Source organism: Aggregicoccus sp. 17bor-14 (assembly GCF_009659535.1).
Taxonomy (GTDB): Bacteria; Myxococcota; Myxococcia; order Myxococcales; family Myxococcaceae; genus Aggregicoccus.
In genome coordinates, this window is the sequence record NZ_VJZZ01000011.1 from 1 (window position 1) to 57,160 (window position 57,160).

At 71.3% G+C, this 57,160-nt stretch carries 45 protein-coding genes (1 of these 45 cut by a window edge); 23 read left to right on the forward strand and 22 right to left on the reverse strand.

What is annotated here, in order from left to right:
- Window positions 1-204: 204 nt before the first annotated feature.
- From FGE12_RS20285 to FGE12_RS20310, 6 genes are all read left to right on the forward strand, one after another.
- Complete coding sequence (locus tag FGE12_RS20285) at window positions 205-1,365, forward strand: Fic family protein (protein ID WP_153868379.1); 1,161 nt, start codon at window positions 205-207, stop codon at window positions 1,363-1,365.
- A 244-nt stretch (window positions 1,366-1,609) separates the two neighbouring features.
- A complete protein-coding gene (locus FGE12_RS20290; RefSeq protein WP_153868190.1) occupies window positions 1,610-1,930 on the forward strand; it encodes a hypothetical protein in 321 nt (106 codons plus the stop codon).
- 9 nt (window positions 1,931-1,939) lie between these two features.
- Window positions 1,940-2,506, forward strand: a complete 567-nt coding sequence (locus tag FGE12_RS20295; protein ID WP_153868191.1) for a hypothetical protein — start codon at window positions 1,940-1,942, stop codon at window positions 2,504-2,506.
- Window positions 2,503-2,982, forward strand: a complete 480-nt coding sequence (locus FGE12_RS20300) for a hypothetical protein (protein ID WP_153868192.1) — start codon at window positions 2,503-2,505, stop codon at window positions 2,980-2,982. The genes FGE12_RS20295 and FGE12_RS20300 overlap by 4 nt, the downstream gene beginning before the upstream one ends.
- Before the next feature lie 92 nt (window positions 2,983-3,074).
- A complete protein-coding gene (locus FGE12_RS20305) occupies window positions 3,075-3,302 on the forward strand; it encodes an AbrB/MazE/SpoVT family DNA-binding domain-containing protein (protein ID WP_153868193.1) in 228 nt (75 codons plus the stop codon).
- A 106-nt stretch (window positions 3,303-3,408) separates the two neighbouring features.
- Window positions 3,409-6,018, forward strand: a complete 2,610-nt coding sequence (locus tag FGE12_RS20310; protein ID WP_228530952.1) for a DEAD/DEAH box helicase family protein — start codon at window positions 3,409-3,411, stop codon at window positions 6,016-6,018.
- A 439-nt stretch (window positions 6,019-6,457) separates the two neighbouring features.
- Here the strand turns inward: FGE12_RS20310 and FGE12_RS20315 are convergent, their stop codons facing one another.
- The 6 genes from FGE12_RS20315 to FGE12_RS31010 all read right to left on the reverse strand — a co-directional run bounded on the left by FGE12_RS20315 (window position 6,458) and on the right by FGE12_RS31010 (window position 14,173).
- Entirely contained in the window at window positions 6,458-7,579 is a 1,122-nt protein-coding gene (locus FGE12_RS20315; protein ID WP_153868194.1) for a hypothetical protein, read from the reverse strand.
- 25 nt (window positions 7,580-7,604) lie between these two features.
- Entirely contained in the window at window positions 7,605-8,681 is a 1,077-nt protein-coding gene (locus FGE12_RS30405; RefSeq protein WP_228530953.1) for an SEC-C metal-binding domain-containing protein, read from the reverse strand.
- Between the two features lie 137 nt (window positions 8,682-8,818).
- Entirely contained in the window at window positions 8,819-10,183 is a 1,365-nt protein-coding gene (locus FGE12_RS30065; protein ID WP_194798105.1) for an SEC-C domain-containing protein, read from the reverse strand.
- A gap of 214 nt (window positions 10,184-10,397) precedes the next feature.
- A complete protein-coding gene (locus FGE12_RS20330; RefSeq protein ID WP_153868195.1) occupies window positions 10,398-10,943 on the reverse strand; it encodes a hypothetical protein in 546 nt (181 codons plus the stop codon).
- Between the two features lie 24 nt (window positions 10,944-10,967).
- Complete coding sequence (locus FGE12_RS30410) at window positions 10,968-13,553, reverse strand: SEC-C domain-containing protein (RefSeq protein ID WP_228530954.1); 2,586 nt, start codon at window positions 13,551-13,553, stop codon at window positions 10,968-10,970.
- Window positions 13,554-13,675: 122 nt separating this feature from the next.
- On the reverse strand, window positions 13,676-14,173 hold the full coding sequence (locus FGE12_RS31010; RefSeq protein WP_194798106.1) for a helix-turn-helix transcriptional regulator: 498 nt from the start codon (window positions 14,171-14,173) through the stop codon (window positions 13,676-13,678).
- 269 nt (window positions 14,174-14,442) lie between these two features.
- Between FGE12_RS31010 and FGE12_RS20345 the strand changes: the two genes are divergently transcribed.
- Genes FGE12_RS20345 through FGE12_RS20360 form a run of 4 tightly spaced genes read left to right on the forward strand, consistent with a single transcriptional unit; the run spans window position 14,443 to window position 24,303 of the window.
- A complete protein-coding gene (locus tag FGE12_RS20345) occupies window positions 14,443-17,988 on the forward strand; it encodes an exodeoxyribonuclease V subunit gamma (RefSeq protein ID WP_153868197.1) in 3,546 nt (1,181 codons plus the stop codon).
- A 3-nt stretch (window positions 17,989-17,991) separates the two neighbouring features.
- Window positions 17,992-21,552: an exodeoxyribonuclease V subunit beta gene (locus FGE12_RS20350; RefSeq protein WP_153868198.1), complete on the forward strand. Its 3,561-nt coding sequence runs from the start codon at window positions 17,992-17,994 to the stop codon at window positions 21,550-21,552.
- Window positions 21,553-21,573: 21 nt separating this feature from the next.
- Window positions 21,574-23,718, forward strand: a complete 2,145-nt coding sequence (recD, locus tag FGE12_RS20355; protein WP_153868199.1) for an exodeoxyribonuclease V subunit alpha — start codon at window positions 21,574-21,576, stop codon at window positions 23,716-23,718.
- Between the two features lie 12 nt (window positions 23,719-23,730).
- On the forward strand, window positions 23,731-24,303 hold the full coding sequence (locus FGE12_RS20360; protein WP_153868200.1) for a Uma2 family endonuclease: 573 nt from the start codon (window positions 23,731-23,733) through the stop codon (window positions 24,301-24,303).
- Between the two features lie 16 nt (window positions 24,304-24,319).
- Here the strand turns inward: FGE12_RS20360 and FGE12_RS20365 are convergent, their stop codons facing one another.
- Both FGE12_RS20365 and FGE12_RS20370 read right to left on the reverse strand, forming a co-directional pair.
- Window positions 24,320-25,147 (reverse strand): SWIM zinc finger family protein, encoded by an 828-nt coding sequence (locus FGE12_RS20365; protein ID WP_153868201.1) that lies wholly within the window; start codon window positions 25,145-25,147, stop codon window positions 24,320-24,322.
- 5 nt (window positions 25,148-25,152) lie between these two features.
- Window positions 25,153-27,798, reverse strand: coding sequence for a DEAD/DEAH box helicase (locus tag FGE12_RS20370; protein ID WP_370459081.1), 2,646 nt, complete (start codon window positions 27,796-27,798; stop codon window positions 25,153-25,155).
- A 191-nt stretch (window positions 27,799-27,989) separates the two neighbouring features.
- On the opposite strand from FGE12_RS20370, the gene FGE12_RS20375 reads away from it, so the two are divergent.
- From FGE12_RS20375 to FGE12_RS20390, 4 genes are all read left to right on the forward strand, one after another.
- A complete protein-coding gene (locus tag FGE12_RS20375) occupies window positions 27,990-28,346 on the forward strand; it encodes a PadR family transcriptional regulator (protein WP_194798107.1) in 357 nt (118 codons plus the stop codon).
- Window positions 28,347-28,352: 6 nt separating this feature from the next.
- Complete coding sequence (locus FGE12_RS20380; RefSeq protein ID WP_153868203.1) at window positions 28,353-31,013, forward strand: ABC transporter permease; 2,661 nt, start codon at window positions 28,353-28,355, stop codon at window positions 31,011-31,013.
- A gap of 181 nt (window positions 31,014-31,194) precedes the next feature.
- Window positions 31,195-32,904, forward strand: a complete 1,710-nt coding sequence (locus FGE12_RS20385; protein ID WP_194798108.1) for a protease pro-enzyme activation domain-containing protein — start codon at window positions 31,195-31,197, stop codon at window positions 32,902-32,904.
- A gap of 180 nt (window positions 32,905-33,084) precedes the next feature.
- The gene (locus FGE12_RS20390) at window positions 33,085-34,485 is read left to right on the forward strand and encodes a hypothetical protein (RefSeq protein ID WP_153868205.1); all 1,401 of its coding nucleotides are present in this window, start codon (window positions 33,085-33,087) and stop codon (window positions 34,483-34,485) included.
- Here FGE12_RS20390 and FGE12_RS20395 read toward each other — a convergent pair.
- A complete protein-coding gene (locus tag FGE12_RS20395; protein ID WP_153868206.1) occupies window positions 34,470-35,348 on the reverse strand; it encodes an SDR family NAD(P)-dependent oxidoreductase in 879 nt (292 codons plus the stop codon). The two genes, FGE12_RS20390 and FGE12_RS20395, sit on opposite strands and share 16 nt — an antisense overlap.
- Window positions 35,349-35,433: 85 nt before the next feature.
- Here FGE12_RS20395 and FGE12_RS20400 point away from each other — a divergent pair, with 85 nt between their 5' ends.
- Window positions 35,434-36,051, forward strand: coding sequence for a TetR/AcrR family transcriptional regulator (locus tag FGE12_RS20400; protein ID WP_153868207.1), 618 nt, complete (start codon window positions 35,434-35,436; stop codon window positions 36,049-36,051).
- Between the two features lie 134 nt (window positions 36,052-36,185).
- Here FGE12_RS20400 and FGE12_RS20405 read toward each other — a convergent pair whose 3' ends face one another.
- The 6 genes from FGE12_RS20405 to FGE12_RS20430 form a co-directional block, all read right to left on the reverse strand.
- A complete protein-coding gene (locus FGE12_RS20405) occupies window positions 36,186-38,174 on the reverse strand; it encodes a matrixin family metalloprotease (protein ID WP_153868208.1) in 1,989 nt (662 codons plus the stop codon).
- Window positions 38,175-38,191: 17 nt separating this feature from the next.
- The gene (locus FGE12_RS20410) at window positions 38,192-38,785 is read right to left on the reverse strand and encodes a hypothetical protein (protein ID WP_153868209.1); all 594 of its coding nucleotides are present in this window, start codon (window positions 38,783-38,785) and stop codon (window positions 38,192-38,194) included.
- 123 nt (window positions 38,786-38,908) lie between these two features.
- Window positions 38,909-40,465: a glycerol-3-phosphate dehydrogenase/oxidase gene (locus tag FGE12_RS20415; protein ID WP_153868210.1), complete on the reverse strand. Its 1,557-nt coding sequence runs from the start codon at window positions 40,463-40,465 to the stop codon at window positions 38,909-38,911.
- 50 nt (window positions 40,466-40,515) lie between these two features.
- Window positions 40,516-42,120 (reverse strand): FAD-binding oxidoreductase, encoded by a 1,605-nt coding sequence (locus FGE12_RS20420; protein ID WP_153868211.1) that lies wholly within the window; start codon window positions 42,118-42,120, stop codon window positions 40,516-40,518.
- A gap of 78 nt (window positions 42,121-42,198) precedes the next feature.
- Window positions 42,199-42,900 carry a YebC/PmpR family DNA-binding transcriptional regulator gene (locus FGE12_RS20425; protein WP_153868212.1) on the reverse strand — a complete coding sequence of 234 codons (702 nt, stop codon included), beginning with the start codon at window positions 42,898-42,900 and terminating at the stop codon, window positions 42,199-42,201.
- Between the two features lie 15 nt (window positions 42,901-42,915).
- Window positions 42,916-43,587, reverse strand: coding sequence for a hypothetical protein (locus FGE12_RS20430; RefSeq protein ID WP_153868213.1), 672 nt, complete (start codon window positions 43,585-43,587; stop codon window positions 42,916-42,918).
- Between the two features lie 149 nt (window positions 43,588-43,736).
- On the opposite strand from FGE12_RS20430, the gene FGE12_RS20435 reads away from it, so the two are divergent.
- Window positions 43,737-45,050: a pectin acetylesterase-family hydrolase gene (locus FGE12_RS20435; RefSeq protein ID WP_153868214.1), complete on the forward strand. Its 1,314-nt coding sequence runs from the start codon at window positions 43,737-43,739 to the stop codon at window positions 45,048-45,050.
- Between the two features lie 64 nt (window positions 45,051-45,114).
- Here the strand turns inward: FGE12_RS20435 and FGE12_RS20440 are convergent, their stop codons facing one another.
- Window positions 45,115-46,551 carry a glutamine synthetase family protein gene (locus FGE12_RS20440; RefSeq protein ID WP_153868215.1) on the reverse strand — a complete coding sequence of 479 codons (1,437 nt, stop codon included), beginning with the start codon at window positions 46,549-46,551 and terminating at the stop codon, window positions 45,115-45,117.
- Between the two features lie 242 nt (window positions 46,552-46,793).
- Between FGE12_RS20440 and FGE12_RS20445 the strand changes: the two genes are divergently transcribed.
- Together FGE12_RS20445 and FGE12_RS20450 are read left to right on the forward strand one after the other, a co-directional pair.
- Window positions 46,794-48,755, forward strand: a complete 1,962-nt coding sequence (locus tag FGE12_RS20445; RefSeq protein ID WP_153868216.1) for a YgiQ family radical SAM protein — start codon at window positions 46,794-46,796, stop codon at window positions 48,753-48,755.
- An 82-nt stretch (window positions 48,756-48,837) separates the two neighbouring features.
- Window positions 48,838-49,716 carry a cobalamin biosynthesis protein CbiG gene (locus FGE12_RS20450; protein WP_194798109.1) on the forward strand — a complete coding sequence of 293 codons (879 nt, stop codon included), beginning with the start codon at window positions 48,838-48,840 and terminating at the stop codon, window positions 49,714-49,716.
- Between the two features lie 6 nt (window positions 49,717-49,722).
- On the opposite strand, the gene FGE12_RS20455 is transcribed toward FGE12_RS20450, so the two are convergent.
- On the reverse strand, window positions 49,723-50,574 hold the full coding sequence (locus FGE12_RS20455) for an MBL fold metallo-hydrolase (RefSeq protein ID WP_153868217.1): 852 nt from the start codon (window positions 50,572-50,574) through the stop codon (window positions 49,723-49,725).
- Window positions 50,575-50,609: 35 nt separating this feature from the next.
- Here FGE12_RS20455 and FGE12_RS20460 point away from each other — a divergent pair, with 35 nt between their 5' ends.
- The gene (locus FGE12_RS20460) at window positions 50,610-51,212 is read left to right on the forward strand and encodes an HD family hydrolase (RefSeq protein WP_153868218.1); all 603 of its coding nucleotides are present in this window, start codon (window positions 50,610-50,612) and stop codon (window positions 51,210-51,212) included.
- The gene (locus FGE12_RS20465; protein ID WP_153868219.1) at window positions 51,212-52,006 is read left to right on the forward strand and encodes an alpha/beta fold hydrolase; all 795 of its coding nucleotides are present in this window, start codon (window positions 51,212-51,214) and stop codon (window positions 52,004-52,006) included. Before FGE12_RS20460 ends, FGE12_RS20465 begins: the two co-directional genes overlap by 1 nt.
- A 10-nt stretch (window positions 52,007-52,016) precedes the next feature.
- Here FGE12_RS20465 and FGE12_RS20470 read toward each other — a convergent pair whose 3' ends face one another.
- Window positions 52,017-52,262 carry a hypothetical protein gene (locus FGE12_RS20470; RefSeq protein ID WP_153868220.1) on the reverse strand — a complete coding sequence of 82 codons (246 nt, stop codon included), beginning with the start codon at window positions 52,260-52,262 and terminating at the stop codon, window positions 52,017-52,019.
- The gene (locus tag FGE12_RS20475) at window positions 52,259-52,828 is read right to left on the reverse strand and encodes an RNA polymerase sigma factor (protein ID WP_153868221.1); all 570 of its coding nucleotides are present in this window, start codon (window positions 52,826-52,828) and stop codon (window positions 52,259-52,261) included. The genes FGE12_RS20470 and FGE12_RS20475 overlap by 4 nt, the downstream gene beginning before the upstream one ends.
- Window positions 52,829-52,972: 144 nt before the next feature.
- Here FGE12_RS20475 and FGE12_RS20480 point away from each other — a divergent pair, with 144 nt between their 5' ends.
- On the forward strand, window positions 52,973-53,374 hold the full coding sequence (locus FGE12_RS20480) for a hypothetical protein (RefSeq protein ID WP_153868222.1): 402 nt from the start codon (window positions 52,973-52,975) through the stop codon (window positions 53,372-53,374).
- A 103-nt stretch (window positions 53,375-53,477) separates the two neighbouring features.
- Complete coding sequence (bamE, locus tag FGE12_RS20485) at window positions 53,478-53,987, forward strand: outer membrane protein assembly factor BamE (RefSeq protein WP_153868223.1); 510 nt, start codon at window positions 53,478-53,480, stop codon at window positions 53,985-53,987.
- A gap of 4 nt (window positions 53,988-53,991) precedes the next feature.
- Here the strand turns inward: bamE and FGE12_RS20490 are convergent, their stop codons facing one another.
- The 3 genes from FGE12_RS20490 to FGE12_RS20500 form a co-directional block, all read right to left on the reverse strand.
- A complete protein-coding gene (locus tag FGE12_RS20490) occupies window positions 53,992-54,204 on the reverse strand; it encodes a hypothetical protein (RefSeq protein WP_153868224.1) in 213 nt (70 codons plus the stop codon).
- A gap of 134 nt (window positions 54,205-54,338) precedes the next feature.
- Window positions 54,339-55,250: a tRNA pseudouridine(55) synthase TruB gene (gene truB / locus FGE12_RS20495; RefSeq protein WP_153868225.1), complete on the reverse strand. Its 912-nt coding sequence runs from the start codon at window positions 55,248-55,250 to the stop codon at window positions 54,339-54,341.
- The gene (locus FGE12_RS20500) at window positions 55,247-55,918 is read right to left on the reverse strand and encodes an SAM-dependent methyltransferase (RefSeq protein ID WP_194798110.1); all 672 of its coding nucleotides are present in this window, start codon (window positions 55,916-55,918) and stop codon (window positions 55,247-55,249) included. The genes truB and FGE12_RS20500 overlap by 4 nt, the downstream gene beginning before the upstream one ends.
- Window positions 55,919-56,035: 117 nt before the next feature.
- On the opposite strand from FGE12_RS20500, the gene FGE12_RS20505 reads away from it, so the two are divergent.
- A protein-coding gene (locus FGE12_RS20505) for an ABC transporter permease (RefSeq protein WP_153868226.1) crosses the window boundary here: on the forward strand, window positions 56,036-57,160 show its 5' portion. 1,332 nt of this gene lie beyond the right edge of the window; 1,125 of the gene's 2,457 nt are visible here — the first part of the coding sequence; the start codon lies at window positions 56,036-56,038; its stop codon lies beyond the right edge, outside the window.

Here is a 57,160-nt window from a genome sequence, read left to right on the forward strand (position 1 = left end):
GGCGACGAATGGGTGTTTGGCGACTCCATCCGTAGCCTTCGGCGGTGTGGCTCGCTGCGCTCAACCCGCCGGCCCCTCGTCAGACCGACGGCCCCCCTTCAAAACTGCGAAACTCGAACTAAGTTAAGGCTGCTTTACTTCACGGATGCGCTATTTAAATCAAGTCGGCTTGATTTAAATAAGCCTCGGCTGAATGCTGTCTCGATGGTGGCGAAAGTAGAAGTCGCTTCGAGGGTAGGCCGCGAGCGGGTGCGGTCCTTCGTGCCGCCGCCGCTCCCGCCGGTTTCCCCCATCGACCTCCTGCGCCTGCTGGAACCTCTCAGCCGCGCCGAGCGAGCTCTGGGGCGCCTCGACGGCATCACGATGCTCCTGCCGCGCCAGGAGCTGTTCCTGTACATGTACGTGCGCAAGGAGGCGGTGCTCTCCTCGCAAATCGAGGGCACGCAGTCGACGCTCACCGACCTGCTTCGCTTCGAGACCGACGCTAAGGCCGGCCAGCCGATCGACGACATCCGCGAGGTCTCGAACTACGTCGACGCCATGATGTACGGCCTCGAGCGGCTCCAGACTCTCCCGCTCTCGCTTCGGCTCATCCGCGAGATGCATGCCCGCCTGCTGCAGGGAGGGCGTGGCGGCACGAAGGACCCGGGCGAGTTCCGTCGCTCGCAGAACTGGATCGGAGGCACCCGGCCCGGAAACGCGCTGTACGTCCCGCCTCCGGCGACGGAGCTGGAGGGCTGCCTCGGCGCCCTCGAGAGCTTCATGCACGAGGAACAGTCCCGGCTGCCGGCCCTGATCAAGGCGGGGCTCCTGCACGTGCAGTTCGAGAGCATCCACCCCTTCCTCGATGGCAATGGCCGCATCGGCCGCCTGCTCGTGACGCTCTACCTGTGCGTCCACGGGGTGCTCCGCAAGCCGCTGCTCTACCTCAGCCTCTACCTGAAGGCACACCGCGCTGATTACTACCGCTTGCTGCAGGAGGTTCGTGAGCACGGCGCGTGGGAGGCGTGGCTCGAGTTCTTTCTCGAGGGCGTCGAGCAGACGGCGAACCAGGCGTTCGAAGCGACCACGCGGATCGTCGAGCTGTTCAAGCGCGATCGGGAGCGCATCACCACCTCGAGCGAGCGCGCGGGATCTGCACTTCGCGTGCACGAGCTGCTGCAGACGCAGCCCTTCCTCAACTCGAACCAGCTCGTGGAGCGGACCGGGCTCACTGCGCCCACGGTGAATGCGGCGCTCGCGGACCTGGAGCGCCTGGGCATCGTCGAGGAGGTGACCGGACGCAAGCGAGGTCGCGTCTTCGCATACCGCGGCTACCTGGCCGTGCTGAACGAAGGGACCGCCCCGCTGCAGGGAGCTTCCTGATGGGCGTGGGGCGAGTCAGGCCCGTCACGCCAGGGCGCTCGGGACGCGGGCTCGAATTGTCGGAGCGGAGCGGTAAATCGTCTGCTTGGTAAGCATCTCCACGCCCAGGCATCCTCGATGGGGGTGGACTTTGGACTCAGTCCATATTACCTGAGGGGCGTGATTGCCGCCGCGATTTCCATTGGCCGAGGTTCAGGCGCTCGCGCGCGAGGAACGGTTTCGTCTGAATCCGGGGCCCGCTTGCGTGAAGACCTTGGAGTCGTACCTCCACGGGGAGCTCGAGAACTACCGCCCGTTCGCACAGAGGGTCATCGCCACACTCTCGCTCGGGGACTTCTACCGCAGTGAGCAGTGGCCTCGCGGTCCAAAGGGAACCTGGGCAGATGAGTACGGCGTGCGCCTCCCGCCAGCACTTTGCGACGAGTTCGGAATCGGCCCCGCCGCCTGGTACGTGAAGGTCGTCGTGCAGCGGGGGCCGCGCGGTCAGGAGCTGTTCTTCATGTCACTGCACCCCCTCAACTTCGTCATGGTGCGCGATGCCGGCACCCTGCACCCCACTCCGTAGGAGGAGTCCATGGACGAATTGACCTGTCTTGCTTGCGGTGAAGGCACCATTCGACCGATCAGCCGAGCGGGCCGTACGATGCGTTACCGGCAGCTGGAGCGACTCGAGTTGCCCGGCGATCTCGCACTCCCCACCTGTGATGCGTGTGGTGAGCTCTGGCTCGATGCCGAGGCCACGGAGGCCGCTCAACGTGCGCTCGCGGCGGAGTATGGGCGTCAGCTGTCGCTTCGGGCGGAGCAGGCCGTGGAGACGCTGCGAAGCACGCTTCCGCAGCGCGACCTCGAGCGCCTCATCGGCGTGTCGGCGGGGCTGCTCTCCAAGATCAAGAACGGCAAGGAGACGTCGCCTACCCTGACGGCGCTCCTGCTCCTGCTGGCGTCACGTCCGGAGCGAGTGCGAGAGCTGGAGCGGCTGTGGAAGCGCCCTGCGAGAAGTGCACTCCGCGCGCTCGAGGCAGAACCGCTGCGAGTCGAATCTGCCCCTGTGTTGTTCGGCGCTGCGCCACAGCCGGAGCTCGCACAGAGTGAGCCCATTTCGACGACCTCGACGCTGAATTGGGAGGCGCTCGCTGCATGAGCGCCCTGTCTCCAGAAGTGCAGAAGCAGGTCATCGCTCTCGCTCGCAACGTGAGCCTCCGCGACGTTCGGGTGGTGTCGTTTCGTGCGGAGCGGGTGGGAGTGCCTGCGCCTGGGCCCGAGGCGGCCGCACTTTCCGTGGACAGCCAGGTGGCGCACGCACCGCTGCCTCCGCATGGGTTCGTGATCGAGATGCGCTTCCGCGTCGAGGCGCGCGCTCGGGAGGCCGCCGGCGAGCCCTTTGCCCTTTTCGAATACCGGGTGGGAGCGATCTACGGCCTGAATGGAGAGCTGCCCACGGCCGCGGTGCTAGATGCGTTCGGGCGGACGAACGGGATGGTGCACCTGTGGCCCTATCTTCGCGCCTACATCCAGCAGGCCAGCGCTCAGCTCTCGCTCCCCGCGCTCGTGCTGCCTCCGTACCGCGTCGTCGAGTCGGGAGCCAGTGCTGCGCCGAGTGGCCGCGTAGCAGAGTAGGCGGGACCCCAGAGCTGTGTGGCAAGCCACGGTGGCGACAGGAGAGGAGCCTGAATTAGGCTCCCGCCCATTCGGTCATCTGGCGAGGCGCTATGTTCAAGAAGCTGTCCGCCTTCGGTAACAGCCTCAAGCTCATCATCGGGCGTCGGCTCTTCCCGTTGCTCGACAACGCCAAGGATACGCCTTTCGAGGTCAGGACCCCCGGCGAGGTATTGATCGTCCGCCCCATGAGGACGGCAGCACAAGTCGACTCCGTGCTCGGCGCAGCGGACGCACTGATGACCGCGCACGAGGAGACCTTCCGGAAGCTCGCCAGGTGACCGGCTACGTGCCAGGCCGGCGGCAGCTCGAGCATTGTGGTGGCGGAGCGGGAATGCGCACCCGCGGGCTCCTTCACACCGTTTGTCCGGGGGTGTCGCGGTCGAGTTGGATGAGCCCATCGAAGGCTCGGTGGAGCTGTCGATCGTGAGTCAGCGCGATCCCTCGAAGGCGGTCGGCTCTGGCCGGTCGCCAGGCGATCCGAACGAGCAAACCGAGCTCGCCGAGCTGATTGCGAGTGGCGAGGCAGAGCTCCGTCGACTGGAGTTTGCGCAGGCTGAAGCAAGGGCGCGCCTCACCTTGCTCCGGGCCAGGCTCGAGGAGGGGGGTGGGGGCACTCAGGCGACCGTCGCACCGGTGGCCACCGCGCCTGCTGCGCGCGTCCCTCGAACTGCGGCTGAGAAAGTGCGGCTCTTCCGTCAGCTCTTTCGCGGCCGGCTGGATGTCTATCCCACGCGCTTCGTCAGCAAGAGGACGGGGAAGCCCGGCTATGCGCCTGCCTGCGCGAACAAGTTCGTTCCCGGCGTCTGCCAGTTGCCGGCGGTCACGTGCAGCGCGTGCACGAAGCAAGCGTTTCGTCCGGTGGATGACGCAGCGGTGCTCGCGCACCTCACGGGCCAGCACGTCATGGGCGTCTACCCGATGCTCAGCGATGAGACCTGCTGGTTGCTCGCGGCAGACTTCGACAAAGGGAGCTGGCAGGAGGATGCGCGCGCCTTCGTGGAGACGGCGCGCCGCCACAGGCTCCCGGCGCTCGTCGAGCGCTCGCGTTCAGGGAAGGGGGCCCACGTCTGGTTCTTCTTCTCGTCTCCCGTCGCAGCATCCGCGGCACGGAAGCTGGGTTGCTACCTCATTACCGAGACCATGGCGCACCGCCACGAGCTCAGCATGGAGTCCTACGACCGGCTCTTCCCCAGTCAGGACACGATGCCGCGCGGCGGGTTCGGCAACCTGATCGCACTTCCGTTGCAGCATGGGCCTCGACAGGAGGGCAACTCGGTCTTCTTGGATGAGGATTTCGTCGCCGTCCCGGACGACCAGCAGTGGGCCGTCCTTGCATCCGTGGAACGCATCGATCCGGCCACGGTGGAGCGCATCGCCTCCGAAGCCACCCAGGCCGGAAGTATCGTCGGCCTGCCCGCACTGGAGGGAGGGGACGAGGAATCCGCGGCGCCGTGGACCCGCGTGCCCTCAGGAAAACCTCGCCCCGCGCACCCTCTGGGGCCGCTGCCCGAGCGCATCGAGGCCGTCCTCGCACAGAGGCTGTACGTGCCGAAGGCCGGCCTTCCTGCCTCGCTCCTGAATCAGGTGAAGCGGGTCGCGGCCTTCCAGAATCCCGAGTTCTACAAGAGGCAGGCGATGCGCCTCTCCACGGCGAGGGTCCCCCGGGTGATCAGCTGCGCGGAGGACCTGCCGCTGCATGTGGCGCTGCCTCGTGGCTGCCGGCCTGAGCTCGAAGCGCTGCTGGCGGGACACGGGATTGCCCTGCAGGTGGAGGACCAACGCACGCCGGGCACTTCGCTCGCCCTGCGCTTCCACGGAGCGCTCAGCTCCGTCCAGGCGGAAGCGGCCCGGGCACTGCTGGCCCACGACGATGGCGTGTTCGTCGCTCCGCCCGGCGTGGGCAAGACCGTGCTCGGGGCCCACCTGGTGGCGGCGCGCGCTCGCAGCACCTTGGTCCTGGTCCACCGCAGACCCCTGTTGGACCAGTGGCGCGCGCAGTTGTCGCGCTTCCTCGGCGTCGAGCGCGAGGGGATCGGGCACCTTGGTGGTGGCCGGGATGCGCTCACCGGAAGGATCGACGTGGCGATGGTCCAGAGTCTCGTTCGCCAAGGTTCGGTCGATGATCGGGTCTCGAGCTATGGCCATGTGATCGTCGACGAGTGCCATCACTTGCCAGCGGTGTCGTTCGAGCGCGTTCTCGCTGAGGTCAGGGCACGCTACGTCCTGGGTCTCACGGCAACACCCCAGCGGCGCGATGGCCACCACCCCATCACTCAGATGCAACTCGGGCCAGTGCGCTCGATGGTCGACGCCAGGGCGCAGTCGGCAACGCGCGCCTTCGAGCACCGTCTCATCGTGCGGGAGACTTCGTTCCAGTTGGAAAGTCCCGCGCACCGGGCTGACATTCAAGCCCTCTACGCGGCTCTCGCCAAGCACGAGCAGCGCAACGCGATGATCCTGGAGGATGTACTGCGAGCGCTCGGACACCGCCGCTCTCCGATCCTTCTGACAGAGCGCAAGGAGCAGCTGGAGTACTTCGCCACCCGCCTACGTCGGCGCGCTCGCCACCTCGTGGTGCTCCAAGGCGGCATGGGCGCCAAGGAGCTTCGCGCGATCCATGCCCAGCTCGAAGCCATCCCTCCAGACGAGGAGCGACTGGTGCTGGCGACCGGGCGGTATGTGGGGGAGGGGTTCGACGATGCGCGGCTCGATACCCTGTTCCTCGCCATGCCGGTGTCCTGGAAGGGCACGTTGATTCAGTACGCGGGACGCCTCCACCGGGTGCACCCGGGCAAGCGAGAGGTGCAGATCTTCGACTACGTCGACCGCGAGGTGCCGGTGCTGCGGCGCATGTTCGAGAAGCGCCTGCGCGGCTACCGCGCGATGGGCTACTCCTCGAGCAGGGTGCCGCCGGAGCGAGGCGCAGCAACGGCTGACGACGACGAGGATGCCTACCCTCTGCTCGATGATGGCCTGGATCTCGAGGACCCGTGAGACAGGCCGGAAGCAGAGTCCGCTGAGCGCGGAGCCACGGCCGGTCGGAAGCGAGTGGAGCGAGGCCTACCGCGTATGGCACGGCGGCGGTTGAGGACGCCCTTCAGCACCCCGGGGCCGGCGCCTTGCCTACACAGCACTTCTTGTACTTGCTGCCGCTGCCGCTGCCGCAGGGGCAGGGGGCATTTCGACCGGGCTCGAGGGCGCGGTGGGCGGGTTGCTCCGTGAACTGCCGCGCCGGGTCAAGCGCTTGCTCGAGCTGGGCCAGGTCCGGCGGCTGACCTGGAGCGAGCTCCGTCATGTACTCGAGGCCGTGCTGCGCGCAGGTCCGAGCGACGTGCTCGATTGTCTCGTCATCTGGGACGCGCACCATGATGGGGCGCTTCTTGCTACCCCGCCTTGCCACTCCCTCGCCTCCTCCCGGAGCGGAGAGAACCGCTCAAAAATACTCCGCGACGCTCGGACGCATCGCACGCTTGAAGCGGTCGAAGAAGCCCTTGCGCCGCGCCAGCCTCTTCTTGAGCTGGGCGAAGCGCGCGTCGAACGCCTCCAGCTTGCCATCCCGCTCGGCGAGCGCGTGCAGGTCGCTCGCGAGGGCGACGGCCTTCTCGTACTCGCGCTCGTCCACCTTCTGCGCGAGCTCCGCCCACGCCTCCGCCCCGCGCTCGGCGAGCGCCTCCAGCCGCTTCTGCCGCCTGCGCTCGGCCGCCGCTTCAGAGCGGGTCTGCGCGGCTGCCTCGCGCGCCTCGCGCTTGCTGCGCAGTTGCTCCGCGCGCTTCCAGAGCTCGGCGGCCGTGCGCAGGGACGCGCTCCGCACCGGCGCCCGCGTCTGGCGGTACGCCGCGCGCAACTCCGCCCCCAGCGCCAGCTCCGGATGCTTGGCTGCGCGCAGCAGCCAGCGCAGCCGCTCGGCCTCCGGCAGGGCTTTCACCCAGGGCACGAGTCCGGCCTCGTCGTCGTCGAACTCAGGGCTCGCCTCGGCCGCTGCCGCCAGGAGGTCCACGTCGATGCGCAGGAAGTCCGCCAACGCTTCGAGCGGGCCGTCCAGCTTTCCAAGCCCTGCTGGAACGGGAGGCTCGGGTGCGTCGTCCTCGCGCTCGCCTTCCTGTAGTCCGCAGAGCCAGGCCAGGTACGCCGGGCGGAGGTCTCCCTGCAGCAGCAGCGCGCGCACGGGCGCGAGTGTGGCGAGGGAGGGCGGCTCCTCCCCGTCGTCACCGCCGTCGTTCTCGCTGCGCAGGTCGATCACGAGGTGCTCTCCGTGCACGGTGAGCTCGCGGGGCGCTCCGGCGAAGTAGGGCTTGAGGGAAGCGAGGTCCACTCGGTCCTTCGGCACCCGCAGCATCAGCCGGTGGGTGCCCCAGTTGGCGAAGTACAAGTGCAGGTCGAAGTACTTCGCGAGCAGCTTCGCCGGGTCCGCCTTGAGGTCGCCCCACTGGTACTCGTTCCAGAAGCGGGTCGCGGAGATCTCCGCCTGGGTCGAGATGCCGCGCAGGGCGGTCTGCTCCTTCTCGCTCAAGGGCCGGTCGACTGCGACGAACTCGTACCACTGGTACTCGCTCATACGGGCTCCTTCCCGGTGGGACCCTCTAGGCTCCCTGAACAGGTCCGTGCGCGCGCAGATAGGCCTGAGCGCGGGCGAGCAGCGCGGCGGACGCGGCGTCGCCGGCCTTCTCCTGCTGCAGGCGGTAGGGCTCCAGCGTCGCCTCGGCCCACGTGGAGGCCGCTTTCAGGGCGGCGATCTGGGCCTGCTCCTCCGGGGAGTCCGCCATCCGGGGCGCGTCCCGCAGGTACGCCAGCGCGATGAGCTCCAGGGGCGCCAGCAGCGCCTCGAGGTGCAGGCGCCGGTACCAGTCCCGCGCCTCTGGGGTGAGCTTCGGATCCGCCGCGCGCCGCTCGAGGCGCTGCGCCAGGCGCTCGACGAAGGCGTCGTCCACCCGCTGCTTCAGCTCCTCGTGCAGGCGCACGGTGGCCTTCGCCTGCGTACCCCACCACTTGCTCCGCAGGAGCTTCCTCGCGGCATCGGCGAGATGGGCATGGAGGTACGCCCACTCCGCTCCCGAGAGCACCGCGTGTCCGGCCTCGGTGCCCAGGGTGGTGAGGAGCTGCTCCTGCTCCCGGTGCTCGAGCAGCTCGCGCGACTGGACGAGGAACAGTGACTCCAGGAAGGGAACGCTCTCGGGAGCGAAGTCTCCGCCTCTTCGCGCGAGCTGCAGCGTGAGCATCGATAGCCAGAGCGCCCGCCGCTCGGGCTCGGGCGTGGAGGGCGCGCGGGCGAGCGTGAGCATCGCCGCCTCGAGCTCCCGCGCGAAGGCCGGCGTGACGAGCGAGCGGGCGATCTTCCCCCACAGGTCGCGCCGGGTGGGCTCGTGGCGCTCTGCCCGCATCACCTTCAGGAGGGGCTCGAGCGGATAGCGCCAGGTGCCCAGCGGTGCCCCCTGCGCGAAGAGCCGCGCCATCTGCTCGGCGGAGTCCTTCAGGGGCTTCAGCTGCCGGGACTGGAGCACCGCCGCGGCCTCCTGCATCGCCCTCAGGTCGTCGGCGGGAAGCCCCGGGAGGGGAGGTGCGGCGGCCGGCGCGGAGTCCTTCTCCGTGCCCTTGCAGCACTTCTTGTACTTCTTGCCGCTGCCACAGGGGCAGGGGGCATTGCGTTCGAGCGCGCTCATCGTGGGGTGAGCCGTAGCAGTGGGGTAGGGGTCGGGCAAGGTGGAGGGCAGGGCGTGCGTCTGCAACCGGCGCCTCACGGTGTTACCCGCGGCCGCTTCAATGTCCGCTCTATGGACTTCGCGTTCAGTGGACCGCTTCAGGGCGGTGGGGCGGGAGAACTGTCTGCCGGGGTGTCGCTCGCGGTGCGCCACGAGTTCTGAATGGCGCCGTGGGCCGCGAGGCGGGCCTGGGCCCTGGCAACCCAGGTCGCACCCTGCGCGTCCCCTGTGCGCTCGATCTGCTCGCGGTAGGGCTCGAGCGCCGCGGCGTCCCAGCGAGCCTGGGCCTGCAGCGCCGCGAGCAGCCGGGTCTCCTCCGGAACGCCCTGAAGGGTGGGTGTGCCGTCGAGGTACGCCCGGACGATGAAGAACAGGGGCTGCGCCTCCGTCGCGCGGAAGATGCGCCGGTACCACGCGCGCTCCGATTCACCCGGGCGCGCCTCCGCGGAGAGGCGCTCAAGCCGTCCCAGCACGCCCTCGACGAAGGTCTCGTTCATCGCCTGCGTGAAGGCGCCTCGCAGTCGGTCCCCCGCGGCCTGCTGGGCCCTCTTCTTCCGGGTGGCAGAGAACGCGCTGAGGGGCTCCCCGACGTGGGTGTGCAGGTAAACCCACTCGGGGCCGGTGAAGAAGGGCTGCACGCCCGGGCCCCGGAGCGAGGCGAGTGCCTCCTCGCGCTCGTGCTCCAGGCGGTGTTGGAGCTCGCGCTGCAGCTGCGGGTCCTCGTCCAGGACCTGATCGAGCGCGGCTGCCACCTCCGGCCGCTTGCTCAGCTCCCGGATGAGCAGTTCCTCCGCTCGAGCATCCGTGGGGAGCTCGTGCGTGCCCTCCAGGGCTGCGGCGTAGACCTCGCGGACCTTGTCGCGCCGGGAGACCCACTCGCTCATCTGGAGGTAGAAGAGGGACTCCAGGATGGGGACGTTCTCCGGGGCGAAGACGCCCATCTCCATCATCTGCAGCGTGAGGTGCGCGACCCACAGCGGCAGTCGCTCGTGCTCGGGCGTGGTGCGGGCTCGCGCCCGGTCCCGCAAGGCGCCCATGACTTCTTCCGTGAACGCGGGAGTCACGAGCACGGGGGCCGCTGCGCACCACAGTGCATCGCGCTGCGCCTCCGGCGTGTCGGACTCAGCCTCCGGAGGGTTCTTCCTCCAGGGCTCCATCGCGTCCACGAAGGCCTCGGTCAGGTAGCGCAGGTGCGCCAGGGGGCCGCCGGCCCCGAGCATCCGGGCGATCGCATCGAAGGCTTCCGTGAGCGGCTCCTTCTCGCCCGAGGACAGGAGGGCCGCGGCGCGGCTCATCCACTGGAAGTCCTCTCCGAGCGCATCCGCCGGTGCGCGCGCCGCCGCCCGCGCGACCGGGAGCGGGGCCTGCTCGCGCGCCGGGTCCTGTTCGGTGCCGAGGCAGCACTTCTTGTACTTCTTGCCACTGCCGCAGGGGCAGGGGGCATTGCGCTCCAGGTGGCTCATCCCACGGGTCCGGTAAGGGTTGCGCGGAAACGATGACCACCGGCCGGATGGAGTGAAAGGGCGGCCAGCCCCTCAGCTCACGCTCGGCGATGCGGGAGAGGCTGCGCACCCAGGGGCGCCCGGACTGCGACCGACCGGGCGGCATGCGGTCTGTCCCGAGAGGGGAGAGCCCGCCCGGCTCGGGCGCGAAAGGGCGGCGGGAGCGCCGCGGCCCTCACTCCAACGACTGAAGCAACGGGGCGAGCGCGATGTTCCAGTAGTTCGTGCTGCCGGTGTGCGAGTGGAAGGTGCGGGCGGACTGGGAGAGGCGGTTCACCAGGGCCTCGTACTCGGCGCGGCTGGTGTCGCGCAGGGAGAGGTAGAGCCGGGCCGCGCGCTGCAGGTACGCAAAGAGCGGGTTCGCATCCGTGCCATCCGGACGACGCCGCAGCTGGCGGAAGAGGCGCTCGAACTCCTCGTCCGGCTCGGGCCTGCCGCGCGCCGCGCACCCGAGCGCCGCCGTCAGCTCGAGCAGGACGAAGAAGGGCACGTACTCCTCCGGCGGCTCGGGGCGCATCGGGGGCGCGGGCCGCGTCCCGGTGAGCAGCGCCGAGATGGGCTTCAGCGTGACGTCCACGTGGCGGTCTGCGAACCCGACCCGGACCTCGGCCTCGGTGGGACGCACGATTCCCGAGGGGCTGCCGACCACCGGGATCGACAGCTGCGCAGGGTCAGTCGCCAGCCCCGCCTCCTCGAGCTTCTTGATCACCTCTGCGTCCATCCGGCTCCTCCTCTTGCCCAGGCCTCAGACCTGAAATCCCTCCGGGAGCTGCGGCGTGAAGCCGGCGGCCCGGGCCCGCTCGCCGAGCTCCGGCGAGACGCTCCCCAGCGTCAGCACGCTGTAGTCCTTCCCTCGCTTCGCGTGCAGCTCCCAGCGCTGCACCCGTCGCAAGTCGTGCGGGTGGCGCTGGCGCTTGCGCTCGAGCAGCAGGTCGAAGTCCGCAGGGTCGAAGCCCTCGCGCACCAGGTGTCCCCGCAGCCGCACCGCCTCGTTCGCCGAGGGCGTCTCCGCGTCCGCCACCGCCGCGTTCCACACGATCGCCGCGAGCTTCAACACCCGGCGCGCCTCGGAGGCCTTGCTCGCCCCGCGGTCGAGCAGGGGACGCGCCAGGTCCAGCAGGCTCTCGGAGAGCTTCCGCCCCGCGCCCAGCGCTAGGTCCACGTCGTGGTTCGGAAGGGGCTGTCCCAGCGCATCGAGGCCCAGCTCGCGGCGCAGCAGGCGTACGTCCTCCACGCTTCCCGCCATCTCGTCGCGTGCGGCGGTGTTCTCCAGGGTGCGCAGCAGCCGGTGCACGGCGCGGCGGCCCTCGGCGTCCGCCAGGCGCTCGCGCGGGCGCGCGCCACCGAGCAGGGGGTGGGGTTGATCCGGCCAGGTCCGGTAGAAGTCGCGGCCCATCGCCTCCTCGACCGCCTCCACGCTGCCCTCCTGCAGCTGCGCGTCCAGGAGGATGTCCCCGCCGCCCGGGAGCTCGGGCGCCTCGAGCCGCTTGCGCCCGGTGAAGGTGAGGAGCGCTCCGGCCGCCGCCTCCACCCGCGCGCGCAGCGCGTCCGCGCGCTTCTCCGAGTTGGTGCTCAGCGTCAGGGTGGCCGGCGTCACCTTGGCGTTGCCCATGATGGTGTTCTCCCAGCTCGGGTGCACGGGGTTGCCGGGGCGGATGAAGGTCAGCGAGGTGCTCTTCGCCCGGTCCTCCTCCACCACCACGTGCTCGAGCCCCGCGAGCAGATCCACGAGCTTCTCGCGCTCGCCCTTGCGCACGCGGAAGCGGTCCTCCAGCAGCTGCAGCGGGTCTCCGTCCGTGTTCTTGAGGACGCTGGGCTCCTCCTGCTCGCGCTCGTAGTCCTCGACTGCTGCGCACCAGGCCTGGACGAGCTCGCCCGCGGAGGGCGTGCCTCCGAGCTGCTCGAGCACGGCGTCCGCCTCGGCCGGCGGGAGCAGCTCGGGATGCATGCCCGCCACCACCTGCTCGCCGGGCACGCTCGTCACGCGGCCCACCACCACGTCCCGCGGCACGAGCACCCTCGAGGCCGACACCTCGTGCACGGTGGCCCGGGTGCCGGTGAGGAGGTCCACGAGGTCCATCCCCTCGCCGGGCCGCACCTCCAGCACCTCGTGGGCGCTGGAGCGCGCGGCGAGCTGCGCCTCGAGCCACACGCGCTCGTCCGCCGATAGGCTCGCGCCGCGCTCCTCCAGGTAGTGCTTCGCCACCGGCTTGCCCTCCACGGGGCACTCGAACAGCGACCACGGGAGGAACAGCTCGGGGTGCGCCGGGTGCTCGCCGTAGAGCTCGTGCATCGGGCCCTTCACCGTCTCGCGGGTGAAGCGCTTCGCGCCCCACGCCGACAGCTTCTCGGTGAGCGCTTCGTCCACCGCGTGCCAGCGGGAGCGCCCCGGCGCCGCGGAGGACGCGGCGGCGCGCGCGTTCGCGCCCCCGTGGCAGCGCTTGAACTTCTGGCCGCTGCCGCAGGGGCAGGGCTCGTTGCGGCCCACGGTGCCCCAGGCGGCCGCGGCCACCGCCTCGGCGGCGCGGGGGCCGGGCGAGGTCGCCGTGGCGCGCACCGCCGTGCGCGGCCCGGCGGTGGACTCGCCGCGGCCCTCGCTACGGTTCTTGCACAGCGCGACCACGGCGCGCAGGGACGCGGTGAGCAGCGCCAGCTCCCCGGAGGGGAGCGGCACCATCTCGCCCCCGCGCACCCGGATGACGATGGGCGCGAAGGGCGCCCCCGTCGCCTCCTCGACCGCGTCGACGATGTACTCCGGCTCCTCGTTCAGGAGCAGCGCGAGGCTGTCGACGGAGGCCGCGGCTGACTCTCCTCCCGCGTCGAAGAGCCGCTCGACCTTCGCCACCGAGCCCGGCGCGAAGTAGATGGCGAGCCCGAACTCCTCTCCGCCGCTGCCCAGCACGCACGCCTCGAGCGTGCGCGGGTGCGCCCCCTCCACGTGCAGGGTGAGGGGGATTTCCGAGTCGAAGAGCTCCCAGGGCAGCTCCCCGTCGAACTGCGCCGCCGCCTGCAGGAGCTCGACGATCTGCGGCGTGTGCTCGGCTCCGCCGAGGTCCCCCTCGTGGTCCATCCCCACCGCCATGGCGGCCTTGAGCTGGACCAGCTCGCGCGGAAGGGGCGCGACCTCCAGCCCCAGCTTGCGCGTCTCCTTGCGCAGCCCTTCCTCGCAGACCGCCCCCGCGGTGAGCCCCCTCTGCACGAGCTCCTTCAGCGCCGCCGCCTTCGTCGGGCCCGTTGCCAGGTCGGGCTCGGTGTCTCCTGCGGCGAGGCAGCAGTACGAGCGCTCCCCATCCTGGGTGATGAGCGGACCGAGGCAGAAGACGTGGCGCATGCCAGGCCCGCTAGCAGGGGGAGGCCGGGTGAGCAACGTGACGGTGGGGCAGGTTCCGACGGGTGAACCCTTGCCGGCCCGGGGTGCGCTCGCTCAACCGTGGTGCGGCGGCGACTCGACCCTCAGCGCACCCAGCTGCCGACGACCTCGGACTCTTCTACGTCGAGCGCGCGCGCAATCCGGTAGAGCGTCGTACGGCGGGGCATGGATGCGGAGGAGAGCATCCGGCTCAACGACGGTTGCGGGATGCCACTGCGGCGTGCCACTGCGCTGATTCCGCCGTGCGCATCGACGAGCGCTCGTAGGCGGCGCTTGTGCTCCATGACCTGCGTGGCGACCGCGTCGAGATTGTCGAAGTTGACCTTGGCCTTCTCGACGATGCCTCGGGGCATCTCCACCGCCTCGTCGACGGCCTCCTGCAAGTCCGCGACGAGCTGCTCTCGCTCCCGCCTCGTCCGGGCTTCTGCCCAGAGCTCCATGAGCTCGAAGGCCCCCTGGTCGTCGAAGGCAAGGCGATGCACAGCGTCGACGAACTGGGTGGAAAGACCTGCCTTGGTCATGCGCTCCGCGATCTTGGCTGCGGTCACGCGCTGCGCAGGGGTGGTCTGGAAGCTCGTCACGGCAGGTTCATACCATTCCATAACATTTTGCTCGAGCGCACCAGGTGTGCGCCCGGACCACCCACCGTAGGCGTGGGGACTGACGCCGGAGGCCAGGCCCGCCGACATACGTAGGTACTGGAAATGATGGCAGGGGAGGCCGTCCGCCTTCCGGCGCGCGCGGCTTTCTGTGAGGCTCCCGGAAAGCTCAACGACTGCCGCCGTCCTCGTGTTTGGCCGCTCTGCACTTCGCGGAGCGGGTGTCACCCCTTCGCGCTACGCCACGCCCCATGCTCCGCCTCGTCTACTCGAGCCACACCGAGCAGCTCCTCCAAGCACTCGTGCAGGAGGTCTCTGCGTACAGGCGCACGCGCGGGGCCCTGGAGCCGGTGCAGCTGGTGCTGCCCAATCGAAATGTCGAGGCGTACGTGCGCTTCGGGCTCGCGCAGGAGTCCGGGATTGCGGCCAATCTCGAGGTGCACCTGCTGCGCCGCTTCGTCGCGGATCTCGTCTCCCGCGAGGAGGTGCGGCTCGTGGGGGCGGAGGAGCTGCGGACGCTCGTGCTCGGGTTGTTGCTCGACGAGGAGCGGATGGCGCGGCCGGAGTTCGGGCCCGTGCGCGCGTACCTGCATGCGGCCGGGGACAGTGGGGATGCGCTGGACCTGCGGCGCTTCCAGCTCGCGGACCAGCTCTCGCGGCTCTTCGAGGAGTACAGCTTCTCCCGCGACGCGATGCTGAGGGAGTGGCCGCGGCGAGTGGTGCTCGTGGACACGCCGCTCGCGGAGGCCGAGCGGTGGCAGCGGGCGCTGTGGCTCGAGCTCTTCGGGAAGGGTGGGGTGCTCGAGCGACGCGGGGCGGGAGAGGGCGTGCGCTTCACGCATCCGGGGGCGCTCCTGGAGACCTTGCGCAGCGAGAAGCTCGAGCTTCCTCCGCGCCTCTTCGTCTTCGGCATCTCGTACGTGGCGCGGGTGTTCCAGCAGGTCCTCGGGATGCTCGCGCAGCGGACCGAGGTGAGTGTGTTCACCCTGAACCCCTGCCGCGAGTTCTGGGAGGACGTGCAGTCGGGGCGGGGGGCTCGGCGGTTGGGAGCGGAGGCTCTGGAGAGGGAGGATCCGTTCTCCCTGAGTGGGGAGGGGGATACGCCCGCCCTGCGGCTCTGGGGACGGCCGGGGCGCGAGAACATCCGGCTCCTCAACGAGCTCGCGGACTGTGACTTCGATGAGGCGTTTCCGGAGGTGCCTCCTGCGGGGAGCTCGCTGCTGCGGCAGCTGCAGGGGGACATCCTGGAGCGGGCTCCGGTGCCGGTGGCTCCCAAGGGCGTGGAGGTCGATGGGAGCGTGCAGGTGCTCGCGTGTCCGGGGAATCGGCGCGAGGCGGAGGCGGTGGCGGAGGAGATTTGGGCACTGGTGGGAACCCAGCTCCCTCACCCTGACCCTCTCCCAGAGGGAGAGGGGACACTCCGCAAGCTGCGGTTCAACGACATTGCGGTGCTCGTCGCGGGGAAGGACAAGGAGGCGTACTTCTCCCACCTCACCGCGGCGTTCCGGGCTTGCCACGACATCCCGCACAACACCGTGGATCTGTCCTTCGCATCCGTCAGTCGGATGGCCGAAGGGGTGGGGCTTCTGCTCGCGTTCCCCTTCGGCGAGTGCACGCGTCCGGAAGTGTTGCGGGTGCTCACGCATCCCGCGGCCGTCGCGCGCTTTCCCGGTGCACAGCCGGAGCAGTGGGTGGAGTGGTGCGAGCGCCTCGGCGTCGTGCACGGCGCGGACCGCACCGACCACGCGCAGACGTACATCGACCGCGACATCCTCAACTGGGACCAGGGGATGCGCCGGCTCGCGCTCGGTGCGTTCATGACCGGCGCCCGGAGTGAGAATCCGAGCCAGCTCACGCTCGGCCTGGACACCTACTTCCCCGAGGAGCACGACCGGGGGAGCCAGACCAACGCCGCGCGCCTCGCCATGGCCGTGCGCTCGCTCATCGCCGACGCGCGCTTCGCCAGGTCCGCGAAGCTGCCGCTCTCCGCCTGGGCCCGCTTCCTCGTGGCCCTCTGTGAGGCCTACCTCGCCGGGCCCGGGGAGGCGGAGGCCCGCGAGCTCGAGCGCTGTCTCTCCGCGCTCCGGGGCCTCGCGGACACGGAGCTCGGCGAGCAGCCGGTCTCCTACCGCATCGCGTACGAGCTCGCGCAGAAGGCGCTCTCCGAGGTCTCCGGCTCGCGCGGCCAGCACCTCGCCGACGGCGTCGTCGTCGCCACCACGCGCCCCATGCGCGCCATCCCCTTCAAGGTGGTGTTCCTCGTGGGCCTCGGCGAGGGCGAGTTCCCCGCGGTGGACAAGCGCAACCCCCTGGACCTGCGTCTCGCCAAACCCCAGGCGGGCGACGTGAGCAACCGCGACCAGGACCGCTACACCTTCCTCGAGACGCTCCTGTGCACCCGCGAGCGCCTCTACCTCTCCTACGTCTCGCGCGACGCGCTCACCGGCGAGAAGCTCGAGCCCTCCCCCGTCGTCCTCGAGCTGCTGCAGATGCTCGAGCAGGGCTACGTGGGCCCCGGCGGGCGCAAGCGGCTCGTGCGCACGCTGCCCCTGCACCGGCACGTGGGCGCCGAGCGCTCGCGCATCACCTCTCCCGAGGTGCACCGCGAGAGCGCCGCCGTCGCGCTGCGACGGAGCCTCGAGGCCGCGCTGGGCAAGGGGCCGCTCCCGGAGCTCCCCGCCCTGCGCCGGCGCCTGCCGCCCGAGCTGCGCACGCGGCTGGACTCGCTGCTCGGCCTCTGTGACGGGCTGCCCGAGGGCGCGGCCGCGCTGCCGTCCCGCGAGGGCCCCCTGCGCCTGTCGCTGTCCGCGCTGCGCCGCTTCCTCGAGTGCCCGCTGCAGGGCTACGCGGGCTTCCTCCTCGGCCTCGAGGACGTGGAGGAGGGGGACGTGCGCGAGCGCGAGGACGAGGCCTTCGAGACGGCCTCCCTCGATGCCCTCGTGGGGCTGCGCTCCGTGTTCCTCGAGGTGGTCCGCGGGGCTCCCCAGCGCTCGGGGCTGAAGTTCGAGGCCGCGTACGGCGAGCTCGCCGAGGGGCTCGCCCGCGCCGCCCGCGCCCCCACCGGCGTGTTCGGCCAGGTGGAGCGGCTCGGGCACCTGCAGCTCCTGAAGACCTGGGGAGACCAGCTCGCGACCTCCGCCGCCCGCGCCGCGCGCATCGGGAGCCACCGCTTCGGCGGCGCGCAGGAGGGCGAGCGCGTGGAGCACCTGCATCCGCCCGTGGGCCTCGAGCTCACCCTGGGCTCCGAGCGCGTGAAGGTGGAGCTCACCGGCCGCATCGAGGCCGTGACGGACGCGCCCGCGGGCTCGCTCATCCTCCAGCGGCGCAACGTGTCCACGGGGTGGAGCGAGTCAGTGAAGCGGCAGAAGGCGGCCCTGCGCGGGTACCTGGATCACCTCGTGCTCGCGGCCGCCGGGGTGCAGGGGGGCGAGGACTTCCGCGCCCAGGTGCTGGTGGCCGGCAACAAGCCCACGGCCTTTGGCGTCGGCTTCAAGGGGCTCTCCCAGGAGGCCGCGCGGGCGCAGCTCACGGTGCTCGCCACCGAGCTGCTCTCCGGCGTGCACGACTACCTGCTGCCGTGTGAGGCCGTGTTCCTCGCGCAGGGGGAGCACGCCAAGGGGCGCAGCCTCGAAGAGTGCATCGCGGAGGTGGTGGGGGACGAGCGCGGCTCGCACAGCTCGCGCTATGGCCCCATCCGCCGCTTCGACCTCTACCCGCCGCCGAAGGACGCAGAAGGCCTCGTCGCCCGCCGCTTCGGGCACTTCTTCGCGCAGCTCGTCCCCGAGAGCGAGGCCTAGCCCATGGGCACCCCGCGCTACGAGAAGCCGGCCATCCTGGCCCAGATTCCCCGCGACCGGCCCTGCGTCATCGAGGCCTCCGCCGGCACCGGGAAGACCTTCACCCTCGAGCACCTCGTCGTCGACCTCATCCTCGAGACCGACACGCGCATCGAGGAGGTGCTCGTCGTCACCTTCACCGAGCGCGCCACCGCCGAGCTGCGCCGCCGCGTGCGCGAGAAGCTCGAGGAGCTCCTGAGTCACAGTGGTGAAGCCGAGGGCGTCCCGGACGCGCAGTGCTGGACCCTCGGGCCCGAGCAGCGCCGGCGCATCCAGGCGGCCCTCACCTCCGTGGACGCCGCCACCATCTCCACCATCCACGGCTTCTGCCAGCGCGTCCTCTCCGAGCAGGCCTTCCACAACGGCCGGCTCTTCGGGGAGAAGCAGGTGGATGCGCGTTCTGCGTTCAGCGCCGCGTTCCTCGACGTCCTGCGCACCCGCTTCGCCCGCGAGCCCGAGCTCAAGGAGATGGTGCGGCTGTGGCTGGAGTCCGGGGAGAGCATCGAGTCGCTGGAAGCGCTGCTGCACCGCTGCTCCGTGGAGCGCGGGGCGCTGCGGCCGCGCTTCGAGGCGGCTGCGTTCCTCGCCGCGCTGCATGCGTGTCCGCTCTCGCCCGACGTGCTGCCCCTGTTCGCCAAGGAGCTGAAGGACGGGAAAGTGCACGCGGCCACGAGCAAGAAGCTGCAGGCGGTGCTCGCGGAGCTCACCGGCTGGTACGAGGGCGTGCGCGGGCGCCAGGGCGCCGTGCCGCTGCTCTTCGCGCTGGAGGCGGCGCTCGGGGCCCACGAGAAGTACCTGAAGGAGAAGCTCGCGGGGCTGGACGGCGTCTATGCGCGCCGGGTGCTCGCGTGGGTAAAGGAGCTCTCGGCGCAGGCGTGCAGCCCTCGCGCGGCGCTGGTGCACGCGATGCTGCCGTCCGTGCAGGAGCGGCTCGTGCAGCGCAAGCGCGAGCTCGGCCTCTTCGACTTCGACGACATGCTGACGCTCGTGCGCGACAGCCTGCGGGGCCCGCGGGGTGATGCGCTCGCGGCGGTTCTGCGCGGGCGCTACCGCTACGCGCTCGTGGACGAGTTCCAGGACACCGACGAGGTCCAGTGGGAGGTGTTCCGCCGCCTCTTCCACGAGAGCGCCGGCAAGAGCGTGCTGTACCTCATCGGCGACCCGAAGCAGGCCATCTACAGCTTCCGCGGCGCGGACGTGCAGACGTACCTGGAGGCCTGTCAGACCATCGTGGACTCGGGCGGCAGCGTGGTGAGGCTCGATCGCAACTTCCGCTCCACCGAGGCCGTCATCTCGGCCGTCAACCGCATCCTCGACCAAGGCGCGCGCCCGCCCTTCTTCGAGGGCGTCATCCAGTACCCGCACCCCGTGAGCTGCGGGCGCACCGACTTCGTCTCCGTGGGGCCGGACGGCGGGCCTGCCGCGCCCGTGCACCTCTGGCACTTCGTGGACGAGGGGAAGCTCTCGGCGGACGGTGTCCGCGGGGCCCTGGGCCAGAAGATGGCCGAGGAGATCCGCGCGCTCCTGGACCCCGTGACGCCTGCGCTGAAGCTGCGGGACTCGAAGGGTGAGCGCGCGGTGAAGGCGAGCGATATCTTCGTGCTCACCCGCACGGAGAAGGAGGGGAGGGACCTCGCTCAGTGGCTGCGGGCCGCGGGCATCCCCGTCGCCTTCTTCAAGCAGGATGGCCTGTTCCAGTCCGATGAGGCCCAGGACATCCGCGAGCTGCTGCAGGCCATCGCCGACCCGGATGACCGCTCCGCGCGGCTGCGGGCCTGGGGCGGGCCGTTCTTCGGCTTGAGTCTCGAGGAGCTCGCCCGCACGCGGGAACTGCCGCCTTCGCATCCGCTCTTGTTCCGGCTCGCCGCGTGGAAGGCGCTCGCCGATGCGCGCGACTACGAGCGGCTCTTCTCGCGCATCCTCGAGGACAGCGGCGTCGTGCGCCGGGAGCTGTTCCTCGGGGCCAGCGAGCGCAGGCTCACCAACTACCTGCACCTCTTCGAGCTGCTCCTCGAGGAGGTGGGGCGCTCGCGCTGCGCGCTGCCCGAGCTCGTGCGCACGCTGCAGGCGTACATCGAGGAGCGGCGCAGTCCTCCGAACGAGAGCGGCAACGTGCAGCGCCTCGAGGGCGAGCGCGACGCGGTGCAGTTCATGACGATGCACAAGAGCAAGGGGCTCGAGGCCCCCATCGTCTTCCTCGGGGGCGGCTTCACTGCGTCCCCCACGGGCGATGTCGTCGTGTTCCACCAGGACGGCAAGCGCGTCGCGTGGATTGGGAAGCCGGATGGGGAGCTCTCGCCCCTCGTGGACGCGGAGCGCCGGGCGGATGACGAGCGGCTGCTCTACGTGGCCCTCACGCGTGCGGCCGCGCGGCTGTACCTGCCGTACTTCGCGGAGCTGAGTGAGGCGGAGCGCGAGTCGCTCGGGGAGAAGCCCGAGGCGCCGCTCTCCGGGGCCTTCGCTCACCTCAAGGGCGGCTACGGCGTCCTCAACGCCCGCCTGCAGGCGATGATGGGTGCGGGGGAGGCGGGTCTCGAGCAGGGCTTCGTGCGTACCTACGTGCCCTGTGGGGCCCTTGCGCCCGTGTCCACGCCCGAGGAGGCGCTCGCGCGGTGGCAGCCTCCGCCCGAGCTGCTCGAGGAGCCGCCCGTGGACACGCGCGTCGGTGAGCTGCGCCGGCGGCACGCGGGCTTCATCGTGACGTCGTACTCGCGGATGAGCGCGGCCTCGAAGGGCGGTGTCACGAGCGACGAGGAGCTGGACGAGCTCAAGGCGGACCGCGAGGCGGCCTGGCCCGTGCTCTCCCCGGACGAGCTGCCCGGCGGCGTGGCTACGGGTCTGTTCCTCCACGAGGTGCTGGAGAAGCTGCTCGTTCCGTCCATTCGCGATGCCGTGTCCGAAGACGCGTGGGCCGCGGGCGTGAAGGGGCTGCTCGAGCGCGCGGCGCAGTGCCATGGCATCGAGGAGCGCTTTCTTCCGCACGGACAGCGGCTCGTGTGGAACGCGATGCGCACGCCGCTCGAGCTGACGGGTGGCCAGCGGCTGGACGGGATTGCGGGGGCCGCCCGCATCCTGCGCGAGGTGGAGTTCCTCTATCCGATTCCGGAGGCCTCGCACCCGCGGCTCGGTGGGAGTGCGCTCCCGGGCGCCCGCTACGGCATCGAGCGCGGGTGCGTGCGCGGCTTCATCGACCTCGTCTTCGAGCACGAGGGGCGCGTGTACTTCGCCGACTGGAAGAGCGACCTGCTGCCGCGCTACGACGCCGCGAGTGTGAGTGAGCACGTGCGCGCGCACTACGCCATCCAGGAGCAGCTCTACACGCTCGCGGTGGTGCGCATGCTGGGTATCGCCAACGAGGCACAGTACGAGGCGCGCTTCGGCGGCAGCCTCTACTGCTTCCTGCGCGGGATGGGGACGGATGTCGGGGCGGGGGTGTACCTGGCACGCGCTTCGTGGCAACAGGTGTGCGCGTGGGAGGAAGCCCTCCTGCACAACCAGGACTGGGGCTTGCCGCTCGCAGGGTAGTTGCAGTCGAGGGAGGGGAAGATGAGGCAGGACAAGTGGCTGGTGCCCACGGGCACCGCTGCCCGCGAGGTGGTGCGCGTGAACCCGGCGCTGGGGCGCCGCAACACCGTGCTGCCCGCGTTCCCCTCGTTCCTCCTGGAGGGTGCCTCCCAGTGGGAGGACGGGCCGGAGATGCTCCACCTCGCGTGGGAACTCGCCCGGTGCGCGCCGGAGGCCACGGCGGAGGAGTCCAAGGCCCTCGTGATGCTCGCCTTTGCGGCGCTGGTGAGCGTGCGCGAGGGCAGCACCCGCATGCCCGTGCGCGGGGAGGCGGGGAGGGCGTTCCTCGGGGCCGTGCTGGAGCGGCTCGGGGCGCATCCGAAGAAGGACCTGGAGGCGGTGCTCGCGCTCGTGGAGACGCTGCCCGAGGGTGTGCGCACGGTGCTCGGAGGGCCCGAGCGGCCGCTGGTGCTGGATGGACAGTGGCTCAGCCTGCAGAAGCTGCGGCACTCGGAGGACCAGCTGGTGGGGGCGCTGCGGGCGCGGATGACGCTGCCGCCGGTGCTCGCGGAAGGGGAGGCGAAGGCCCGGCTCGCGGAGGTGCTCGAGCGGCCGCCGCTCGCCGGGGGCAAGCCCCTGAAGCTCTCCGAGGAGCAGCAGCGCGCCGTCGCTACCGCCATGTGCCGTCCCCTCACGCTCATCACCGGTGGGCCGGGAACGGGCAAGACGTCCATCGTGGTGTCGCTCTTGCGCACGCTGGTGCGCCTCGGCGTGGCGCCGGAGACGATTGCCCTCGCCGCGCCCACGGGGAAGGCGGCGATGCGCATGGACGAGTCCGTGCGCGCGGCGCTGGGGTCGGTGTCGGAGCCCTCGGCCGAGGACACGCGGCTGCTCGAGGCACGGCCTCCCGCGCGCACGCTGCATCGGCTCCTGGGGTACTCGCCCTCCACCGACCGCTTCCTCCATCACGCGCTCAACCCCCTCGCCGAGGACGTGGTCATCGTGGACGAGAGCTCCATGGTGGACCTGTTCCTCATGGACCGGCTGGTGCGCTCGCTCAAGCCTGGGGCGCGGCTCGTGCTCCTGGGGGACGCAGACCAGCTCCCCTCCGTGGACGCGGGTGCTGTCTTCCGAGACCTCGTCCCGGATGAAGCCCCTCCGTCGAAGCCCGCCCCAGCCAAATCCCCCACGAAGGCGCGCAAGGAGCAGCTCCCTCTCCCCCTGGGAGAGGGTTGGGGTGAGGGTGCGGGGTTCCCCACCGTGCCCCCGTCCGACCCACGCGCCGCCTCCGCCGTGCGCCTCACGCAGAGCTACCGCATGGACCCGTCGGACCCCGCGGGCCGCAACATCCTCACCGTGGCGCGCGCGGTAAAGGCGGGTCAGCCCGTGCAGCTCGGCGGGGAAGGGGACGCGCGCGCCGCCCTGCGCACCCGTGCGCGTGACCTCGCCCTCTCCGGCATGGAGGTCCTCGAGTGCGAGCCCGGGGGCACCGAGTTCCAGTCCCTCCTCGACCGCTGGGACACGGATGTCCTGCGCGGAGGCGGAGACCTCGACTCCCTTGTCCGTCGCGAGTACCGCTTCGGCCTCGAGGGCTGCGTGTCCGAGGACGCAGCGGACCTCGAGCGCCTCTTCCGCCGCTTCGAGTCCGCGCGTCTGCTCTGCCTCACGCGCAGCCCGAACGACCCTTCGGGCACGGGCGCCATCAACGCCTACTTCCACCGGCGCGCGCTGCGCCTCGCCACGGGCCTGCAGCGCCAGGCGCCCGAGTTCCTCCCGGGCGAGCCGCTGCTCGTCGAAGCCAACGACTACGACCGCAAGCTCTTCAACGGCGACCAGGGGCTCGTGGTGCGCGGCGTGGACCTCGCGGGGGACCGGCAGCAGCACTTCATGGCGGCTTTCCGCTCGGGCGACGGCTTCGTGGCCTTCCACCTCGACGGCCTGCGCGGCCGCATCCAGCACGCGTACGCGATGACCGTGCACAAGTCGCAGGGCTCGGAGTTCGACCGGGTGGCGCTGGTGCTCCCGTCGCGCGACCTCCCGCTGCTCACCCGCGAGCTGCTCTACACGGGCATGACGCGCGCGCGGCGCTCGGTGGTCGTGGTGGGCGCCAGCGCGCTCCTGCAGACCGGCGTGCAGCGGGGCCTGAGCCGCTGGTCAGGGGTGGCGGAGAGAATTCGCGGGGCATAGAGGAGAGCGGTCATGCGAAAGCCACCGAAGCCAGCGACCTACGCGGATCTCGAGGCGCTTCCCGTACATCAGGTGGGCGAGATCGTGGACGGCGAGCTTTATGTCTCGCCGCGCCCTGCGTCTCGCCATGCGATCGCGGCTTCCGCACTGGGGGGCGAGCTGTTCGGGCCCTTCCATCGTGGACGCAACGGCCCGGGGGGATGGTGGCTGCTCGACGAGCCGGAGCTGCATCTGGGCCCGGATGTCCTCGTTCCAGATCTCGCAGGCTGGAGGCGCGAGCGCATGCCACGCGTCCCCGAGGTAACGTTCTTCACGCTCGCTCCGGACTGGATCTGCGAGGTCCTGTCTCCTTCGACGGCGAAGGTCGACCTGGTCCGGAAGCTTCCGAAGTACGCGCAGGCTGGCGTGCGTCACGCCTGGATTGTCGATCCCGTGATCAGGGCACTCGAGGTCTTCCGCTTGGAGCAGGGCCATTGGCTCCTGCTGTCCGCCTACGCCGGGGACGAGCGTGTTCGCGCAGCGCCCTTCGAGGCGATCGAGCTCGAGCTGGAGGCCCTGTGGCTCCCCGGGCCGGAGCAGGGGTAGGGCGCTCGACGCCCGCTCACCTGCTGCGCGATAAGCGCTGCGCTGACCTCGGTTGGGGCGCGGCACGCCGGACTGCCTTCTTCCGCGCGCCCGTGCGCTTCGGTGCGGCTTCAGGCCCCGGCGCCAACTCGATGCCGAACAGCCCCTCCAGCGCCTTGCCCTGAGCCGCGAGCTTCGCGCGGGGGGCCTTTCCCTTCTTCGCGAGCCCCTTCGCCGCGCGCGAGACGAGCGCGCTGGAGTCCACCTGGCGCAGGGTGAAGAGCAGCTCGGGAGAGCGGTCCAGTCGCGCGCCCACGCCGTAGAGCACCGCCGCCACGTGCTTGCACATCCCCGCCCAGTCCGGGCACGAGCAGTCGAAGTCGATCTCGTCAGGGCTGGGAAAGAGCCCCTTCTTGCGGTCGCACAGGCGCTCCAGGAGCGCCGCGGGGAGCCTCCCCGAGAGCAGCTCCACCACGGAGGCCACCTGTCCCGCGCACCCGGTGCACAGCGCCTTCCAGCGCGCCGGGGGAAGCGGCTTCACGGTGGCCTTGACCGTGTACACCTCGGACCCGCTGACCAGCGCGTCCACCTTGCCGGGCTTCACGCACAGGTGCACCACCGAGCCGTTGCGCACGTAGGTGCGGCCGCGCTCGAGGCGGCTGTAGAAGTCTGCGTACGACTCGAGGTGCGCGCACCAGCTCTTGCCCCACACCTCGCGGGCGATGGTGCGCCCCTCGAGCGTCACCGGCTCCACCACGAGCCCCTTCCTGCGCAGCGCCGCGAGCTTCTTCGCCGCCTGCTCGCGCCGCTGCGCCACCGGGACGTAGGGGGGAAAGCCGCCGTAGTATCCGCCGTAGAAGCCCATGGCCCTCACCCTTCCTCTCGAGCGCGCTTCACGTCCAGGGACACGAGGCGCAGCAGCTCCGCATCCGGCAGCTCGGTGAGCAGCACCTCGCCGCCGCCCTCCACCACGTCCCGGGCGAGCGCCCGCTTGCCCTCCAGCAGCTGCTCGATGCGCTCCTCCACGGTGCCCCGACAGACGAACTTGTGCACCAGCACGTTGCGCCTCTGCCCGATGCGGTACGCCCGGTCGGTCGCCTGGTTCTCGACCGCAGGGTTCCACCAGCGGTCGAAGTGGATGACGTGGCTCGCGGCGGTGAGGTTGAGCCCCGTGCCACCCGCCTTGAGCGAGAGCACGAAGGCCGCCGCGCCCTCCTCCTGTTGGAAGTCGCGCACGAGCCCTGTACGCGCGCGCACCGGCGTGCCCCCGTGCAGCACCCGCGGTGCGCGGGGAAACAGCCCGGCCAGGAAGTCCGCCAGGGGCTCGCACAGCTCGCGGAACTGGGTGAAGACGAGCACCTTCTCCTGGCGTGCGGCCACCGTCTCGCACAGCTCCGCGAGCCGGTGGAACTTGCCGCTCGCCTCGGGCGTCCACCGTCCGTCTCCGAGGTAGTGCGAGGGGTGGTTGCACAGCTGCTTGAGGCGCAGCAGCGTCGCGAGCACCAGGCCACGGCGCTTCATGCCCTCGGCGCTCTCGAGCTGCGCCTTCAGGTCTTCCACCACGCGCGCGTAGAGCGCCGCCTGTTCCGGGGTGAGCAGGCACTCGGCGCGCGCCTCCGTCTTGTCCGGCAGGTCCTTCACCACGCTCGGGTCGCTCTTGAGCCGGCGCAGCAGGTAGGGACGCACCAGCGCGCGCAGGGGGGCATAGCCCTGCGTCCCCTGCGTCTTGAGGAAACCGGAGAACTCGCGCGCCGAGCCGAGCAGCCCGGGGTTGAGGAAGTCGTAGAGGCTCCAGAGATCTCCCAGGCGGTTCTCCACGGGAGTGCCCGTGAGTGCCACGCGCGCCTCGGCCGTGAGCCCCTTCACCGCGCGCGTCTGGCGCGCCGACGGGTTCTTGATGGCCTGCGCCTCGTCCAGCACGACGAGGCCCCAGCGCCGCTCGCGCACCCAGGGCAGGCGCGACACGGTGCCGTAAGTGGTGAGCACCACGTCGTGCGCCTCCACCTCGCGAGGCTCCAGTCGCGCGAGCTCGGAGGCGGCCCGCGCCGAGGGATGGGCGAGCAGCAGCTTCAAGCTCGGGGCAAAGCGCCGCGCCTCCTCCTGCCAGTTGCCCAGCAGCGACGCGGGGACCACGAGCAGGTGCGGCGCGCGCTCGCCTCCCGCCTGCGCCTTGCGCCAGAGCAGCAGCGCGAGCACCTGCAGCGTCTTGCCCAGGCCCATGTCGTCCGCGAGCAGCGCCCCCAGCCCCAGCCGCGTGAGCACGTGCAGCCAGTGCACGCCTGCCTGCTGGTAGGGACGAAGGGTGGCAGTGAGGCCCGGGATGGCGCGCGTCTCGCGCAGCGCCTCGGGCCCGCGCAGCGTGTCGAGCAGCCCCGTCAGCCAAGGCCCTGATTGCACCTGCTCCCAGTGCCGCTCCGCGTCCTCGCCGAGCTCCTGTGCGGCGTCTCCGAGTGGCGCGCCAGCCAGCAGCCGCATGCCCTCGAGGAAGGTGACGCCGTCCTCCGACTCGCGCTCCACCTGCTGCCAGTGCGCGAGGACCTGCTGCAGCCGCTCGCGGTCCACCTCCACCCAGCGCCCGCGCAAGGACACCAGGCCGTCTCCCTGGCGCAGCAGCTTCGCGAGCTCGGCGCGGGAGAGCGGCTCGCCGTCCAGGGTGAGCTCCACCCGGAAGGAGAGCAGGGACTCGAGGCCCAGGCCCGTGGGTGCTTCGTCTCCCACGCGCACGCTCACCCGGGGCCGACTGCGCGCGCGCCACCAGTCGGGCACCCGGACCACCACGCCGGCCTCCTCCAGCGCGGGGACCTCCTGCAGGAAGGCGTGCGCCTCCGAGGGCGTCCACGCGAGAGGGTGGAAGAGCTCGCGCGACTCGACCAGCGCCCGCACCCGGGCGCCGCGCTCCGCCGCGCGCTGCACCGGGCCGAGCAGCGCCTTCAGGCGACCGCGGTCGAGCGCCCCCGCGGACTCACGCAGCGCGTCCCCCAGCGGGCGGTGCAGGGGACGCCCGCGCGCGGAGAGCCCCTCCGTGTACGTGGCAAGGAAGGCGAACGGGTGCTCGCCATCGCGCTTGTTCTCTGCGAGGTGGAAGTGCACGCGGCCCACCGTGCCCCACGAGGCGTGCAGGGATGCGAGCAGCGCCCGGGCGGGCGCGTCCTGCTGCGCGAGCCGGGCGCGCCAGGCGCCATGCAGGTCCTGCCACAGGCGCGCGAGCAGCGCGGCGTCCAGGTACTCGCCGCCGATCATCGGTGGGGCGCTCGCGGCGAGTGCGGTGAGCTCCTCCGTGGACGGGGGAGGGACCTCGAGCGACGCGGCCTCCGCGTCGAGCGCGTCGTGCGCGCACAGACCTGCCACGAAGCGCCGGGCGAAGTCGCGCCAGTAGGCGAGCGTGGGCGGCAGCGCGGTGTGCGGCTCGGCGGCGCCCAGGTGGAGGAGGCCCTGCGCCGGGTCCCGCGCGAAGGCCGCCTCGAGGCGCAGCGCCGCGGCGCGCGGGAGCTCCGTCGCCTCTGCTTCTCCGGCCACGAGGCGCAGGTGTCCCTGGGGAGTCAGGAGCGGGAGGAGGGCGGGCGGGGTGGCCATGGGGGCAGGGCACAGGTCTACAACACCCCCAGCCCCGGCCCTCCCCAGGGTTTGAGGGGACGCTCCCCTTGCGCGTCTAAGGGAGCGGCGTTACCATCTTCCCTAGATTGACATAGGGAAGGAGCGGTCCACGCGTGTTCGCCAATAATTCCGGGCTCTTGCAGGGGACGTTGGAGCTGTTGGTCCTCAAGACGCTGTCGTGGGGGCCGATGCACGGGTACGGCATCGCCCAGTGGATCGAGGGCGTCACGGAGGACGTCCTCAGCGTGGAGGAGGGTTCGCTGTATCCCGCGCTGTACCGGATGACGCGCAAGGGGTGGATCACCGCGGAGTGGGGCGTGAGCGAGAACAACCGCCGCGCCAAGTACTACCAGCTCACCCCCGCGGGCCGCGCCCAGTTCGAGGAGCAGGCCTCCGGGTGGCAGCGCTTCGCCTCCGCCGTCACCCACGCCGTCGGCACCACCCAGGCCCCCGCCTGGGCGACGAGGTAACCCGCCATGCGCAACCCCTTCTCCCCCGAGCGCCGCCTCTTCGAGCGCCGCCCCGATGCCGAGGTCGACGACGAGCTGCAGTTCCACCTCGAGCAGCGCATCCAGGACTACGTCTCGCGCGGCATGAGCCCCGAGCAGGCCCGCCAGAAGGCGCTCGAGCGCTTCGGCGACTTCAAGGGCGTGAAGAGCGAGTGCACCGAGCTGCTCGCCGCCGAGCGCCGCGCCGAGCACCGCCGCGGCTGGCTCGAGGACCTGTTTCAAGACCTGCGCTTCGGTGTGCGCGCGTCCCTGCGCGCGCCCCTGTTCACGCTGCTCGCCGTGCTCACCCTCGCGCTGGGCATCGGCGCGAACGCGGCCGTGTTTGGCGTGGTGAAGAGCGTGCTGCTCAACCCGCTGCCCTACCGCAATGCGGACCAGCTCGTGCGCGTGTACGCGCAGGCCACGGACGGCTCGATGCAGCGCTCGGGCCTGAGCACTGCGGCGGCGGCGGACGTGACCCAGCGCGCGCGCTCCTTCTCGCAGGTGGCCCCCTTCAGCCAGGGCCGCTTCGAGGTGAGCTACGCCGCGCAGAGCGGCCCCGAGGTGCTCTCGGGCGCGGCGGTGGACGGCCGCATGTTCGACACGCTGGGGGTCTCCGCGCTGCTCGGCCGCACGCTCACGGCGGCGGACTCCGCACCCGGTGCGCCCTTCGTCGTCGTGCTCAGCCACGCGGTGTGGCAGCGCGACTTCGGCGGGGACCCCGGAGTCATCGGCAAGACGCTGAACCTGGATGGCGACCCCACCGAGGTGGTGGGCGTGCTGCGCCCCGGCTTCGTGAGCCCGCTGGGTGAGGCGCAGCTGTGGTTCCCTCTGGATACGAGCGAGATCCTGAAGGACCCCGTGCGCGCGCGGCAGTCCCACTGGATGGGCTTCCTCGCGCGGCTCGCGCCCGGTGCCACCGTGGAGGCCGCGCGGCGCGAGGTGGCGAGCATCTCCGCGGACCTCGCCCGCGAGCACCCCGAGGCGGACGCAGGCCGCAGCTACACCGCCATCTCCCTGCGCGACGACATGGTGGGCGACACCCGCACGCCCCTGCTCGTCCTGATGGCGAGCGCCGGTCTCGTGCTCCTCATCACCTGCGCAAACCTCGCCGGGGCGCTGCTCAGCCGCACCATCTCGCGCCGCAAGGAGTTCTCCGTGCGCCTCGCGCTCGGGGCGGGGAGGGGACGGCTCGTGCGCCAGCTGCTCACCGAGAGCCTGCTGCTCGCGCTCGTGGGCGGCGCAGTCGGGCTGTTCCTCGCGCAGATTGGGCTCTCGGTGCTGCGCGAGCTCGCGCTGACGGCGCTGCCCGCGCATGCCGAGCTCTCGCTCGATCCGGGCGCGCTGCTCTTCACCTTCGCGCTCGCGCTGGTGACGGGGCTCGGCTTCGGGCTCGCCCCGGCGCTGTCCGTCACCAGCTCCAACCTGCAGGCCGAGCTGCGCGACGATGCGCGCACCTCGAGCGAGAGCAAGCGCTCGCGCAGCCTGCGCGGCACGCTCGTCGCTGGGCAGATTGCCCTCTGCTTGAGCCTCCTCGTCGGCGCGGGGCTGCTGGTGCGCAGCCTGTGGGCGATGACCGCGGCGCCCCTCGGCTTCAACCCCGAGGGCGTGCTCACCCTCAAGGTGCAGCTGCCCTCCAACAGCTACCCGGACCTCAACGCGCGCCTGCGCTTCTTCGGGCAGCTCGAGGAGCGGCTCGCGACCCTTCCCGGCGTGAGCAGCGTGGGCACCACGAGCGAGCTGCCGCTCGCGTCCGTGAACCGCAACGGGCTCGAGATGGAGGGCGTGGTGTGGCCTGCCTCCACCGGCGCGCCCTTCATCAACTACCTCAGCGTCTCGGACGGCTACTTCCGCACCCTCGGCATCCCGCTGCTGAGCGGGCGGACCTTCACTCCCTTCGACCGCCCGGGCGCGCCGCCCGCCGTGGTCATCAGCGAGGCGATGGCGCGCAAGTACTGGCCCCGCGGCGATGCGCTCGGCGCCCATGTGCACCTCGGGCCCCACGATGGGAAGTCCTGGGCCGAGGTGGTGGGCATCGTCGCCGACGTCCGCAACGATCCCTCGCACCCGCAGCCGGATCCCATGGCGTATGGCTCGGCCCGCCAGGAGACCTACAGCACCCGGGTGTTCCTGCTGCGGACGAAGGGTGAGCCGCTCGCGTTGCTGGGCCCCGTTCGGCGCGAGCTCGCCGCGCTGGACCCCTCGCTGCCCATCCGCGATCCCGCGACCTTCGAGTCCGTGCTCGGCGAGCAGCTCGCGGGACGCAAGCTGCCGGTGGTGCTGATGAGCGCGTTCGGGGTGCTCGCGCTGGTGCTCGCGGCGGTCGGCGTCTACGCGATGTTCGCGAGCATGGCGGCGGCCCGCGAGCGCGAGTTCGGCATCCGCGTGGCGCTCGGCTCGAGTCCCCGTGGCATCGCGCGCCTGGTGCTGCGTCAGGGGGCGGGGTGGATGGCCGTGGGGCTCGTGGGCGGCGCCGTGGGGGTGGCCATCGTCGCGCGGCTGCTCGGCGGGCTGCTCTACGGGGTGAAGCCCTTCGACGGTGTGGCGCTCAGCGTGGCGGTGGTGCTGATGGTGCTCTGTGCCTGCGTCGCGCTGATGGTCCCCGTGCGCCGGGCCGCGCGGGTGGATCCGCTCAACGTCCTGCGGTGACGGGGGTGGGGAGATCACGGCTGCCTGCCGGCCCTCTGTGTTCGCCGCCGGAAGTTTCAACTGGATCTCCGGCCCGCTGCGTTCAGTTCTGAATGGGTCCGATGCACGACGGCGGATCCGGACCTACCGTCTTCCGGTGGGCAGGCCTGCGGCATGCAGAGGCTTGCCAGAGGGGACTGCGATGGCGCGGCGGCGGTGGTGGTGGGGCAGCGTCTTTCTCGTGCTCGGGCTCGTGGGGTGCCACGACACCGGCAAGGCCCTGTTTCAGTCCGATCCGCCGCCGGCCCCCGCGCCGCAGCCTCCGCCTCCGCCGCCTCCTCCGCCGGTGATCATCCCCGAGGCGCCTCCGCCGCCGCCTCCGCCGGACCCCACGCCCACGCCCAGCAACCCCGGCGTCCCGGCGCCTCTGCCCGGCGTGTACACGGACAAGGGCGAGGCCCCGCGCGACGAGCACTTCCGCGGCCTCATCGCGCTGCCCATCCGCGACATGGACGGGCTCGAGAGCACGCTGCGCTCGCTCTATGACCCAGCGAGCCCGCGCTTCCGCAAGTACCTCTCCACGGACGAGATCAAGGAGCGCCACGCGCCCACCGAGGCGGACGTGAAGGTGGTCACCGACTGGCTCGTCTCCCAGAAGCTCAAGGTGGACGCGGTCGCCGCGAACCGGCTCCTCATCTACTTCGAGGGCACGGTGGGCCAGTTCAACGACGCCTTCCACGTGAAGCTGCGCTACCTCTCGCGCAAGCCGCCGCAGGAGGGCAACCAGCCGCACCTCGTCTTCGGCCTCCTCGAAGCGATCACCGTTCCCAAGTTCGTCGAGGAGCGCATCCAGGCCCTCGTGTCGCTCGACATCGACGAGCCCGTGGAGCCCATCCAGCCTGCGGACAACCGCGACGTGGGGCCGCCCAAGGAGATCGAGAAGGGCTACACGCCGAAGCAGATCTCCGACGCGTACGGCGTGTCCAAGCTCCACGCGATGGGGTTCAAGGGCAAGGGCGTGAAGCTCGGCGTGCTCATCGGCGGGACGTACCACCACCACGACGTGATGGACTTCTGGCAGGTGTTCGGCGTGGCGCGAAAGGACGCGCGCGTCGTCGAGCCGCTCGGCCCGCCGCTGCTGCGCATCCGCGAGTCCAACCTCGACGTGCAGTGGGCCGGCGCCATCGCGCCCGAGGCGGACCTCGTCGTCTACGCCGCGCCGGATGCTCGCAACACCTCGATGATCTACAGCTTCAACGAGATGATCGGCCGCGGCGAGGTGACCGTGATGACCGACTCCTTTGCCCACCGCGAGGACTCGGAGCCTCGCGCCGTGCGCTACTTCTACATGTACTCCTCCATGTTCGCCGCGGCCCAGGGCATCACCGTGCTCGCGGCGAGCGGCGACTCGGCGGGAGTCGACGTGCCGGCCTCCAGTCCCTACGTCACCGCGGTGGGCGGCACGCTGGTGGGCGTGAAGGACGGGCGCGCGGTGTGGGAGATTGCCTGGGAGGAGTCGGGCTCGGGAACGAGCCTGAACCTCGCGGCCCCTGAGTGGCAAAAGGGCCTGCCGGGCATCGACAGCAAGCGCGGGACGCCGGACGTCGCGCTCAATGCCGGCATGGGCTACTGGTACCTGTGGCTCGGCGGCTGGTACTCGAACATCGGGACCTCGTTCGCCTCGCCCGTGATGGCCGGCCTCGTCGCCGTGGTGAACAACGCGCGCGAGAGCCAGGGCAAGCCGCCCATGGGCTGGCTCAACCCGCTGCTCTACACGCGCAAGGACGTGCAGGCGACCTTCCGCGACATCACCGAGGGCGGCACGCCCAAGTACAAGGCGCAGAAGGGCTGGGACATGCCCACGGGGTGGGGCGCCCCGGATGCGGAGGGGCTGTACCGCACGATGCCGTGACGGAAGGGAGGGGGCGTGACGCAGGCACGGCGGTTGTGCGGTGCGCTCGCCGTAACCCTCGCGCTGCTCGGGGGCGCCTGCGGCGGAGGATCCTCGGCGCCACCTCCCGTCGAAGCGCCTTCGACACCCCCTGACGGAGGCGACGCGAGTCTCCCCGATGCGGGGCCGGCGGACGGGGGCGTGCCCGACGCGGGCCGTGGCGACGGCGGCCTGCCAGATGCGGGCGCGGCGGCGAGCACCTCCTTCGAGCGTGTGATTGGCGCGGTGGGACAGGACGAGGGCCGGTCCGTGGCGGTGGCACCCGATGGCGATGTCCTCGTGGCCTCCACGCACTTCGTCGCGCTGCCGGACTTCGGGGGAGGGCGCCAGCCCGAGCGCGGCACCGCTGCGCTCAGCCGCTTCAGCGCCCGTGGGATGCACCGGTGGACCTACGCCGAGTGGGACGAGCGCACCTGCGGCGGAGGCGAGCCCTGCATCACCAGCGGCCTCAATGCGCGGGCCACCGCCGTGGACCGGGACGGCCGAGCGGCCCTTGCGACCGTACGGCACGAGGAGGGCAGCGCCTTCGGCGAGTACCTTCTGCGCGAGACACCTCGGCTCACTGTGCTGGACGCGGACGGGCACGTGCTCTGGACCCGCGTCATCCAGGGACCCGCCGGCGGTGCGGACGTGAGCGACCTCGGCTTCGACCGCGAGGGCAACTTGCTCGCCTGGGGCCATGTGGGCGGGCCCGGCTGGGACTTCGGCGACGGCCAGCCTCATGGCGTCGCGCTCCAGGAGGTGAGCTTCCTCGCCTCCTACTCGCGCCAGGGCGAGCTGCGGTGGGCGAAGGTCTTCGGCGACGCGCGCGGGGTGAGCCGTTCGAACGCGATGGCGATGACCCCGGACGGAGACGTCGTGCTCGCTGGCGAGATGGCCGGACGGCTCTCGTTCGGAGGCCCGGAGCTGGTGGACAACGAGGGAGGGCAATTCCCTGAGGTCGGGTCGCCCGTCCCATCGCGCCCCTTCGTCGTGCGGCTGGGTTCGGACGGCGCGCACCGCTGGTCGCGGGTGCTCGACACCTTCGACGCCGAGGTGAAGGACCTGGCGGTATCGGCCCATGGCGTGGCGCTCGGCGGCCGCTTCCACCGGCGCATCGTGTTCGCGGGGAAGACAATCGACGCGAACTTCACCGAGGGCGGCGTGGCGGACGGTTTCGTTGCGGTGATGGGTCTCGACGGCGAGGAGCGATGGGCCACCTCCCTCCGCTCCAGCCTCGACGCCCCTTTCTTCGGCGTGGGCTGGTCTCCTGACGGCGATGTGTGGACAGCGAGCGCGATGTTCGACCGCGCGTGGGTGGGAGAGGTGGAAATCCCCGGCGCAGAAGGGGATGAGCCGCGGCTCGTGCTCGCCCTGCTGCGCGGGGAGGATGGCGTCGTGAGCCGCTTCACGGCCCCGCGGCGAGGTGGAGTCGAGGAAGGGGATCTTGCGGTGGACTCTCGCGGGGTCGTGGTGCTCGCAGGGGCGGTGACCGGAGGGAAGAGCTGCGGGCGCGGGTGCGGCGGCGCGCTCGAGCTGCTCCTGCTTCAGCGCGTTCCCTGAGCGGGGGCGGAGGGACGTAATCCCTCACCCCGTCCCTCTCCCAGGGGGAGAGGGGACAGGAGCTGCGCAGTGACTTCGCGGACGGCCTGGCGGGTCGCTTCGTCCTGCGTGTTCGGCGGCCAGGGCTGCTCTTGTTCCTCCACCATCCAGCGCGCCTCTCCGGGAGAGGACCAATGCTCGCGCGCGAGGATGCGCGTGAGGCGCTGGGCGCAGGTCTCCGGCGACTCCCACCCGCGCTTCACGAGCTTCAGGAGCCAGCCCACCGGGCCCGAGCGGGCCCCGAGCTCGGTGCGCACCACGCCGGGGTGCAGCACCACCACGTCCAGCTCGGGGTGCGCCGCGGCGACGTCCCGCATCGCGAGCGCGAACGCCAGCTTCGTCGTGCAGTAGGTGCGCACGCTCGAGAAGTCCTCGCCCGTGGGCGTGCGCGCGGCGTCGAAGCGGCCCTTGATGAGCAGCCCTGCGCTCACCACCATCACCCGCCGCAACAGGCCCGCGTCCAGCAGAACCTGCTGCAGCGCCAGCGGCGCAAGGTGATTCACCCCGAACGCCTGCTCCAGCCCATCCGCCGTGAGGGTGCGCTTCGAGGGCCACACGCCCGCGTTGTGCACCAGCGTCGCGCCCGGCTCGACCGCCGCTGCGAGCCGCGCTCCCAGCTCCCTCGCTGCTGCGCGAAAGGAGAGGTCTCCCGGCATCACCAGGGCGCGGCCTCCCAGGGCCTCGATCTCCCTCGCGAGGGACTCGAGCTGCCCGCGGTCTCTCGCTACCAGCACCAGGCGCTGCCGGGGCCGCTCGCGCGCGAGCGACAACGCGAGTGCACGGCCGATACCACGCGACGCACCGGTGAGGATGAGGTCGGGCATGCGCTCACCCTAGCGAGCGCTCCGCAGAATTGGAAGAATCTTCCAATTCGCGCCCCGGCGGCAGACGGCTAGGGTGCGCTGCGAGATGAGCCCGGGACGACGCGACGGTGAGCAGAGGCGCGAGGCGCTGCTGGATGCAGCGCTGCACCTGTTCGTCGAGAAGGGCGTCCTGCACACCGGCATCGAGGACATCCGGAAGGCCGCGGGTGCGAGCCCCTCCAGCGTCTACCACCTGTTCGACGGGCTCTCCGGCCTCACGCTGGCGCTGCTCGTGCGCACCTTCGAGCGGCTCTTCGGCCACATCTCGGAGCGGGTGCTGCGCGCGAAGACCGCCGAGGCCACCGTGGTCGCGCTCGTTGACTCGCACCTCGAGTGGGTCCTCGCCCACCGCGACGAGGCGCGCTTCATGTACCAGGCGATGGCGCTCGAGCTCGGTGCGGATACGGCGACGGCGCTGGCGGCACGCAAGACGGAGCTGCTCGCTCCCGTCGTCGCGCACCTGCACCCTTTCATCGTCTCGGGCGCGCTGCCCCGCTGGTCTCCCGTGCTCTTCGACGTCGTGCTGCTGGGCCCCAGTCACGAGGCGTGCCGGCGCTTCCTCGCGGGCGCGGAGCTGGACCCGGTGTGGATGCGCAGCAACTTCCCGCGGCTCGCGTGGCGGTGCGTGGCGCCGGAGAAGAAGCGGAAGACGGGGGCGCGGTAGGGCTCGCTTCCCTCACCCTTTCCCTCTCCCAGGGGGCGAGGGGACGGCTTCGCCCGTGTTCATCCCTGTAGGCGCAAAAAGAGAGGGGCCCCGCGTGAGCGAAGCCCCTCTCGTGTCAGGGCCTCACGTCTGGGCTAGGGAGTGGGCGCGACGGTGGCATCGGCCCGGGCGGCGCTCGGGTCGAAGAAGTTCGGGAAGCGCGAGAGCGCCAGCGCGAACCGGAAGTTGAAGCGGGTGCTCTGCGTGAAGGTGGCGCCGTCCGGGGACGTGTACGAGAGCCCGAGGATGGGCACGTCGTTCGTCGCCCCGCCGCCGTCCAACCCGATGAAGAGCGGCTGGCCGCGCGGGAAGGTGGTGGGCAGGCGCAGCACGAGGAAGAGGTTCTGGATGTCCCCCTTCGCGATGCCGTAGCGCACGCGCAGGCCCAGCCCCAGCGGGTCGTTGAAGTTCCACACGCTGAAGTCGTCGTCCTGGCCCACGAAGTTGCGCACGCGGTCGAGCGGGCGCGCGAGGTCGATGGTCGCGCTCCCGTCCGCGTTCACCACGCCCTTGGCCAGGGTCGCCTCCGCGAACACCGGCACCACCGAGGCGAGGGGCACCGCGGTGTCGAACAGCGCCTGGTGGAAGAGGATGGCATCACCGGCCGCGAGGAGCTGCTCCTTCGGGATGCGCACCGCGTAGTAGGTCCCCGGTGCGCTGCCGGTGAAGCCCACGAAGTCGCGCGAGCCGAAGTTCGCGAGCACCGTCTGCTCGTTGGTCACGAAGTCGATGTGACGCGTGCTGCGCCCACTCAGCACCGCGACCGGCAGCGCGAGCCCCGGGCTGTACTCGAGGCTGCTGTCGAAGGGGTTCCAGAACTCCTCGTTGAAGTCCTGCTGCCCGAAGATGTCGCCGATCTGCGCGGTGAAGCTGATGGAGCCCGAGCTCACCGGGAAGCCGTCCGTGGCCTCGATGCCCACCGTGTACAGGCCGCGCCGGATGGGGATCGTGTAGCGCCCGTCGATGATGTTGAACTCGGGGCTGATGAGGTTCAGCTCGCCCGTCGCCGGGTCCAGCGAGAGCTGCGTGGTGCCGCTGTAAGCGCTCACCGTCGTCTCCTGGCCGAACGCGGTGACGCCGTACACGTGGGCGCCGGCCACCGGCTCGTCGTACACGCCGTGGCGCACGTTGCCCTCGATGAGGCCGTACTCGTCCGTGAAGCGGCGGTCTCCGCGCTGCAGCGCAGGGGGCCCCGAGCGCGCGCTGCCCTCGGGGTACAGGTAGGAGGCCCACGCGAGGTCGTCCTCCTCGAGCGAGCGGCCCTCGCGCTCGGCGACGACGTCCCCGGTGTCGATGAAGGGGAACATCGTGGCGCCGGTGCCGTCGCGCGCGCTCAGCTGGTTGATGGAGGTGTGGCTCAGGCCGATGGAGTGGCCGAACTCGTGCGTGGCCACGGTGCGCAGGTCCACCGAGAAGATCTCGTCGTCGATGTCCTGGTCGCGCACCGTGAAGCGGAAGCCCAGCGCGGGGTCCACGTTGAACTGCACGTCGTTGTCCAGGATGGTGCCCGCCTCGTAGAAGCCCGCCGGGAACTCGATGTCCCCGTCACCGTCCACGTCGCGGCAGGTGGAGATGCCGGCGGCCACGTCGCTGTCGCCGTCCCCGTCGATGTCGTCACCAGGCTCGAAGACCGCGTCCGCGTTCAGGCTGGTGGAGGGCGAGGAGGCGATGGCTCCAAAGCCCGGCGGCGTGCGGAAGGTGAGCTCGTTGGTGAAGTCGAAGCCGCGCGTGCCCGGGTTCGACGTCGTCGTGGTGATGCGCGACTCGATGAACGAGGTGGGGATGTTGTTCCACTGGTCGAAGGACTGCTGGAACGCGGTGCGCGCCTGCGCCGCGGTGATGACGGGGGGGCCCAGGGGGTTGGGGATGGGGTCGAGCGTCGTGTTCATCGCGTACTGGATGGGCACGCAGCGCGTGTCCCACTTGATGCCGATGACCTTGGCGACGATCTGCCCCGGGATGGGGGAGGGAGCTCCCTCGGTGAAGTCGATGGTCTCCAGGCGGCCGCCGGCGAGGGCGGAGCTCGAGAGCGCGAGGGTGAGCAGGGCAAGGCGCAGCGGTGACGGGATTCGCGTGTGGTTCACGGGAAGTGCTCCTCGGCCTAGCGGCCCTTGCCTGCGGAGATGAGGGACTGGATGCGGGCCTTGAAGAGCGCGAGCGGCACCGCGCCCCCGTCCGCCATGCTGCTGTCCGTGACCGGCCCGAGCGCGCGCGCCGAGGGCGACGCCGGACGCAGGTTCACCCCGCGCAGGTCGCGGCTGACGAGCTTCTCGCCGCCCGCGCTCTGCACCACCGAGTACTTGCCCTGGCTGAAGCCCACCACCGTGTGCGCCTGCGCGATCGTCGGCTGCGGTCCGGTGAGGAAGAGGAAGACCTCCTCCTGCGTCCCGATGCGCGGCGCGCCCGGGTAGCTCATCGAGATGGGGAACTTGCGGTTCGCGTCCACGCCGCCCGGCAGCGCCACCGTGAGGCGGCGTGCGGGCGCGCCCTTGAGCGTCTCGCTCACCTCCACCGTGACGAGCGTCACCAGCGCGCGGTCCACCCACGCGGACTTGGACTCGACTGCCCGGCCAATCACGATCTGCCGCGATTGCTCGACGAGCTGCTCGTCACTGAGCCTCACCGCCGTGGTGGCGGAAGCAGCAGTGGCGAGCACCAACAACGACACGGTGCACAACGGCAAAGCACGTCCCATGGGGACCTCCAGAGGTTGAAGTCGCTCGGTATACGGACGGGCGAGCAGCACCGGCAGAGGGTGCAGACCGGAGGTCGAGACGTCTGTTGGTGCTCCTACAGGTCCGGCGTTCTGCGGGGAGAGTCAGGCCTCGGCGGGCAGCGCGTGGTGCGTGCGCCACAGCGCGAGGTACGCCTCGGCCTCGCGCTCCCAGCGGCTGTCGTCCCAGCTGAGCTCCTGCTGACAGAGCGCGCGGATCGCGGGCAGCTCCGCTTCACCCCCGTGTGGCAGCAGCAGGCCGAGCCGAACCCGCCGCAGCAGGAGGTCCTCCAGGTGCACGACGCGCTCGTGGCGGGCGGCCCAGCGCAGCTCGGCCCAGAGGGTAGGCGTGCCGGGGATGGGCTGCAGTTCTTCCGCGCGCGTCTCGGAGACGAGTCTCGAGGCTGCTGCGCCGTAGCGGCCCTGCAGCCGCGCGCGCGCCGGGGCGGGGAGGTCCGCTGCGAGCGCAGGGGCGGCGTCGAGAAACGGGCCCTTCTTCTGCAGGCTCGCGAGCGCCGGTAGCCGCGAGCGCAGCGCCTGCAGTGCGTCCTGGGCGATGGCGCGGCAGGTGGTGAGCTTGCCGCCCGTCACCGTGAGCAGGCCGTCCTCCGCAAGCACGAGGTGATCTCTCGACTCCTTCGACGGGTCCCGCTCGCCGCTCGAGATGACCGGCCGCACGCCCGCGTAGCAGGAGCGCACGTCCGCGCGCGTGAGCCCCAGCGAGGGGAACTCGGCCTGCGCTGCGGCCAAGAGGTACTCCACCTCCGCGGCGCTGATGCTCGGCTCGGTGTCGAGTGGAGTGGGGTGGTCCAGGTCCGTGGTGCCCAGCACCGTCGCCCCCTCCCACGGCAGCGCGCACACGAAGCGGCCGTCCCGCGCGAAGCGGAAGCTGACGCCGTGGGTGAGCGGGAAGCGCTCCGCGGAGAAGACGAGGTGGCTGCCGCGCAGCGGGCGCAGGCGCGGCGGGTGGGCGCGCAGCGCGTCTGCCCACGCGCCCGTGGCGTTGACGACGGCGCGCGCCCGGACCGTGGCCTCGTGGGCTCCGGCCGTGTCCTTCAGCGTGGCACCGACGACCTGACCGTCCTCGCGCAGCAGGCCCGTCACGCGCGCGTAGTTGAGCGCGGTGGCTCCTGCCACCGTGGACTCCTGGATGAGGCGCAGCACGAGCCGTGCGTCGTCCACCGTGGCCTCGGCGTAGGGGACGCCAACGAGGTCCGGCTCGTCCACGAGCGCAGGGACCAGGGCTCGCAGCGTGTTCGCGCGGTGGTTGCCGTCGGGGAGGGTGCCCTCGAGGAGGGCGTACGCGGCCACTCCGATGCGGCCCTGCCAGCGCTTGAGGCCCTCGCGGCGGTGGCTCGCGAGGAGGAAGGGGAGGGGCGTGACGAGGCCGTCGCCCTCGGCGAGGAGGCGCTCGCGCTCGCGGATGGACTCGCGCACGAGGCGCACGTCCCCCGTGGCGAGGTAGCGCAGCCCCCCGTGCACCAGCTTCGTCGAGCGGCTCGAGGTGCCCCAGGCGAAGTCGCGCTGCTCCACGAGGAGGACACGGAGGCCCGCGCGCGTGGCCTCGCGCTGGATGGATGCTCCCGTGATGCCGCCTCCGATGACGAGGAGGTCCCAGGTCTTCGTGGCCAGGTGGGACCAGTGGAGCTCGCGGTTCGACATGGCTTGCAATCCCTCACCCCGACCCTCTCCCAGAGGGAGAGGGGACGGTGTCAGACGAGCTTCCCCGGGTTCAGGAGGCCATCGGGGTCGAAGGTGCGCAGCACGTTGCGGATGCTCTGCACGCCGAGCGCCCCCTTCTCCGCCTCGAGGTACGGCTTGTGGTCCGTGCCGACGCCGTGCTGGTGGCTGATGGTCGCTCCATGCGCGACCATCGCCTGGCTCGCGGCGGCCTTCAGCGCGGCCCAGCGCGCGTGGGTGTGCTCGGGGCTCGCGCCCAGCCGGAACACGAAGGTGGTGTAGAGGTTCGAGCCGCTCGCGTAGACGTGCGAGAGGTGCGTGAAGGCGAGCACCCGCTCACCCTCATGCGCGAGGGCCGTCTGCAGCGCGCCCTCCACCGCGGCGAGCACCGTGGGCACCTGGCTCCACGTCGTGGCCGTCTCCACCGTGTCCACGCCCCAGCCCGCCTCCCACGCCGCGTTGCGCAGGTAGGGCGCGCGAAAGCGTCCCTTGCGCCACTTGTCTCCGAGCACCGGCACCCGCACCGCGCCATGGCGCGCGGCCAATGAGAGCGCATCCTTCAGCGCGAGCCCCGCGAGCCGGCGCGTCCCCGAGACGCCGAGCACCAGCATGCAGCGGCCTTCCCCCGCGCCGCGCAGCGAGAGGACGCGCCTGAGGAAGCCCACCGCTCGCGGGTGTCCCGCGAGCGCGAGGTTGATCGCCGTCTCCTGCGGCGTGCTCAGGCGCAGCATGCTCAGGGGCAGCGCGCTCTGGGCGAGCTCGCGCACGGCCGTGCGCGCCCGCTCCCAGTCCGGGAAGAAGAGCGCGTGGAAGGACTCGCGCTCGGGCAGCGGGGTGATGCGCACCGTGGCCTCGGTGAGCAGGCCCACGCGTCCCTCCGAGCCCAGCACCAGCTCGCGCACGTCCGGACCGGTGGAGGAGGAGGGGAGGGGCGGAAGGACGAGGCTGCCCACTGGGGACTCGAGCCGCCCGCCCGCGAAGGCGCTCTCGATGCGGCCGTAGCCCAGCGCCTGCTGGCCGCGCGAGCGCGTCGCAATCCATCCCCCCAGCGTGGAGTGCTCGAAGGACTGCGGGAAGTGCCCCAGCGTGTAGCCGCGCGCGCGCAGCTGCGCCTCGAGCCTCGGGCCGGTGACGCCGGCCTCGAAGGTGGCGAGGCGGTCCTCGTCCGAGAGGACGCACAGGCGCTGCAGCCGCTCGAGCGACACCGTGAGCACGGGCGCGGCGTCCGGCTCCACGTTCACGTGGCCCACCACGCTGGTGCCGCCGCCGTAGGGGATGAGCCGCGCGCCCACCCGGCGCGCGTACGCGAGCAGCGCGCGCACCTCCTCGGTGCACTCGGGGAAGGCGACCCCGTCCGGGAAGGCGGGCAGCCGGCCCGAACGCAGGGCGATGAGATCCGGAAAGCTCTGCCCCCGCGCGTGGCGCAGCCGCGCCTCGGGCTCGATGTTCACCAGCGCGTTGGCCGGCAGGCGCGAGCGGGGAACGGTGGCGAGCACCTGCGCGAGGCCCGCGTCCTCGGGCGGAGTGCCCGCGCCGACCGCGGCCTGCAGCGCCTCGACTGCCGTGGGCGGCAGCGCGTGGCTCACCGCCTCGGCTCCCCAGCCATTCCAACGCCGCACGTCGTTCCCCCCGCTCATGGTGGGGCAGACTAGCGCAGCAGCGTGATTGGAGCGTGACGGGCGCGGCCGGCCGGACTGCCGAGCCCCGGGGCCGCCCTAGCTCTTGAGGCCCACGAAGATGTGCTGCACGTCGTCGTCCTCGTCCATGTCCGCGAGGAAGGCCTCGACCTCGGCCCGCGCCGCCCCGTCCAGCTCCACCGGGTTCTTCGCGATCCACGCGAGCGCGCTGGACTGCACCTTCCACCCCGCGGCGCTCAGGGCCTTGCCCACCGCGTCCAGGTCCGTGGGGGCCGTGTAGAAGCGCGTCTGGCCCTCCTCACCCGCCTCGAGGTCCTGCGCCCCGGCCTCGATCGCCGCGGTCTCCGCGTCCGCGCCGTCCGCGGGCGGCGCGGCCTCGATGACCCCGAGCCGGTTGAAGTCCCAGGACACCGCGCCGCTCGTCGCGATCTGCCCCTTCTTGAAGAGGATGCGGATGTTCGTGGCGGTGCGGTTCTTGTTCTCGGTGAGGCACTCCACGATGACCGGCACCTGGTGGGGCGCGAAGCCCTCGTAGGTGACGGTCTCGTAGTTCACCACCTCGTCGAGGAGCCCCGCGCCCTTCTTGATGGCGCGCTCGAGCGTGTCCTTCGGCATCGAGGCCTTCTTCGCCTGGTCCACCGCGATGCGCAGGCGCGAGTTGGAGTCGGGATCCGGCCCCGCCTTCGCGGCGACCATGATCTCCTTCACCAGCTTCGTGAACTTCTGCCCCTTGGCCGCCGCGTTCTCCGTGCGGCCCTTCTGCTTCCACTGTGCACCCATGGGGAGAGTTCTAGCTCAGCGCCCGTTCTGGCGCAGCCACTCCCTGCGCCGCTGCTCCTGGCGCTCGCGGCGGGCCAGGGCGTCCGCCTCCTGCGCGGGCAGCTCCTCGAGCCGCGCGCGGTGCAGCTGGATGTTGAGCTGGTGCAGGCCCACGTCGCGCTCGGAGAGCCGGCCCACGCCGTCCGCGAGGATGCGCTCGGACAGCGCGATGTAGTCCTCCGAGAGCTGCCGCCGGTACGCGTAGTAGGCGTGCACCTCCTCCTCGGTGGCCTCGTTCGCCTGCACCTTGCCGAAGAGCGTGTTCACTCGCGCCGCCTCCTGCTCGCGGGCCTGCAGCACGGCGGGGTCTTCCGTGGGCACCGCGTCCCTCCAGTAGCGATTGTCCGGAAGCTCCCTGCGCAGCCGTTCGAGATCCACCGTGTACCCGAGCCCGGGCAGGGCCTCGTCATCGCCCGGAGGTGCAGCCGCGGGCGCGCTCGCGGGACGCTGCGCGAGCTGCGCCGGGGCGGCCGGTGCTGCGGGCGCGGCGGGCGCGGCGGGCGCCGGCACAGCGGTCACAGCGGGAGGACGTGCCGAGGCCACGGGCGGAGGTGCGGCCGGCGCGCGCGCCGTGACGACGCCCAGCCCTGCCACCGTGCACAGCGCCACCACCGCCAGCCAGAGGAACCGCTTCGAGCGAGGGTTCATGCGCAGAGCAAATCCGCGCGGGGCTGCGCAGGACAACGGCGCGCGGGACGAAGGTCCCCCCGCAGACAACTCGTTTGGACCCCGAGCCCCCTGCCCAGCCGCTTGCGGGGAGTGCTGCGCTCCGGGCCTTCACCCCTCTGGAGGTTCCGATGAGACGCGTCTTGATGCCGAGCCTGCTGGCCCTGCTGCTGCTGTCCTCCACCCCGGTGCGCGCGGAGGTGCTCGTCTCCGCCATCGTCAGCGTGCTGGTGGACGGCGGCAACAACTACAACTGGGAGAAGGTGGCGCTGCCCGGCACGCAGTGTGGCAACGGCTCCCAGTACAAGTTCTTCATCCGCCGCACCGGCTCGCCCAACGTCCTCTTCTTCCTCGAGGGCGGCGGCGCCTGCTGGGACTACGACACCTGCAGCGGGCGCGCGGGCATCCTCGGCGCGGCGAACCCCAACGGCATCGCCGACGACTACATGAAGCAGTTCACGGCGAAGTACGTGAGCCCCATCGTGAACGGCGCGGACCCGGGGCTGCCCTTGCGCAGCCGCACCGACCTGGTGACCAAGGACTGGAACATCGTGTACCTGCCGTACTGCACGGGCGACGTGCACATCGGCAACAGCAGCGTCACGTACACGGACCCCACGGGCGCGCAGCCGCCGCTCGCGTGGAAGCACAACGGCTACAACAACACGATCGCCGCCGCGAACTACGCGCGCTCCCAGTTCCCCAACGTGCAGAAGCTGCTCGTCACCGGCTACAGCGCGGGCGGCACCGCGACCTCGAGCGCGTACTACTTCATCCGCCGCGCGCTGAACCCCGCGCGCGGCTACCTGCTCAACGACTCGGGGCCCATCTACCTCGCGCCGAACATCAGCTCCCGCTCGCGCCCGCTGCACGAGAAGATCCGCCAGTCATGGGCGCTGGACTCGGTGTTCGGCCTGCTGCCCGCGAGCTTCGACCGCAACGACTACGGCACCATCAACCGCATGGTGGCGCAGGAGTTCCCCGGCGATCAGCTCGCGTACACGGGCTACACGCGCGACTACAACTACTCGCGCTTCTCCTACGAGCGCTTCCTCACCCCGAACGACAAGGAGAGCGTGCTGCGCTACTGGAAGGAGGACGAGGAGCGGCTCATCAACGAGCTCAACCTCTACCCGAACTGGAGCTACTTCATCCCCTACGAGCGGCAGATCAACGCGAGCCACTGCTCCACCATCATCACCTTCATCGGCTCGCACGCCTGCCAGCGCATGGAGAAGAAGCATTACTGGTACGAGTACCTCGAGTTCCCGCAGACCCAGACGTACAAGTGCTACAGCGAGTTCGTCCCGATGGAGACCTTCCTCAAGCGCTTCATCGTGGACGGCACCCGCACGCGCATCTACGAGCCGCCCAACGGCTACAACGCGCAGGACCCGGGGATGCAGATCGTGGCGCCGCTGATCAACGGGGCGGTCGGAGGGTAGAAACGGCGAGGCCGCCGATCCCGGGCGGGAGCGGCGGCCTCGACTGCTCGAAGCTGCGTGCCTCTCAGAACAGGTTCCAGAGGTACTGGTTCGTGACCTCGTGGTGGAACTGGATCTCGGCGGGCTTGATCATCGTGCCGAGCTGGCGCGGGCAGCGCTCGGCGGAGGCGAGCTTGAGCTCCGCGTACTTGCCCTGCACGTTCTCACCGAGCGCCTGCGCCATGAACTGGCTGCCCTTGAAGAGGCGGATGGCGTCCACGATGTTGTCCGGCAGGAAGCGGGTGCGGGTGCGCTTCGTCTCCGCCTCCTCCTGGCTCTGCGGCCCCTCGAGGCCGACCTTCAGGATGCTGTAGAGCGCGAGGTAGGGGTTCGCGTCCGGGGCCACCGAGCGCACCTCGACGCGCGCGCTCTTCTCGTTGCCGAAGGGGATGCGGACCATGGCGCCGCGGTTGTTGGCGCTGGCCTTGATCTGGTTCGGCGCCTCGTAGTGCGGGTCCAGGCGGCGGTACGCGTTCACGCTCGGGTTGAGCACGAGGCACAGGTCGTTCGCGTTGGTGAGGATGCGGTCCACGAAGTCCCAGCCGGTGGTGCTCAGCCCGTCCTGGCCGTTCTTGTCGTGGAAGATGTTCTTCCCACCGCGCGAGATGGACAGGTTCATGTGCATGCCGCTGCCGTTCACGCCGGTGACGGGCTTGGGCAGGAAGCTCGCGGTGGAGTCCAGCTGCGCGGCCACCTGGCGGCAGAGCAGCTTGTAGAGCAGCACCTGGTCGGCGATGACGAGCGCCTCGCCGTAGTTGAAGTTCATCTCGAACTGGCTGGGCGCCACCTCGGGATGGTCCTTCTCGTTCTGGAAGCCCATCGCGCGCTGGGCCTCGGCCGCGCGGTCGATGAAGGTGCGCAGCACGTCACCCGGCAGCGAGTGGAAGTAGCCGCCGATGGAGATGAACTCGAACTTCCCGTTCTCGTGGTAGTGGCGCTCGGCGTCGCGGCCCTTGAAGAGGAAGCCCTCGATCTCGGGGGCGAAGTGCACCACCGTGCCGTCCTTCTTGTGCAGCTGCTCGGTCATCTCGCGCAGGCGGCCGCGCATGTCCGAGGGGTAGAGCGAGCCGTCGCGGTTGTGCGCCTCGGCGAACACCAGCACCTTGCCCGGGCCGAACACGTCCGAGGGCAGCCAGTAGAAGGCCGACCAGTCCAGCGCCAGGCGCAGGTCCGACTCCTGCTGCGCGCTGAAGCCGCGCACGCTGGAGCCGTCGAAGGTGAGGTTGTCCGCGTTCTTGAGCAGGAACTTCTTGTCGTAGTCCAGCATGTGCAGGCGACCCTCGAGGTCGCTGAAGCACACGGTGACCGCCTTGATCCGCTTCTCGTCCACCAGGTACTTCGTGCGCGCCTCGCGCAGCTTGTCCGGAGACACCCGCTGGTGGCGCTCGTCCTTGACCTTGAGGTTGAGCTCCTCGAGCTCGTCGTACGGAATCTCCAGGAAGGTGCGCAGCTTGGTGTCCATGGTGTCTCCAGGTACCCCACTGCCGACCGGGACGGCCCCGGTGCGGCGCGGTTGGCTTGGTGGCGGGATATTTATGATTGCCGTTCGGATTTCAAGCCTTAATCCCTCTAAATTTAATCCCGAGAAAAGATCCCCAGCAGATCCGCAGGGTTGGCGTGCGCAGTTGTCGGCAGCCCGGCGAGCAGGCGGGGCGCCGGGCGCGTTGCCGGCATGAACCGGGAGGGCTAAGGGGTTCACCACCGATGGCATCCCTGGTCCCGCTCAAGACTCCCCGGCCCTTCCTCCCCGTCACCCGCGCCGACATGGCCGCGCGCGGCTGGGAGCAACTGGACATCATCATCGTGTCCGGCGACGCCTACGTGGACCACCCGGCCTTCGGTCCGCCGCTCATCGCGCGCTTTCTCGAGGGGCGCGGCTTCAAGGTGGGCATCATCCCGCAGCCGGACTGGCACTCGGCCGAGCCCTTCAAGGTGCTGGGCAAGCCGCGGCTCTTCTTCGGGGTCGCGGCCGGGAACATGGACTCCATGCTCAACCGGCTCACGGCGCAGAAGAAGAACCGCTCCGCGGACCAGTATAGCCCGGGCGGGCGCACCGACTCGCGCCCCGACCGCGCGAGCATCGTGTACGCGCAGCGCTGCCGCGAGGCCTTCCCGGACGTGCCCATCGTGCTGGGCGGCATCGAGGCCAGCCTGCGGCGCATCGCGCACTTCGACTACTGGAGCGAGAAGGTGCGCCGCTCCATCGTGATGGACGCGAAGGTGGACCTGCTCGTCTTCGGCATGGGCGAGCGGCCCATCTGGGAGATCGCCGACCGGATGAACCGCGGCGAGAAGATGAGCGACCTCAAGGACGTGCGCGGCACGGCCTACATCATCTCCAACGCCGAGATGCAGAAGCACGAGGCGGACCCCGCCCGGCGCGCCGCGGACAAGAAGACGGTGGTGCTGCCCTCGTACGAGGAGGTGATCGCGGACAAGGTCGCCTTCGCGCGGATGACGCACGACTTCCAGCTGGAGACCAACCCGGGCAACGCGCGCCCCATGGCGCAGCGGCACGGCGACCGCGCGGTGTACTTCAACCCGCCGGCGCACCCGCTCGACGACGGGCGCGCCGAGGGCACGGCCACGGTGGCGATGGACGAGCTGTACGACCTCCCGTTCAACCGCGTGCCGCACCCCATGTACAAGGAGCCCATCCCCGCCTACGAGACGGTGAAGCACTCGGTGGTGCTGATGCGCGGCTGCTTCGGCGGCTGCAGCTTCTGCTCCATCACCGAGCACGAGGGGCGCGTCATCCAGAGCCGCTCGGGCGAGAGCGTGCTGCGGGAGATCCGCGAGCTGCGCCGCATGGGGGACTTCCGCGGCACGGTGACGGACCTCGGCGGGCCCACCGCCAACATGTACAAGATGAAGTGCAAGAGCGAGGCGATCGAGAGCAAGTGCCGCAAGCTCTCCTGCGTGCACCCCGGGGTGTGCGAGAACCTCGTCACGGACCACGGCCCCCTCATCGAGCTGATGCGCGACGTGCGCCAGGAGGAGGGCGTGAAGCACGTCTTCATCGCCTCCGGCGTCCGCTACGATCTCGCCGAGCGCAGCCCCGAGTACGTGAAGGAGCTCGCGGCGCACCACGTGGGCGGGCAGCTCTCGGTGGCCCCCGAGCACGTGTCCCCGCGCGTGCTGGAGAAGATGAAGAAGCCCGGCATCGAGAGCTTCGAGCGCTTCCAGACCATGTTCGCCTGCGCGAGCAAGGACGCGGGCAAGGAGCAGTACGACATCCCGTACTTCATCTCCGGCCACCCCGGCTCCACGCTCGAGGACATGGTGGAGCTCGCGCAGTGGCTGAAGAAGAACGGCAAGCGCCCGCGCCAGGTGCAGGACTTCATCCCCACGCCCATGTCCATGGCCGCCTGCATGTACTACTCGGGCATGGACCCCATGAAGATGGAGCCCGTGTACACGGCCACCGGCCTGCGCGAGAAGCGGCTGCAGAAGGCGCTGCTGCTCTACTGGAACCCGGAGCAGTGGCCGCTCGCGCGCGAGGCGCTGCGCCAGGCGGGCCGGGAGGATCTCATCGGCCGCGGGCCCCACTGCCTCGTGCCGCCGGAGACTCCGGCCGAGCGCGCCCGGCTCGAGCGCCAGGCCGCGAGCGAGCGCCCCCTGCCGCCGCGCCCGCGAGGGCGCCCCCAGCGCCCCGCGCGCAGCTGACGAAGCGGTCCCCTCTCTCTTTGGGAGAGGGTCCGAGTGAGGGATTGCACCGCCGTGCGGCGACGTGGAGCGGGCCGGCCCTGTGAGCGAGCGCTTCGACACCTTCCTCATCGTGGACTGGAGCGCGAACGGCGTGCCCAAGACGGGGCGCGACAGCATCTGGTGGGCGCGCCTCTGCTCCGGCTCCGCTGTGCTGCAGTTGAGCAACCCGTCCACGCGCCACGAGGCGATGGCGCAGCTGCGCGCGGTGCTCGCGGAGGAGCTCTCGCGCGGTGCGCGCGTGCTGCTCGGCGTGGACTTCGCGCTGGGGTACCCGCGCGGGCTCGCGCAGGCGTTGGGGCTCGCGGGCCCTGCGTGGCGCGCGCTCTGGGAGGAGTGGCGGCGGCGCGTGCGCGACGCGCAGGACAACGCCAACAACCGCTTCGAGGTCGCAGCCGCGCTCAACGCGCAGCTCACCGGCGGAGAGGGGCCCTTCTGGGGACGTCCCGCTTCGCGCGCGCTGCCGGCGCTCCCCACGCGCCGGAGCTTCGCGTACCCCGTGCGCGGGCTCACCGAGCGCCGGCTCTGCGAGCTGCGCGTGCGCGGGGCGCAGCCGGTGTGGAAGGTGGCCTACGCGGGCAGCGTGGGCGGGCAGAGCCTGTGCGGCCTGCCGCACCTGCTCGCGCTGCGCGAGGACCCGGTGCTCGGTCCGCACGTCCGCGTGTGGCCCTTCGAGACGGGTTTCGCCGTGCCGGACGGCGCGCCCTGCGTCGTGCTCGCGGAGGTGTACCCCTCGCTCGTTCCGCTGCCGCGCGAGGGCGCGGGCGTGAAGGACGCGCGGCAGGTGGAGGCGCTCGCGCGGCACTTCGCGCGCGAGGATGCGGCGGGGCGGCTCGCGGCGTCCTTCGCGAGGCCTGCGGGGCTCAGCGATGCCGAAGCGCAGGCGGTGCGGGAGGAGGAGGGGTGGGTGCTGGGCGTGTAGCGAGGCTCAGCCGAACCACGGGCCCGAGGGGGGCGCGAAGACGTAGACGCGGCCCTGCAGACCCGGTGGGAGGCGGCGCTGCACCTCGGCGTGCACCTGAGCCGGAGCGAGCGACTGGCTGAAGTGCATCAGCACCAGGGCCTCGTTCTCGAAGGCATCTGCCCGCGCGATGAGCTCGTCCAGGTGCAGGTGCGCGCGGGCCTGCGCGTCCTCGACGCTGCGGGCCGCGTCCACGAAGGTGCACTCGAGCACCAGCACGCGGCTGCGCAGCAGCTCGGGGCTGGTCTCCAGCACGCGCGAGAGCGTGTCCGTCACGTACGCGAGCTCGAGGTGCTCGGTCTCCTCGAAGACGCCCGGTGCGCCCTCGCGCCGCAGCCGGGCGATCTCCTCGCCGGGCAGCGCGCGCAGCTCGGGGCGCAGCTTCTGCACGCGCCGCAGGAACTGGTAGCCGAGCGAGGGCACCGGGTGGTGGGTGCGCAGCGCGCGCACCCAGAGGCCCGCGCCCAGCTCGCGCGTGTCCCCGGGGCGCAGGGGCTCGGGGCGGATGGAGAGGTCGCAGTGGTGCAGGCGCGTCTGGGCGGCCAGCGCCTCCTGCATCGCCGGGAGGATCTCCTCGGGCAGGAACACCTGCGGGGCTCCCTTGCCGATGAGCCGCCGGATGCCCAGCAGCGCGCCGAGCGCCCCGGCGTGGTCCGGGTGCCCGTGGCTGAGGAAGATGCGGTCGGTCCCGGCGAAGGAGCGGATGGGAACGCCTGCGTCCAGCACCGCGCCCAGCTGCGGCACCTGCAGGCTGGTGTACACCCCACCCACCGAGATGCCGCGAATCGTGTAGGGACCTGCCTGCAGCTCGGTGAGCATCGCGACGAAGCTAGTTCTCCCGAGGTCCACGCGCCATGAAGACCAAGGCTCCCGCTCCCATCTCCCTGCTGCAGGGGCGCCGCCCGCTGCCGCTGCTGGAGGCCTACTTCGAGGCGAACCAGCTCAAGCAGCTCTACCGCCAGGGATGGCTGCGCACGGGGCTTCCTCCCGAGCGCTGCGAGAGCGTGGCGGAGCACTCCTTCGGCGTGGCGCTGCTGTGCCTCCTGGTCATCGAGGCCCACTTCCCCGAGGCCGATGCCTCGCGCGCCGTGCGCATCGCGCTGCTGCACGACCTGGGCGAGGCCTACGTGGGAGACCTCACTCCGGCCTCCGGCGTGGACAAGGCCGAGAAGCACCGGCTCGAGCGCGAGGCGGTGCACCGCATCCTGGGGAAGCTGCCGCGCGGCGAAGTGCACCTCGCGCTCTGGGAGGAGTACGAGGCGGGCAGCTCCTTCGAGGCGCGGCTGGTGCGGCAGCTGGACCGGCTGGAGATGGGGCTGCAGGCCTGCATCTACGAAGGGCAGGGCGTGGGCGACCTCTCGGAGTTCTTCGCCTCGGTGCACCGCGCGCTGGAGACGCCCGCGCTGCAGGCGCTGCTCGCCGAGCTCGAGACGCTGCGGCCGGGGAAGGGCGCCTGATGGACCTGAACGTGGACGGCCTGGCGGTGAAGGTGGAGGGGCGCGGGGCGCCGCTGCTGCTCGTGCACGGCAGCGCGGCGGACCTGAGCACCTGGGCGGTGCAGCGCTCGGGGCTCGAGGCCCACGCGCGGCTGCTGCTCTACGATCGCCGCGGCGCGGGCGAGTCGCCGCTGCGCGAGGGCGAGCGCGCGCCCAGCGTGCAGGACCACGCGCGCGACGCAGCCCGGGTGGTGGAGGAGATCGCCACCGAGCCGGTCGTCGCATGCGGCTCGAGCTTCGGCGCGGTGGTGGTGCTGGAGCTCGCGCGCACGCGGCCGGAGCTCCTGCGCGGCATGGTGCTCATCGAGCCGCCCCTCGCCGCGAGTGACACCGGCGCGTTGCTGCCCCCGGGCCTGTGGGAGTCGCTCGAGCGCACCGCGGCGGAGAGTGGCGGCCCGGCCGCCTCCGAGGCCTTCCTGCGCTACGTGCTGGGGGAGGAGGACGTGCAGCGCCTGCCGCGGCTCGCGCGCGCCCGCGTGCTCTCGCGCTGGGACTCCATCCGCCGCGACTGCCTCGCGCTCGGAGACTACCGCCCCGACTATGCGTCGCTCTCGCGCGTGCAGACGCCCGCGCTGCTGCTGGGCGGTGTGCGCAGCCCGCCGCAGTACGCGCCCACGCTCGCGGCGCTGGGGCGCACCCTGCCGAACGCGCACGTGGAGCAGGTGCCGGGCATGGGCCACATGCTGCACGCGGACGTGCGCGGCCACTTCAACCGCCGGGTGCTCGCCTTCATGGAGTCGCTTCCCGCGCCCTGAGCGCGCGCGCTCAGCGCGGCGAAAGCAGGACGATCGCGGTCTGCACTGCCCAGCCCAAGTACACCAGCACGAAGGCGGCCGTGAGCGCGGGCTCCAGCACCGCGTCCCAGGCGCGGGCGAGGGGACCCTGGCGCGCGCGCAGCATGAGGCGGGCGCGCGCGCGGCGGGCGATGCGAAAGGCGACGTGCGGGGGGACGTCGCGCACGGGGAGCTGGGCGAGGCCCTGCAGCAGCGGGTCTCTCGGTGGGGTGGTCATGGAAGGGCTCCGAGAGGAGGGGAGACGTCCTGCAGCTTCGCCTCGAGCATGCCACGGGCGCGCGAGAGCCGCTGGCGGAGCGCCTCGGGCTTGAGCCCGAGCACCTGGGCGGCCTGGGCGTGGGTGAGCTGCTGCACGGCCGTGAGCAGCAGGGGCTCGCGGTAGCGCAGGGGGAGTGAGGCGAGCGCCCGCTCCAGCTGGCGCTCGAGCTGGCTCGCGGCGGCGAAGTCGAAGGGGGAGCGCGGCTCGTGCAGGCGCGCGGCGAGGCGCGCGAGGGCCTCGTGCAGCGCGGTGTCCACCACGTTCCAGCGCCGGTGGCTGCGGTGCAGGTTGCGCGCGACGGTGAAGAGCCAGGCGCCCAGCTCGGTGTCGGGCGCGAGGCGCGGGGCGTGCTGGGCGAGGCGCAGCCAGGTCTCTTGCAGCAGATCCTCGGCGACCTCCCGCCGGCCACTCAGGCGCGCGAGGAAGCCGTAGAGGGGCGCGCGCCAGCGGGCGTAGGCCGCGTCGAACGCGGCCGGGTCCCCCTTGCGCAAGTCGGCGACCAGCGCCTGCTCCTCCGTGCCCATGGGCGCATCAACGCGCGAGGGCCCCGCACGTGACAAGCGCCCCCTTTTTATTTGCCGCTGTCACGCCCGCGCCCCTCCCGCGTTGGGAGGGTGGGAGGCCGAGGCGCCAATGGAGGCGCCGGCTCACCGCGCAGGGGTGCACACATGCTGGGTCCAGGGGAGCTGATGCAGGCGGGTGGGGTGGGGATGTGGGGCGTGCTGACGCTGGGGCTGGTGACGCTGGGCAACGCGGCGCTCTTCGCCTGGCGGCCCGAGCGGCGGCGCGTCGGCGTCATCGCGTGCATGGCGCTGGCGACGGTGGGCTCGCTCCTGCTCGCGAGCATTACCGGCTTCGCCCACGTGGGCATCTACGCGAGCGACATGGCACGCGAGGGACAGTCCGTGGTGGCGGTGGTCATCGGCGGCCTCGCGGAGTCGCTCGCGCCCGCGGTGCTGGGGTTCGCCCTGCTCACCGTGACGGCAGTGGTGACGGCGGTGGGGATGCGCCGCCTCGGGGCGCTGGAGGCAGAGCCGCACCCTGCGCCCGTCACCGCGCCTGCCCGCTAGGTAGCCCAGGCGCCCTCCCGCGGCGTGCACTGGGCGAGCATGCCGCCCCATCGGCCGCAGAGCCGCTTGCATCCGCCCCCCCGGGGGCGGCAAGACTTGGGGCATGAGCAACGCCGATCGCCTCGTGGTGACCCGCTCCGCCTCCTCGGTGGTCCTGCCGGGACCCCTCCCGGACGAGCTCGCGCCGGACGGCCCGCTCTTCGTGGCCTTCCAGAAGAAGGAGGAGCGCCGCCGGCGCTGGCCCTACGCGCTGCCTGCGCTGGCGATCCTCGGGGCGATGGTCTGGGCGCTCACCCAGCACACCCAGGGGGCGACGGACATCATCACCCGCCACGGCTTCAAGACGGTGAAGCCGGGCATGACCCAGCAGCAGGTGCACTCGCTGCTGGGCCGCCCGCTCGCGGCAGACGAGGAGCGGGGCAAGGACTGCTACCGCTACGGCATGCCCACCATGGAGACTCCGAGCTTCGTGCTCTACTCGGTGTGCTTCGAGGATGGGAAGCTGCGCGACGTGCAGCAGCGGCGCTACAGCGCGTGGGACATGACGAAGCCGGGCGAGGTGAAGCCCCCGCCCGAGCCCATCGATCGCACGCGCAAGCCCTGGTCGCTCTAGTTGCCTAGAGATCGTCGCGCGTGGGCGCACGGCGCTGCGGAGCATCGTTGTTGTTGCGCTCGGCCGGGTCGCTGGTGCCGGCCCCACGGCGGGGCTCGCTGACGTCTCCGTCGCCGCGCGTGTCGCGCCGGTCGGCGTCGGAGCCGCCGATGAGTCCGGGTTGGCTGGGGCTCTGCACGGTGCCAGTGCGGCCCGAGTCCTCCTTCTCGCCTGCCATGGGTGCGTCTCCTGTCGCTCGCTCGGGGCGCCGGGAGTGGCGCCCTCACCTCCGCTCAAAGCTCTCCACGCGGGGGCTGGAGGCAAGCTGCGCTCGGCCATGAGCCCGCTGGCCTGCCGCCCGGGGAGGAGGTCTCAGAGGCCGCCGCGCAGGTAGGTCCCGCTCTGCAGCATCCCTTCGGCCGTCGTGACGAGCAGGTTGAGCAGGCGCTCGCGGTGGAAGCCGCGTACGGGGTTCAAGGAGCCTTCGGGCGCGGGGTAGCCCTCCGGGAGCGACCAGTCGGGCGGGCGCACGCTGCCGACGGGGATGGGCTCGCCGCGTCGCAGGAGGCCCACCTCCGCATCGCTCAAGGGACGCCACGGGCACCAGGGGAGCACGCCGCGGCCGCCCACGTGCACGCGCGCGCCCTCGCCCGGGTCCTCCCAGGGCCCGATGCGGGTGCGCGCGAGGCCCCCGAGGTGCGCACCGCAGCCCAGCGCCCGGCCCAGCTCCCGCGCGAGTGCGCGCACGTAGAAGCCGCCGCGGCAGGTGAGCTCGAGCACGCTGCGCTCGGGCAGCGCGTGGGAGCGCCAGCGTGCGGCGTGCAGGTACACGCGCGAGGGCGGCAGGGTCACCGTCTCCCCGCGGTGCACGCGGCGATAGGCGGACTCGCCGTCCACCTTCTTCGCGCTGGTGGAGGGGGGCACCTGGTCGTGCCAGCCGAGGAAGGGCCGGAGCGCCGCGTCCAGCGCCGCGGGAGTGAGGCCTGCGGTGGGCCCGCGCGACACCACCTGGCCGAGCAGGTCTCCGTTGTCCGTCTCCACGCCCCACACGACTTCAGCCACGTAGGTCTTCGGCGCCGCGTGCAGCAGGTCCATCAGCTGGGTGGCGGGGCCCGCGAGCAGCAGCATCAGCCCGTGGGCGAACGGGTCCAGCGTGCCGCCGTGCGCCACCGGCAGGCGCTTGCGGCTGAGGCCCGCGGCCTCCACCTCCTGCATGAGGGCGCGCACGAGGCTGAAGCTGGTGACGCCCACGGGCTTGTGGGCGAGGTAGATGCCCGGCTTCATGGCAGCTGCACGCGCAGGTTTCGCGCGCGCCGGGCGCGCTTGGGCGAGAGCTCCACGCCGACCGCGTCCAGCCCCAGCGCGTTGGCCACCGCGAGCGCGGTGCCCAGGCCGCAGAAGGGGTCCACCACCGTGCGGGTGGAGGTGTGCTGGAGGATGAAGCGGCAGGCGGCCACGCAGGCCGAGACGCCCATGGCCTTGGTCCAGGTCATCTCGCCCAGCTCGGGCAGCACGTCCGCGGTGGCGTGCGCGAGGTTCGCGCGCACGCCGCGCGAGAAGCACAGCAGGTGCGAGTAGGAGGGGCGGCCCCAGGTGACGGTGCCCGCGGGCTTGCGGCACACCACCTTGTGGAACAGCGTCTCGAAGCCGGCCTCCTCGGCGGCGCGACTGCACAGGTAGCCCTTGTCCACCCAGACGCCATCCGGCTTGATGTCCGTCTGGTAGAAGAGCGCGACGCCGTCCTCGGGGACGCGCGCGAGCACGAGCCGGGCCGCGCCCACGAACCAGCGCTTCCAGTCGGGCAGCGCCATCCCGGACAGCTCCGACACGTCCGGCAGCGAGGTGACCACCGAGCAGCCGGCGAGCGTCCCTTGCGCCTCGAGCCACGCGAGCGCGTCCGTGCAGTGCACGGTGCGCTGGGGCTGGGGGGCTTCGGGGGTGGGAGGGAGCACGGGGCGAGGAGCCTCGCCCAGGCGGGCCCCTGGCCCAAGGGGCAAGTGCGGGGCCGCGATGCAATGGCCCGGCCGCCCGTGCGTAGGCGCGGACAGGCACCCCCCGGAGAGTCCTCCATGTCCCTGCTCCTCGAAGACCTGCGCTACGCCGGTCGCATGCTGGTGAAGAAGCCCGGCTTCACGCTCGTCGCCCTGCTCACGCTCGCGCTCGCCATCGGCGCGAACACCGCCATCTTCAGCGTGGTGAACGGCGTGCTCCTGCGCCCGCTCGCCTTCCGCGAGCCCGAGCGGCTGCAGCAGCTGGTGCGCGCCTTTCCCGGGGGCGACACCACCTCGATGTCGGTGCCCAAGTACCACTTCCTGCGCGACCAGACGGACAGCTACTCGGGGGTGGCGGCCTTCGACAACCTGGGCTCAGGCTTCAACCTCGCGAGCGACGGCACGCCGGAGCGCGTGGTGGGCTCTCGCGTCACGCACAACTTCTTCACCGTGTTCGGCACGGCGCCCGCCCTCGGGCGCGACTTCCTGCCCGAGGAGGACCGTCCGGGCGCGGCGCGCGTGGTGGTGCTCAGCCACGGGCTGTGGCAGCGGCGCTTCGGCGCGGACCCCGGCATCGTGGGGCGCAGCGTGGTGCTCAACGACGAGAGCTACACGGTCATCGGCGTGGCGCCGCAGAGCTTCCGCTACCCGCAGACGGCGCAGCTGTGGACGCCCCTGCAGCTCAACCCCGCGAGCACGGACAAGGCCAACTACCTGGAGGTGGTGGGGCGGCTCAAGCCCGGGACGGCGGCGGAGGCGGCGCGCGCACAGCTCGCGCTCGTCACCGAGCGCTTCCGCAAGACCTTCCCCGAGACGCTGGACGAGAAGGAGTCCTTCGCCTCGCGCAACCTGCAGGAGTACCTCACGGGGGACCTGAAGCCGGCGCTGCTGGTCTTGCTCGGGGCGGTGGGGCTGGTGCTGCTCATCGCGTGCGTGAACCTCGCGAACCTGCAGCTCGCGCGCGCGGCGACGCGGGCGCGGGAGATCGCCGTGCGCAGCGCGCTGGGGGCGAGCTCGGGCCGCATCGTGCGCCAGCTGCTCACCGAGAGCCTGGTGCTCGCGGTGATGGGAGGCCTGCTCGGCGTGCTGGTGGCGGCGGCGCTGGTGCCCAGCCTGCTCGCGCTCGCGCCCGAGGAGCTGCAGCGCTTCGACGGCGTGGGGCTGGACGGGAAGGTGCTCGCGTTCAGCGCGGGCATCTCGCTC

Coding starts and splice junctions, on each gene's coding strand:
- FGE12_RS20470 (WP_153868220.1), bottom strand. CDS start 52,262: ATGACCACCCCACCGAGAGACCCGCTGCTGCAGGGCCTCGCCCAGCTC.
- FGE12_RS20420 (WP_153868211.1), bottom strand. CDS start 42,120: ATGAGCGGGGGGAACGACGTGCGGCGTTGGAATGGCTGGGGAGCCGAG.
- FGE12_RS20490 (WP_153868224.1), bottom strand. CDS start 54,204: ATGGCAGGCGAGAAGGAGGACTCGGGCCGCACTGGCACCGTGCAGAGC.
- FGE12_RS20345 (WP_153868197.1), top strand. CDS start 14,443: ATGCTCCGCCTCGTCTACTCGAGCCACACCGAGCAGCTCCTCCAAGCA.
- truB (WP_153868225.1), bottom strand. CDS start 55,250: ATGAAGCCGGGCATCTACCTCGCCCACAAGCCCGTGGGCGTCACCAGC.
- FGE12_RS20465 (WP_153868219.1), top strand. CDS start 51,212: ATGGACCTGAACGTGGACGGCCTGGCGGTGAAGGTGGAGGGGCGCGGG.
- FGE12_RS20410 (WP_153868209.1), bottom strand. CDS start 38,785: ATGGGACGTGCTTTGCCGTTGTGCACCGTGTCGTTGTTGGTGCTCGCC.
- FGE12_RS30065 (WP_194798105.1), bottom strand. CDS start 10,183: ATGAGCCACCTGGAGCGCAATGCCCCCTGCCCCTGCGGCAGTGGCAAG.
- FGE12_RS20350 (WP_153868198.1), top strand. CDS start 17,992: ATGGGCACCCCGCGCTACGAGAAGCCGGCCATCCTGGCCCAGATTCCC.
- FGE12_RS20305 (WP_153868193.1), top strand. CDS start 3,075: ATGTTCAAGAAGCTGTCCGCCTTCGGTAACAGCCTCAAGCTCATCATC.
- FGE12_RS20415 (WP_153868210.1), bottom strand. CDS start 40,465: ATGTCGAACCGCGAGCTCCACTGGTCCCACCTGGCCACGAAGACCTGG.
- FGE12_RS30405 (WP_228530953.1), bottom strand. CDS start 8,681: ATGAGCGCGCTCGAACGCAATGCCCCCTGCCCCTGTGGCAGCGGCAAG.
- FGE12_RS20295 (WP_153868191.1), top strand. CDS start 1,940: ATGGACGAATTGACCTGTCTTGCTTGCGGTGAAGGCACCATTCGACCG.
- FGE12_RS20395 (WP_153868206.1), bottom strand. CDS start 35,348: ATGCCCGACCTCATCCTCACCGGTGCGTCGCGTGGTATCGGCCGTGCA.
- FGE12_RS20425 (WP_153868212.1), bottom strand. CDS start 42,900: ATGGGTGCACAGTGGAAGCAGAAGGGCCGCACGGAGAACGCGGCGGCC.
- FGE12_RS20435 (WP_153868214.1), top strand. CDS start 43,737: ATGAGACGCGTCTTGATGCCGAGCCTGCTGGCCCTGCTGCTGCTGTCC.
- FGE12_RS20300 (WP_153868192.1), top strand. CDS start 2,503: ATGAGCGCCCTGTCTCCAGAAGTGCAGAAGCAGGTCATCGCTCTCGCT.
- FGE12_RS20360 (WP_153868200.1), top strand. CDS start 23,731: ATGCGAAAGCCACCGAAGCCAGCGACCTACGCGGATCTCGAGGCGCTT.
- bamE (WP_153868223.1), top strand. CDS start 53,478: ATGAGCAACGCCGATCGCCTCGTGGTGACCCGCTCCGCCTCCTCGGTG.
- FGE12_RS20460 (WP_153868218.1), top strand. CDS start 50,610: ATGAAGACCAAGGCTCCCGCTCCCATCTCCCTGCTGCAGGGGCGCCGC.
- FGE12_RS20285 (WP_153868379.1), top strand. CDS start 205: ATGGTGGCGAAAGTAGAAGTCGCTTCGAGGGTAGGCCGCGAGCGGGTG.
- FGE12_RS20315 (WP_153868194.1), bottom strand. CDS start 7,579: ATGAGCGAGTACCAGTGGTACGAGTTCGTCGCAGTCGACCGGCCCTTG.
- recD (WP_153868199.1), top strand. CDS start 21,574: ATGAGGCAGGACAAGTGGCTGGTGCCCACGGGCACCGCTGCCCGCGAG.
- FGE12_RS20330 (WP_153868195.1), bottom strand. CDS start 10,943: ATGGACGCAGAGGTGATCAAGAAGCTCGAGGAGGCGGGGCTGGCGACT.
- FGE12_RS20445 (WP_153868216.1), top strand. CDS start 46,794: ATGGCATCCCTGGTCCCGCTCAAGACTCCCCGGCCCTTCCTCCCCGTC.
- FGE12_RS20430 (WP_153868213.1), bottom strand. CDS start 43,587: ATGAACCCTCGCTCGAAGCGGTTCCTCTGGCTGGCGGTGGTGGCGCTG.
- FGE12_RS20440 (WP_153868215.1), bottom strand. CDS start 46,551: ATGGACACCAAGCTGCGCACCTTCCTGGAGATTCCGTACGACGAGCTC.
- FGE12_RS20480 (WP_153868222.1), top strand. CDS start 52,973: ATGCTGGGTCCAGGGGAGCTGATGCAGGCGGGTGGGGTGGGGATGTGG.
- FGE12_RS20380 (WP_153868203.1), top strand. CDS start 28,353: ATGCGCAACCCCTTCTCCCCCGAGCGCCGCCTCTTCGAGCGCCGCCCC.
- FGE12_RS20385 (WP_194798108.1), top strand. CDS start 31,195: ATGGCGCGGCGGCGGTGGTGGTGGGGCAGCGTCTTTCTCGTGCTCGGG.
- FGE12_RS30410 (WP_228530954.1), bottom strand. CDS start 13,553: ATGCGCCACGTCTTCTGCCTCGGTCCGCTCATCACCCAGGATGGGGAG.
- FGE12_RS20365 (WP_153868201.1), bottom strand. CDS start 25,147: ATGGGCTTCTACGGCGGATACTACGGCGGCTTTCCCCCCTACGTCCCG.
- FGE12_RS20475 (WP_153868221.1), bottom strand. CDS start 52,828: ATGGGCACGGAGGAGCAGGCGCTGGTCGCCGACTTGCGCAAGGGGGAC.
- FGE12_RS20455 (WP_153868217.1), bottom strand. CDS start 50,574: ATGCTCACCGAGCTGCAGGCAGGTCCCTACACGATTCGCGGCATCTCG.
- FGE12_RS20400 (WP_153868207.1), top strand. CDS start 35,434: ATGAGCCCGGGACGACGCGACGGTGAGCAGAGGCGCGAGGCGCTGCTG.